Below are 57,671 nucleotides of genomic sequence, written 5' to 3' on the forward strand. Positions count from 1 at the left end.
ATACGGTCGCCGATACATTCCTTCACCGCGATCGGGCGGAAGCCTTCGGCCATGGCATCACAGATGGTGGTACGCACGCAGGCCGAGGCTGTCACCCCGGTCACCAGCACTGTGTCTACCCCGGCGGCACGCAGGAAGCCGGCCAGGTAGGTGCCCTGGAACGAGCTGGCGTGCTTCTTGATAAGTACCTGCTCACCCTCGATAGGGGCGATACGGGAGTCGATGGCCCACAGCTCTTCGTTATCCTGGGCGCAAAAATCCACCGGGATCTTGTTGTGCCATAGACCCATGTCGGTATTGGGGTTGCTGCGGTCGGTCACTTGGTAACAGGTGGTCACATGTACCACCGGCAGATCATTGGCACGGAAGGCTTCCAGCAGGCGCTGCATGCCGGGGATGATTTCATCGTCAACCTTGTCGCAGGTAAAGGGGTTGCCGGGACGGGTCCAGGCATTGGCCAGATCGACGCTGATCAGTGCCGGCTTCTTGCCGAAACCGACCCGGCGCTGAAAGCCGTTGTTCTGGTACAGGGTGGTGGCTTCGTCGAAGGCCTGGTTCAACATGCTCATCAAATCTTTTGACATTATCATTCTCCAGCGGTTGCTTGATATCGGGAATTGGACAGACAAACTCGCTCATTCCTGTGCCCTTTGTCTGCCGACAACGCCTACCTTAAGCAACCAAACTAATAACGTCTAATTCATATTTATAAGAAATTAATAACCTAGAATACAACAATAAATACTGGTTATACTACTACCGTACCTCTCGGCATAAATCACACCTCCCCTCTTTACAGCCCCTGCCATAGCATTTATTGTTTATTTCTTACTATTTACAATGGATTGATGCACTAGTGAGCATGAATTTAAGATTCGATCTGCGCCACGTCAGGGCCTTCATCGCGGTGGCCGAGTCGTTACATTTCAAGAAAGCGGCCGATAGCCTGTTTATCACCCAGCCGGCACTGAGTCGTCTGATCAAGGGATTGGAAGAGGCAATCGGGGTGGAACTACTCTCGAGAACGACCCGCCAGGTCACCCTGACCGAAGCCGGTAGGCTGTTCCTGGCTGAATGTCAGGATGCTTTCAGGCTCTTCGAGCGAGGAGTCCACCTCGCCCAGTGCGCATCCCAAGGGGATATTGGCCATATTTCCGTGGCCTACAATGACTTTTCCATCAATGGCGTATTGCCCGAGATCCTGGAACAGTTCAAGGAAAAACACCCTAATATTTCTATTGAACTCAGCCATATGCCATCCCATGAGCAGCACAAGGCGCTGCAGGATTGTCGTATTGATGTGGGCTTCTTGATTGGTCCACTCAACCTGCCTGGCATTGAAACACATTCATCGGCGGTAGAAAGACTGGTTGTTATCTTGCCCACCAGACACCCGCTTTCCCATAAAAAAAGTCTCAGAATGGAAGAATTAAAAGATGAAAAGTTTATCCTGGGGGCAGAAAGCAGCTGGAAGGAATTCAGAACCTCCTTTTTTAGGAGCTGTCAGAAGGCTGGATTTACGCCGAATATAGTGCAGGAAGCCAGCACCAGCACAGGAATATTCGGCCTGGTCGCAGCCAATATGGGCATCTCCATCTACTCAGAGTGCGTTAAAAAATTCAAACGGGAAGATATCCATATCATTCCCCTTACAGGAGATGAAAATCAGATAGAAACAGTTGCTGCATGGAACTCATCTTATATCAGCCCCAGCTTTGCCCACTTTATTAAGCACCTGCAGGAAGAACAGCTTATTGTATAGCGCGGACACGGGCCAATCCGGCCCGCACCTTCAATGTTACGCCAAACGAGAAAAGATCAAACAGGCATTGGCACCACCAAACCCGAAGCTGTTCGACATTACACAGTTCACATCCTCATCATACCGGGTGGTCGTGATAATCGGCTCATCAGCAAGCGACTCATCCATATTTTCAATATGGTGGGACGCGGCCAAAAACCCTTCTTTGATCATCATCAGGGAATAAATCGCTTCATGCACACCGGCAGCCCCCAACGCATGGCCGCTCAACGCCTTGGTGGAACTAAACGGCGGCAGATATCCACAAAAAGCGTCCCTCGCGGCTTCAATTTCTACCAGATCCCCCGCCTGAGTGCTGGTGCCGTGCGTATTAAGATAATCCACCGGGTAAGGACTGGTTTCCAGTGCCATCCGCATGGCCCGGAAGGCCCCCTCTCCCGAAGGAGACACCATATCCTGACCATCGGACGAAGTGCCATATCCGATGATTTCACCATAGATACGAGCACCACGTTTCAGCGCATGTTCCAGCTCTTCCAGAACCAATACTCCGGCGCCACCACTGATTACAAAGCCATCCCGATCCCTGTCATAGGGGCGACTCGCCCGGGTAGGGTTATCATTGTAGCCGGTTGAAAATGCCCCCATGGCATCGAACATGCAGCTCTGGCTAACATCTTCCGCTTCGGCTCCGCCGGCAAAAATCACATCCTGTTTGCCGAACTGGATCTGCTCGTAGGCATGACCGATACAATGGGCACTGGTTGCACAGGCTGAAGAAATAGAATAGTTCAGCCCCTTGATATTGAAAAAGCTGGAGATACAAGCGGCCACTGTGCTGGTCATGGTTCTGGGTACCCGGTAGGGGCCGACCTTCTTCACGCCACCGCTGGCCAGCAGCCGGTTCGCTTCCACTATATCTTTGCTGGATCCGCCCCCCGACCCGAGCACGCAGCCGGTGCGAGGATGAGATACATGCTCGTCGGTCAGAGCCGCATCACGGATAGCGTCCTGCATCGCCAGGTAGGCATAGGCAGAAGCATCGCCCATAAAGCGCCGGTGTTTACGGTTAATCTGCTCGAAGTCAGCCTGAAGCATGCCCGAGACATGACAGCGCAAGCCTGCTTCCCGGTAAGCCGGGTTGATATCTATGCCGGAATACCCGTTTTTTAATGAGGTTGTCACATCGTCCAGTGTATTGCCAAGACTCGAAATGACACCTATCCCTGTAACAACAACACGACGCATATTGGTAACCTCTGGTTTAAAAGCAGCTTATTAACGTCAATAAAATCATTAATATCGTTTTACCCAATTACCCTATCACATCTAAAAATTTCAATTAATTGAATATAAACATCAATCTAAACCGGTAAGGCAATAATAAAAAACCCGATGAACAGGCTGAGCCCATCCACCAGGTAAAACGCAGAAAATACATTGGTAGCAGTTGATATAGATTTCTGCTTACGCCGCGCTGTTATTCGCCATCATTAATCATGATCTGTTTGGGCACGACTGAACGAACCTGAGCTGGAGTCATAATTCCAACTTATTGCCGCACTTGTGGCCAGATAATCGTCTTCATTTTCTACATCTAATTCCTTTTGCGGATATCGCTTCATTACCCAGCCTTTCATTAGGATGAAATAAATGCCCATACCGAATACCAGCCCGACCACGAAGGCCCACTCACCGGAGTAAAAAGCCAATCCCCCCGCCGATAGCCAGGCAATCAGACCTGCCGGATTAACACCTTTAAAATAATAGAACTGACCGCTAGTGGAATAGAGTTCGGGGACATTCAGCCGGCGCTTACGGATCAGGAAGTAATCGGCGATCATGATGCCACCGATGGCCGACAGAAAAGATCCATATGAAAATAAAAATGCGAACAGATTATCGAGGATCGCCCAGGGCATGGACAAGGTACCCACCACACCCGCGATAAAGACCGCCATCGGATACTTGATATAGGGTGCACCGGCATTGACAAAGGCCAGCGAAGCAGGGATCAGGTTGGCGGCATTGTTGGTCGACCACTGGGCCAGGATCACCAGCACCAGCAACACCACCAGCCGTACCCCTTCACTTTGTCCCTGAATAACGGTGATCGGGTTCCAGTCGCCGGCGGCAATAAAGGAAACGGCACCGATCAGCGCGATCCAGGCCTGGGTCATGGGCAGGGCCACCAACTGTGCCAGGAAGATATTCCGGTTTCTGGCAATAAAGCTCTTCGCCCCGGCCTGAGTTTTTACAAAACGGGTGATGTTGGGAATATCGATGGCCAGGGTCGACCAGAAGGCCACATTGGCCAGAAACAGGGTGAGGATGGAGACATCCATGGTGCCGACAAAGGTCCAGATATTCACGCCCTTGGTCTGGGCCAGCACGTCCAGGGTGAAATACATCCATACCGAAATCGCCAGTATCGCCGGTGCCGCTATGGCAGCCAAACGCTCCACCGACTTGATGCCCAGCGAGGTATTGGCAATCTGCACCAGGGCGAATACCAGATACCAGATGGGCCAGTTCGAAAACCCGGTCAGGTACTCTATGATGCCGTTCAGGGCCAGGGCACCCAGGTAGGTCTGGATGCCGAACCAGACCGCCGCGATCAGCCCCCGGAAAATAGAGGGAATATGGGTGCCATATACGCCGAAAGGCGCCCTTAAATAGACAGAAAACGACAACCCATGCTCGGTGCCGATATCGGCAGTCAGGGTCATCAGCAGGGCCAGGATCACATTGGCAATCAATATGGTGGCGATCACCTGAAATAACGGCAGCCCGGTGACGCCGTTGGCACCCAGCTGGAAGGTGGCGATAATCACCGCGATACCTACCCAGATCCAGACAAAGCCCCAGGCGGTGATCGGCCTTTGTTGCAGGTTGACCGGAAGAATAGATTCCTCCAGCAGGTGATTGGCTTTCCGACCCGCTGTGCTAGGCGTTGTATCCGCCAGCTGTTCATTAACACTCATAATACCGTCCTTAGTATAAAGCTAAGAAAATGGGGCGGATAAGCCCGCCCCATTGACACACGAATACCTGACCAACACCGATGTTATTCGGCGGCAGTGCTGCTCAGGATTTCCCGTCGATTGAGGGTGGCCACCACATCGACCTCCAGTTGCTCATCCAGCACCACCCCGTAGATCTCGAAGGCATGATCCAGGGTGCAGAAGTCGTCCAACACGTCTTCCCGGACCTGTGCTGCCGGCCGCTCCAGGGGGTTGCCATAGCCCCCACCACAGGGTGAGTAATAAGCCATCACATCACCGGCCCGGGTGGCATGGCCGGAAAACTTGGACGGCATCTGGGTCACCTGCTCTGGGCTGGCGTAGTTGTAGATTTCGGTTTTACCGACCACACCGTCTTTGCCGCCGAAGATGCCCCAGGGCACATCGTAGTGGCGCTCACTCTCATGGGTGATAAAGCCGGGAGTCAGTACCCGCTGGGATTTGACCACCCCGATGCCGCCCCGGTATTTGCCGGCCCCGGGCATCACATCATCACGCAGCTCGTAACGGTCGCAGATCATCGGCAAATGCATGCCCAGATCTTCAATCGGGTTATTGCGGGTATTGGCCATCAGGTTATCGATACAATCGGGACCATCGGACTGGGGTCGGCCGCCGTAGGCACCCTCGTTCACCTCCAGGAACACCCAGTAATCGCCGTCGTCCTTCATGCCCGAATAGGAGGCAAAGGAAATCGAGGCCGAGCTGCCGGCAATCACCTTCTCCGGCAGCACCGGGGTCAACGCCTTAATGATCAGATCGATCATCCGGTTGCACTGGGTAAAGCGGGCCTCGGCCGCCGCCGGAAAAATCGGATTGAAGATGGAGCCTTCCGGCGCTACCACCTTGATCGGCCGGAAAGAACCTTCGTTCGAGGGCACAGGCGTGTCTATGGTGTGGCTATCCAGCAGCAGCTTGCGGAAGGCGGCGTAGGCAGCCACCTTGCAGGAGCCTTCGAATGGCACATTATAGGCAGTGGGGGTCTGCGGTGCCGAGCCGGTCAGATCCACAGTAATGTTGTCATCTTCTACCTTGACGGTGACCACTATCGGCAGCCGTTGTTCCCGGTTACGGCCGTCATCGTCGAGGAAACCTTCGGCTCTGTACTCGCCGTTGGGTACTTCTCTGATCTTCTGCCGGAGTATGCTCTCGGAATAATCGATCAGCTGATCCACCGCACTGAAGGTCATGTCCCTGCCGTAGCGGGCCAACAGCTCCTTGAAGCGCTTGACCCCGAGCTGGGCGGAGGCCACCTGGGCTTCGATATCGCGGATCAGCTGGGTCGAAGCCCGGCTGTTGAAGGTGATCATCTGCGCCAGGGCTTCGTTGCGGACACCCTTTTCATAGAGCTTGACCCCCGCCAGCAGCATGCCTTCGGCATAGACATCACCCACATCGATAATCAGCCCGGGGGTGGCGGCGCCGATGTCGATATGGTGGGCGGTATTGCCGGAAAAGCCCACCAGCTCGCCTTCGTAGAAGATGGGAATGATCACCGCCAGATCCGGCGAATGACTGGAGCCATAATAGGGGTGGTTATGAATAACCACATCCCCTTCGTGCCATTCCCCGCCCTGCAGGGTCTGCTCTATTCCCCTCAGATAGGCGGGAATGGAGCCGATATGCATGGGGGTGGATTCAGACTCGCAGATGGTCTGAAAATTGGTATCAAACAGCCCTGCTCCCAGATCCTGGGATTCGCGGATGATGGAAGAAAAGGACATGCGATAGAGAATGTGGCCCATCTCTTCCGCAATGGTTTTCAGGGCGCCATTGATCACCTGCAGCGTAATGGGATCTACCTGTGTCTGGTTCATATCAATCATCCTCTCACTGATCCTTGGAAATAAAGAGATTGCCGTACTTCGAGATCCTGGCATTCCAGCCCGGAGGCACCAGGGAGGTAGAGTCGTGCTGCATCAGCAATGCCGGTCCCGGTACCCGCTGCCCGGCCTTCAGGGCCTTGCGGTTATAGCGCGGGGTCATGCATTCCTGACCGTCATCAAACACGGTCGGCCGCTCGTACATGAAGGCCTTGGCCAGATCATCGGCACCGGCCTCCTCGGACAGCGGCCAGTCCAGCTTGCTCGATTCGGCATTGCCGATCACCCTCAGGGTTACCAGCTCCACCACCGCATCCTTGAAACAGTAGCCATAATCGGTTTCGTGAGACTGATGGAAGTTATCGATAACGGCCTGCAGGCTGTCGCGCGTCACTTCCCCTGCAGGAATGGTCGCCCTCAGCTCAAATCCCTGACCGTAGTAGCGGCATTCCGCCAGCCGGGTCAGTACCATGTCCTGCGGCTCGACGCCGTCATCCCGCAGTTTCTGCCGGATTTCCTCTTCCAGCAGCCCCAGGTAGTCACGCAGGCGGGACAGACTCTGTTCAGAGATAGTGTCCAGATCGCACAACAGCGAACGGGTGGCTTCGTATTGCAGGTTGGTGGTCAGCAGCCCGGCCGCCGCGGTAATACCCGGCGCAGGGGGTACAAATACCGCCTTGGCATTGACCTCGTCGGCCAGTGCCGGCCCATGGACCGGACCCGCGCCCCCGAACGGCATCAGCACGAAGTCGCGCGGATCCACGCCCCGGGCGACGGAGTTGGAACGAATAGCCAGGGCCATGTTGTTATTAACGATTTTCAGTATACCCAGAGCCGCATCTTTCACGCTCAGCCCCAGGGGATCGGCGATTTTTTCCTTGATCGCCTTGGCCGACAACGAAGGATCCAGGTTCAGATCGCCGCCCAGCATCTGGTCCGGATCGAGCCGGCCCAGCACGATATTGGCATCGGTTACCGCCGGCTCGGTGCCGCCCCTGTTATAGCAGGCCGGTCCGGGATTGGAGCCCGCCGAGCGGGGGCCAACCTGAAAGCCGCCGGCCTCATCCACATAGGCGATGGAACCGCCGCCCGCACCTATGGTGATCAGGTCGATCATCGGCACCATCACCGGATAGCCAGCCACATAGGAGTCCCTTGGATTCATGATCTTGATCTGACCATCGGACAGGGTGGAAATATCCGCCGAAGTACCGCCGATATCGACGGTGATAATATTCTGCTCGCCATCGAGCTGGGCAAAGTGGTGGCCGCCGATCACCCCGCCCGCCGGGCCCGACATCAGGATATTGACCGGCCGCTCGCAGCAGCTTTCCACCGTGGCCACGCCGCCGTTGGACTGCATGATCCGCAGGTCGGCGGTAATGCCATGCTCGCGCAACTGGCTGGACAGGTGAGTCAGGTAGTGAGAGGTGCTGGGTCCTACATAGGCATTCATGGCGGTGGTGGAGAAACGCTCGTACTCGCGCATCACATCGACCACTTCACTGGAGCAGCACACAAAGGCGCCCGGCATCATTTCCTGGACGATGTCCTTGGCTTTCTGCTCATGCTCACGGTTCAGGAAGGAATAGAGGAAACCGATAATCACCGCCTGTACGCCGCGAGACTTGAGGGTGGCAACCGCCTCCCTGACTTCCTGCTCATCGAGGGGGACTTCAATTTCGCCGTGGGGGGGAAGGATACGTTCGTTGATGGCAATTCGGTTGCGGCGCTTGACCAGGGGATCGGATTGCCAGGGGACATCGAAATGCAACGAGAAGTTATGGGGACGCTTGTGTCTGCCGATATGCAATATATCCCTGAACCCCTTGGTGGTCAGCATACCCACCTCGGCTCCGTTTTTCTCGATGGAGATATTGGTTGCCACTGTGGTGCCGTGCACTATCAAATCTATTTCGTTTTTGTCCAGACCCGCTTTTTCACATATTTCCAGGATACCGCGCATCACCGCGATGGACTGATCCTCTGTGGTACTGGGTACCTTGTGCTCGAATATTCCCTTTCCTATCGAATCTTTTGCCGTTGTTTCGAGTATTAAGTCGGTATTGGTACCGCCCACATCTACGCCAATACGTGCCATGCAGTTCTCCTTCCATCCATTAGAGGAGTCGGTGAAAGGCATCTGATTGTTGCCCCGCCTTTCACCGAGCTGTTTATGATTTCATTATTTTTGCTGACCCAGCTTGTTCAGATATTCCACACAGGTGTCCACCGACTCCACATCGCCGAACTTGGCGTCGATATCAAACAGGTTCCAGGCCACGGCACCCGGAATACGGTCGCCGATACATTCCTTCACCGCGATCGGGCGGAAGCCTTCGGCCATGGCATCACAGATGGTGGTACGCACGCAGGCCGAGGCTGTCACCCCGGTCACCAGCACTGTGTCTACCCCGGCGGCACGCAGGAAGCCGGCCAGGTAGGTGCCCTGGAACGAGCTGGCGTGCTTCTTGATAAGTACCTGCTCACCCTCGATAGGGGCGATACGGGAGTCGATGGCCCACAGCTCTTCGTTATCCTGGGCGCAAAAATCCACCGGGATCTTGTTGTGCCATAGACCCATGTCGGTATTGGGGTTGCTGCGGTCGGTCACTTGGTAACAGGTGGTCACATGTACCACCGGCAGATCATTGGCACGGAAGGCTTCCAGCAGGCGCTGCATGCCGGGGATGATTTCATCGTCAACCTTGTCGCAGGTAAAGGGGTTGCCGGGACGGGTCCAGGCATTGGCCAGATCGACGCTGATCAGTGCCGGCTTCTTGCCGAAACCGACCCGGCGCTGAAAGCCATTGTTTTGATACAGGGTGGTGGCTTCATCGAAGGCCTGGTTCAGCATGCTCATTAAATCCTGGGACATATTAATTCTCCGTTTTCATGTTCTGTGTTGAGTAAATGTCGAATGCGCCGGCAGTTTCTTGCTGCCGTTTTATCCGATGGCAAAAGCAATATTAACGGCCTCAATAATTAACATCCAATTCACTTTTTAAACATATTGATAACCAGGGTGGAATAATAAAACCGGCTGTACCGGCAATAAAAACAACAGGCCGGCATTGAGCCGGCCTGTTGTTTTTACGGTAAAAAATAAGCAGTGCGTCAGGGTCACATAAAACCGGGCAACCAGAGCACCAGGCTGGGAAACAGGGTATAGAGCCCCACCGCCCCCAGCAGGATCAGCCAGTAGGGCAGCGATGCCCAGGCCGCCTCGGTGAGGTTGACCTCGTTTTTGGTGATCGAGGTCAGTACAAACAGGTTGAGCCCGACCGGTGGCGTGATCATGCCAATCTCCATCAGCAGGGTCACTATCACCCCGAACCAGATAGGATCAAAGCCCAGGCTCATCACCATCGGAAAGGTGATGGGTAGTGTCATCAGCAACAACGAGATACCGTCAAAGAAACAGCCCAGTACGATATAGACCAGTACTATCATCAGCAGGATCCCATAGGGACCAAAACCGAGCGATGATATCGCCAACACCGCCTCCCTCGGCAACGCCAGCATGCTCACCGCCTGGGACAGAATCGCCGTGCCCAACATGATAAAGGCAATGGCGCTGAACATGATGGTGGCATTCTTGAATGCGGCCCACAGCTTGCCGAACGTCAGATCTCCCCAGGTAAAGCCCAGCACGATACTGGCCACAACCCCCAGCGATGCCGCTTCGGTGGGCGTCGCTATGCCCATGTAGATGGTGCCCAGCACAAAGAATATCAGGATGGGTAGCGGCCAGATTTGCCCTAATCCCCGACGCACCTCGGCCCAGTCCATAGCTTCTTTGTCGTGTGGCACCACAGCACTGCCAATTTTCGAGCGGATAATGATCCAGCCGAAAAAAGCCGCCGAGATCATCAGCCCAGGCAATATACCTGCCAGAAACAGCTTGCCGATAGAGACATGCTGAGTCGCACCATAGATGATCAACGCCAGGCTGGGGGGGATCAACAGCCCCAGGGTACCGCCGGCCGCCAGGGTGCCTACCACCATGCTCGGCGAATAGCCACGCTGTTTCAGTTCCGGGTAACCGATGGAGCCAATAGCCGCCGCCGTGGCCGAGCTGGAACCGCTGACCGCACTGAACAGGGTGCATACGGCAATATTGGTGTGCAACAACTGGCCCGGAATGCGTCGGAACAGGGGGGTCAGACCGTTATAGACACGGGTGGATACACCGCTGGCCAGCAGTATATCCCCCAGAAAAATAAACAGGGGCACGGCGGTCAGTGAAAAACCTGTCAGCAGATACCAGGCAGAATTGATTGCCAGCGAGGTGGCTCCACCGCCCTGAAAATACAGTAGTACCAGCCCCACCAGCCCCAAAGCCGCCCCCAGCAGGGCGCCGCTGCTCAGCAGCACCAGCAGCCCCGAACTCAACACCATCCAGCTCATTACGCTATCTCCACTGAGTTAACATCACCCTGATCCGGGTCTTTCTTTACCACTGGATTTTTCAAACCATGGCGCAGCTGCACCAGGATGCACAGGACAAATGACAGGGGCATCAGTACCATCCAGGGCCAGAGCAGCAAGCCGCTGATATCCGAGCGGGAATCGATCTCGTAGGAAAAGATCATGAAATCCCATGATTCATAGATGATGATGGCCGAAAACAAAATGAGTACCAGGCTGGCAAACACCTCGGTCAGCCTCGCCACCAACGGGTGCAGGCAGCGGGTAACCAGATCGATGCGGATATGTCTGCCGCAGTTCATGACATGGGGAATGGTCAGAAAGGTCAGCGAAAAGAACAGCAGGCCTGCTAATTCATTGGAAAAATGGACCGGTTTATCAAACACATACCTCAACAGGGTGCTGGCAAAAACCATAAAGGTCATCACTATGCCGCCAGCTACTCCGATAAGAAACAGACCATATGACAACCTGTCTATCAACTTGGCTAAAAAATACATTATTCACCCTCCTGGCGAAAGACAGTGCGGGCAGCAGCACGCCGCCCGCTCTATGCAAATTACAAACTGGCCAACTTGGCCGTGACGGTTTGATAGATCTGCTCGCCATCTTCCCCGGCGCGCTCGGCAATGGCTTTCCATGCCTCGAACGCCGCCTGCTGGAACTGTTCCACATCCAGTTGCGAGAAGTCATCGAGCATGGTCACTCCCAGCGCCTGCCGATTGGCCCTGGCATCGGCCTCGCGCTGGGGATCAACCGCCGCATCGCGGGTTCTCTGCCACAGGTGCTCTCCGGCCTGTTGCAGTACCTGCTGATGCTCGGCACTCAGGGACTTCCAGCTGCGCTCGCTGATCCCGAACAGCGCAGGCACCGCCGCCCAGGGATGCAGGTAGGCTTCATATTTGGTGACTTCATGCAAAGAAACGGTCTCGGCCACGGTCGACAAATAGTAGGCACAATCAACCACACCCGTTTGCAACGCCATATACATATCGTTCTGGGGGATCACCTGGGCGGAAATATCCAGCTTGCCGAAGGCATCGACCAGCTGGGCCGACCAGACCCTGACCTTCTTTTTCTTCAGCTGTTCAAGGCTGTTGAGCGGTTCCTTGCAGTGCAGTCCGACGCTGAACACCGGAGAAACAATGCCGCCTATGGTCTTGATGTTCCATTTGGCATACCCCTTTTCATAGATATCGCGGATGGTCGGCAGGATTTCCAGGTGCTGTTTCGGTTGGGTAATGGCGCCCTGGGCATAGACAGCGGCCAGTTCGGGGGCATCCCGGGTATAGTACTCACCATAGAGCAACGCCATATCTACCGAGCCCCGTTGCAGGATACGCAGCAGATCCGGCTCGTTCAGGCCCAGTGATGCCGCATGGAACACGTCCACCTTCAGATCGCCGTTAGACAGTTGCTCCACCTCTTTGGCAAATTCATTCAGATATCCGGCTTCCGGCCTGGATTCGGCATAACCGCTGTGAAACTTGAGGACTTTAGTGGCGGCCATGGTCATCGGGCTGACAAACAATAACGCCGCCATGGAGGCGGTGACTGCTATCTTTCCAAAAGTTAACTTATCTGCTTTCATCATCATATATCCCTATATACCCAGCTGAATTAACGCCAGGAAAACCATTCCTGACGTTAATCGTGTTTTACTCTTCCAAACTAAACAGCTTTTATTTGTTGTTAAGATTATTCAGATACTCTACACAGGTGTCCACCGACTCCACGTCGCCGAACTTGGCGTCGATATCAAACAGGTTCCAGGCCACGGCACCCGGGATACGGTCACCGATACACTCCTTCACTGCGATCGGTCGGAAGCCTTCGGCCATGGCATCGCAGATGGTGGTACGCACGCAGGCCGAGGCGGTCACCCCGGTCACCAGCACTGTGTCCACCCCCGCGGCACGCAGGAAGCCGGCCAGGTAGGTGCCCTGGAAAGAGCTGGCGTGCTTCTTGATAAGTACCTGCTCGCCCTCCAACGGCGCAATGCGTGAGTCAATGGCCCACAGCTCTTCGTTGTCTTGGGCGCAGAAATCCACCGGTATCTTGTTATGCCACAGGCCCATATCTGTGTTGGGGTTGTTGCGGTCATTGACCTGGTAGCAGGTGGTGACATGCACAATCGGCAGGTTGTTGGCACGGAAGGCTTCCAGCAGGCGCTGCATGCCGGGGATGATCTCGTCATCAACCTTGTCGCAGGTAAAGGGGTTGCCGGGACGGGTCCAGGCGTTGGCCAGATCGACGCTGATCAGTGCCGGCTTCTTGCCGAAACCGACCCGGCGCTGAAAACCGTTGTTCTGATACAGGGTAGTGGCTTCTTCAAAAGCTTGGTTCAGCATGCTCATCAAATCTTGTGACATTATCATTCTCCGACTGTTAGGTAACACTGAGGTATGCACAGGCCAACTCGCTTTCCAGCGACCCTTTTGCCTGCTGACAACACCTACACTAACTAGACTCATTGATAACGTCTAATTCATATTTTTAAAAAATTAATAACAAATTAGCAATGGTTTATTTCCATTTATCCGCTAGCAAAGTGAGAGACCTCCGAACTGAGGCCTATACAGCTTTATTTGCTACCATTGACGAAAAAGCTGATGTATTCATCCTGCGTGATATCGAGAGGATGACCAGTGTGATCTATGTGGGATTCTTGTCAGGATTGGTAGGGAGAATAATCACAATGCCAAGGGTTGATTGCGGTACCGTTTATTCAGATAGGCCTCGATCAGCCGCACGTTGCGCCTGTTGGCCTTAATATCCAATATCCGCACCTGAGCCTTCGCCGCTGCTACACTTTTGCTGGCGATATAAATCCCCTCGAATGATCCTGGCTTGGGATGTACATCCCCACTTTACAAAATGATAATTATTTGTATTATCACCAACCATCTTAATAGTAATACGAGAACACCATGCATCGCAGCTTCTTTCTGACCAAGGCGCTCTCCGCCGTGGCGGCCGTCTGGTCGCTGTCTTTGTTCGCCGACACCATTACCGTTACCGACATCGCCAACCGCCAGGTGGAGGTCGATGTGCCGGTGCAGCGCGTCATTCTGGGCGAAGGCCGCCAGGTTTATCTCACCGCCGTGCTCGACAAGGAAAACCCGTTCCAGCGCATCGTCGGCTGGCGTGACGACTTCGCCAGTGCCGATCCGGACAACTACGCCGTCTACCAGGAAAAATTTCCCGAAATGGCGAACATCCCCACCTTCGGCGGCTTCAAGGACGGCACCTTCGACGTGGAACAGGCGGTGTCGCTCAAGCCCGATGTCATCATCATGAACATCGAGTCCAGGCAGGCCACCGAAGACGCCAAATACATCGACAAGCTAGCTGCCGCCGGCATCCCCCTGGTGTATGTGGATTTTCGTGAACACCCCTTCACCCACACCGAGCCCAGCATGCGCCTTTACGGCCAGCTGTTCGGCGAAGAGGAAACCGCCGAGGAGTTCATCGCCTGGCGCGCCGCCGAAATCGCCCGGGTGACCGACGTGCTCAAGCAGCATCAGCCCGCACGGCCCCAGGTGTTCCTCGACCGGGCCGGCGGCTACTCGGAAGAGTGCTGCATGAGCTTTGGCGACGACAACTTCGGCAAGTTCGTGGAACTGGCCGGCGGCGAGAACATTGCCAAGGACATCATTCCCGCCACCTTCGGCACCCTCAACCCGGAGCAGATCATCACCTCCAATCCCGATCACGTCATCGTGACCGGCGGCATGTGGGAAGCCTATGTGCCCGGCGGCGCCTGGGTGGGCGTGGGTCCGGGCCAGGATCAGGCCGAGGCCCGGCGCAAGCTGGAGGCGCTGACCCATCGCCCGGCCATGACCGGCATCAAGGCGGTGCAACACGGGCAGATGCACGCCATCTGGCACCAGTTCTACAACAGCCCCTACCAGTTCGTGGGTATCCAGCAGATGGCCAAGTGGCTGCACCCCGAGCTGTTCACCGAGCTCGATCCGGAGGCCACCTTCAAGGAGCTGCACCAGCGTTTCCTGCCCGTCGACTACCGTCCCGGCTATTGGGTGTCGCTGACCGATGCAGAGTAACAGTATGGTACCGGCCGCCGGCAGCGGCCGTTACAAGGCCATCGTCTGGCGGCGGCAGCTTATCCTGCTGGGGCTGACCGCCGCGCTGCTGCTCAGCCTGTGCGCCGATCTGGCCCTGGGCCCGGCCCGCTACCAGCTGGGCGAGGTGGTGCAGGCGCTGTTCCTGCCCGACTCGGTGCCGCTGCAGGTGCGGGTGGTGCTGTGGGAAATCCGCATGCCCATCGCGCTGATGGCGGTGGTGGTGGGCGCGGCCCTGGCGGTGGCCGGGGCCCAGATGCAGACCATCCTCAATAACCCGCTGGCCAGCCCCTTCACCCTGGGCATTTCCGCCGCCGCCAGCTTCGGCGCAGCCCTGGCCCTGGCCTTCGGGGTGGCCTTTATCCCGGCGGCCATCGCCTACGTGGTGCCGCTCAATGCCTTCATCATGGCCATGCTGGCGGCCCTGCTCATCCACCTGCTCAGCGCCCGGCGCGGCATGACGGTCAACAGCATAGTGCTGCTCGGCATCGCCCTGGTGTTCACCTTCAACGCCCTGTTGGCGCTGGTGCAGTTTTTCGCCTCGGCCGAGGCCCTGTCGGCGGTGGTGTTCTGGACCATGGGCAGCCTCAGCAAGGCCACCTGGCCGAAGCTGGCCATCACGACCCTGGCACTGGTGCTGGTGCTGCCGGTGTTCGTCCGCCGTGCCTGGGCCCTGACCGCCCTGCGCCTGGGCGAAGACAAGGCGGCGAGCTTCGGCGTCAAGGTCGGCCGGCTGCGGCTGGAGACCCTGTTGCTGGTGAGCCTGCTGGCGGCCATTCCGGTGTCTTTCGTAGGCACCATCGGCTTTATCGGCCTGGTCGGCCCCCATATAGCACGCATGATCATCGGCGAGGATCAGCGCTTCTTCCTGCCGGCCTCAGCCCTGGCCGGGGCGCTGATCCTCTCGGTCAGCTCGGTGGTCAGCAAGTCACTGATCAGCGGCACCATCTTCCCCATCGGCGTGGTGACCTCGCTTATCGGCATTCCCTTCTTCGTTTCCCTTATCCTGTCCCAGACGAGGCGCTCATGGTAAGCATCCGGCTCGAGGAACTCGGTGCCCGTTACGGCAAGCAATTACTGCTGCAGGGTATTTCCACCCCCACCTTCAGGGCGGGCGAGGTGGTGGCCATCATAGGTCCCAACGCCGCCGGCAAGTCCACCCTGTTCAAGCGCATCAGCGGCCTGATCGACGGGCCCGGCCGGGTGCACGTGGCAGGCCTGCGGCCGGAAGGCGGCGGTATCAGCTACATGCCCCAGGACAGCGCCGCCAGCGCCGCCCTCAGCGTGTATGAGTCGGTGCTGCTGGCCTGCAAACAGGGCGGCGGCTGGAGCGTGAGCGAGGCGGAGCTGGCCCGCATCGACCAGACCCTGGCGGCGCTCGGCATTTCTTCCCTCGCCTTTCGCCACCTCGGCGAGCTCTCGGGCGGTCAGCGCCAGCTGGTCAGCCTGGCCCAGGTGCTGGTGCGCGAGCCCGACATAGTGCTGATGGACGAGCCCACCTCGGCGCTGGATCTGTCTCGCCAGGTGGAGGTGCTCGGCCACATGAAAGACCTGGCACGGGAAAAGGGCATGCTGGTGCTGGTGACCCTGCACGATCTCAACCATGTGCTGCGTTTTTGCGATCAGGCACTGGTGATCGCCGGCGGCCGCCAGGTGGCCTGCGGCCCCACCACCGAGATCGTCACCCCGGCGCTGCTGCGCGACACCTACCAGGTAGAGGCGCGGGTGGAGTCCTGCTCCCGGGGCTTTGGCCATGTGATCGTGGACGATATCGCCAGCCAGGGCCGCACCTTCGCCCTGGCGGCCGGCTAGGGCGTCACATAGCGGTGTCGAGGTTTGGCCGCGTACCGCTTGTTTTTACACTGATCGGTGCCCGCAGGGCACCTCAGGGACCATAACGTGACCACGACCCACTACCGCCAGAGCTGGCGGATGCTGAGCCCGGCGGCCCGCCTGCTGGTATGCAACGGCCTCTTCTTCAACCTCGCCTTCTACATGACCCTGCCTTACCTGGCCTTTCACCTGGGCGGCACCCTGGGGCTGACCGGCTGGGCGACTGGTCTGGTGATGGGCATGCGGGTGTTCAGCCAGCAGGGCCTGTTCCTGCTGGGCGGCGCCTTGGGCGACCGGCTGGGTTACCGGCCCGCCATCGTGCTGGGCTGCCTGGTCCGCAGCCTGGGCTTTGCCCTGCTCGGCTGGGCCGGGGATCTGTCACTGCTGCTGCTGGCCGCCTTTCTCACCGGCTTTGCCGGCGCCCTGTTCACCCCCTGCGCCCAGGCCTATCTGGCGTCGGAATGCCTGGACGGCCGCCAGCGCCAGCAGGCCTTTGCCCTGCACAACCTGGCCAGCCAGCTCGGGCTGCTGTTGGGCCCCCTGGCCGGCATGCTGCTCACCGACATCGACTTTGTGGTGACCGGCCTGGTGTCTGGCGGCATCTTCCTGCTGCTGACCGCCCTGCAGTGGCGGCTGCTGCCCCCCAGCCCCCGGCACGTCCGGGAGCGGCCGCCCGCCTGGGGCGAACAATGGCGGGATCTGATCGGCAACGGGCCCTTCCTGCGCTTTACCCTGTTGGCGGCGGCCTACCAGCTGCTGTTCCACCAGCTGTATCTGGCCGTGCCCGCCTATATCAACAGCCAGCAGCAGGCCACCGAGCTGCTCAGCGGCGTGTTCACCCTGACCGCCATCATCGGCGTGCTGCTGCAACTGCCCGCCAGCCAGCTGGTGCAACGCCGCCTGGGAGTGGCCCGGGGCATGGGGCTGGGCCTGGGGCTGATGGGCGCCAGCTACCTCGCCCTGCCCTGGCTGCAACCCTGGCCGGTGGCCGCCAGCCTGATGCAGGCGACCTGCCTCTCGCTGGGCTCCATTCTCTGCTTTCCGCTGTTTTCCGCCCACCTGCCCCACTACGCCGGCAACCGGCCGCTGGGCGGCTATTACGGCTTTTATTCCAGCCTGGGCGGCTGTGTTGCCCTGCTCGGCAACGTACTGATCGGCGCCCTGCTGGGGGAGGCAGCCACGTCCCCGTCCAACGCCATCTGGTACGGCCTGGCGCTGTGCGGTCTGGTCGCGGGCTGGGCCCTGTACCGGCAGCTGCGCAAGGAGGATTTGGCAAGACCAACAGAGGAGCCACATGCTGCCGGATTACCTCAGAAATGCCCAGCACCGGTTGTAGCAGAGCCGCGAAGTGGCAGGCGTTGATGGACACCCGCCGAAGTGGCGGCCGATGCCCGAATGCCGCCGATAGCGGGAATACCGGACCGGCGGGAACACTTCCCGGCCCCGGTGCAGAGGCTGTGCTTGCTGTTTCATGCTCGGCGGCTTAAATCTGCGTGGGGGCTATTTTATTGTGGTAGGCCTCGATCAGCCGCACATTGCGCTTGTTGGCCTTGAAGGCGAAGTCGAACAGATCGCCGATGACGGGGATGGTGCCGACCAGCAGCTCCAGCAGCACATTCAGCCCCATGCGGGCGAGCAATGAGCCGGGCACCTTCATGCGCGCGGCTTCCATCAGGATGTAAGACGACAGACCGGCGGCGGCCAGGTCGCCGACGCCGGGCACCAGGCCGATGATGCCATCCAGACCGATCCGGAAGCCGCCGGGCAGCCTGATTGAACTGTCCAGTAGCCAGGCAAGCCGTGCCAGGCGTGCCCGGGTCATGGCTGATTGGTCGAACGTTTGCCTTCCCACTCCGGCAGACATGCTGTTCCCCCCTCGAATCTGAACCATACTTACTTTTTGGCAATAATCCACACAGCATGCACTATGCCGGGAATATAGCCCAGCAGGGTGAGCAGGATATTGAGCCAGAAATGTTTGCCGAATCCGACCTGCAGGAAGACGCCCAACGGCGGCAGCAAGATAGCGATAATGATCCTGATAAAATCCATGGTGGTCATCCTCAATAAAAATGCCCCTGAGCAAGGCTGCTCAGGGGCATTATAAGTCAGCTGGCGGCGATGGGTTATCAGCTGCCCAGTACTACCGTCTTGCCCTGGTACATGAATACCCGTTGCTCGATGTGGTACTGAATGGCCCGGGCAAGGGTGATGCACTCGATATCGCGCCCCTTGGCCACCAGATCTTCCGGATAATGGCTATGATCCACCGGCTGTATCCCCTGGGTAATGATGGGGCCCTCATCCAGATCATTGTTGATGTAATGGGCGGTGGCACCTACCAGCTTGACCCCTTTTTTATAGGCCTGGTGGTAGGGCATGGCGCCCTTGAAGCCGGGCAGCAGCGAATGGTGGATATTAATGGCCCAGCCTTCCAGTTTGGTGCATAGCTCGGGGCTGAGCACCTGCATATAACGGGCAAGTACTACCAGCTCTGCCTCGCTTTCGCGGATGATATCCCACATCTGCGCCTCCTGCTCGGCCTTGGTCTCGGGCGTGACCGGCAGGTGGTAGAAGGGAATATGATGCCAGTCCGCCAGCCGCTGCAGATCCGGATGGTTGGAAATGATGGCCGGGATTTCAATACCCAGCTGGCCGGTACGGTAGCGATAGAGCAGATCATTGAGGCAATGGTCAAATTTGGAGACCAGGATCACCACGTTGGGCTTGCGGCTGCGATCGGTCAGCCGCCATTCCATATCGAAGTCGGCGGCGCGAGCGGCAAAGCCCGCTCGGAACGCCTCTTCATCAAACGGCTGCTCCTGGGGACGGCGAAATTCGGCGCGAATAAAAAACTGCCCGGCACGGGCGTCGTCGAAGGTCTGCATATCGGCCACATAACAGCCCTGCTCCCGCAGGTAACGGGTCACCACATCGACGGTACCGAGTCTGCTCGGGCTGGTCGCATTGAGAATATAGGTGTCGGGGTGGGTCATGGGTCACCTCCTGTGGTTGAATCCATGTTGGCCTTGAAAAATCGGGACCGAGCCCGATGGTAATAAACAGACACAGGAGCTGGGCCTGCCTTATTTCGGACCATACTAAAGAGTGAAACGACCGCAGGAGTGATTGGCTGCGTCCGGCTGATATGTATTTGCGACAAAATCCTTACTCGCCCCGCCCCCCGGGGAGTCGCTTTACGACAACATCAGGCCGCCGACAGAGCCGCTTTCATCAACAGTCGCACATAATATAGACAACATAATAAAACCAATGAAAAAATAAACGGGAGAACACAGATGGATAATCGCTTGAAAGGGGGACTGTTAACCGTCGCCGGGGTCACCGTCCTGAGTCTGGATGCCCTGCTGATCAAGCTGATCAGCGCCGACCCCTGGATCCTGCTGTTTTGGCGGGGGATGCTACTGAGCCTGTGCATCGGTAGTTACTGTCTGTATCGTGCCCGCAGCTACCGGCCCACCCGCAAGCTACTCTCCCTCGGCCTGGGCTCGGCGCTGTTTTATGCCGTTTGCACCGTGACCTTTGTTATCTCGATACGGCTCACCAGCGTCGCCAATACCCTGATCATCCTCAGCGCCGCGCCCCTGATCGGCGCCCTGCTGAGCCGTTTTGTACTAAAAGAGTCGGTGTCAGGGCGTACCTGGCTGGCCATCCTGCTCTGCCTGGGCGGCTTGCTGCTGGTTTTTTCCGGCAGCCGGGACGGCAACCACCTGCTCGGCGATCTGATCGCCCTGCTGTGCGCCGCCAGCATGGCCGCCAAATTTGTGGTGGAGCGGGCCGCCAGCCCAGCCAACATGACGCCGGCGCTGGTACCGGCCGGCCTGCTGGTCAGCCTGTTCGCCCTGTTTCAAACCCCCACCCTGGCGGTACCGAGCGAAGACATACTGTGGATGGCCTTACTCGGCCTGGTGGTGGTCCCCCTGGCCTACGCCCTGATAACACAAGGCCCCCGCTACCTGTCGGCCCCGGAAGTGGGCCTGATCATGCTGCTGGAAATGGTGCTCGGCCCCTTGTGGGTTTGGCTGGTATTGGCCGAACAACCCAGCCAGCAAGCCTGGATGGGCGGCTTGGTGGTGGTTGCCGCCCTCGTCTGTCAGTCCTGGCCGGGCCGCCGCAGCAAGGCATCCTTAGTCAAGCGTCCCTGCGAAGCCTGATCCCGATGCCACTCCCCAAGGCCGACCGATGTCACCCTATGGCAGCAAAGGCCGGGGGGCGCCTGTTCCAGTCGCACGCCACGCGAGTGTAGCAGGCGAAAACCAGGCCAATAACACAAAAGCGCCGGGATCATCCCGGCGCTTTTAATAATGTGTTCTGCTATCGAAGCATGAATACCCAGGCTCAGTATTCAACCTCCATGGCGCCCGCCACCCTGGTGCAGCAAGACAGCACATAGCCGGCCTCGATTTCCTCTTCGGTAATACCGCCGTTATGCTCCATCTGGTAATTTCCGGAATTGACCTTCACCCGGCAGGCGCCACAGATCCCCATGCCGCAGGCCTTAGGAATACTGACACCGGCTTCGAGGGCCGCCTCGTTCAGGTTGGTCCCCTTCACCACGTCGACGCTGACACCGGAATCGGCAAAGCTGACCGCAACCGTCTCCAGCTGCTCCAGCTCGGCCTCCAGTATTTCGGCCTCGTCCGCATGTTCTTCGGCCTGACGAATATCTTCAACGGGCGTCGCGCCAAAGGACTCTTCATGGTAGCGGCGCATGTCAAAACCGGCGTCTTCAAGCAAGGCGCGAATGGCCCGCATATAGGGCGTGGGGCCGCAGCAGAACACTTCTCGCTCAAGAAAGTCGGGGGCGATCAGCTCCAGCATGTGCCGGTTCAAGTAGCCGCGGTAACCGCTCCAGGCCTGGCCCACCTCGATGCGCTCGCAGATCAGGTGCAGTTTGAAATTGTCGATGCGGGAAGACATGTATTCCAGCTCGGCGCCGTAGATCAGATCCCGGGGCGTACGGGCGCTGTGCGCAAACACCATGTCGACCTCGGAGTCGGTATTGAACCACCAGCGTGCCATCGACATCACAGGGGTGATGCCCACTCCACCGGACAACAGCAGCACCTTGTCGGCCGGGTAATCCAGGCAGTTGAACTGCCCCACCGGGCCATGCACCGCCAGCTGATCACCGGAGCGCAGGTTGTCGTGCAACCAGTTCGACACCACGCCCCCGGGCACCCGCTTCACCGTGATGGAAAAACTGTAAGGAATGGAAGGCGCGCTGGAGATGGTGTAGGAGCGCATCACCCGCTCACCATCGATGTCCAGCTCCAGGGTCACGAACTGGCCGGGCTTGAAGAAAAACAGCACCGGCTGGCCCATGCTGAAGGTAAAGGTACAGACGTCATGGGTTTCCTGTATCACCTTGACGCAACGGACCAGGTGGCGACCATTGTCCCAGGTCTGGGTATTCACCGGGTTGAGAAACTCAGCAGTGTTAATACTCATTGCATACTCCTTGTTCATTCCTGCTCACTGCCTGCCCGGCAATCATGGGGCCACGGCATTTACAATTCGATACCCGCCAGCCATTCCTTCCAGCGCATGGTCAGGTTGGCGCCCACCGATAAAAAGGGCTCGGGCGGTAACCGCCGGGGCGCCTCATGGCCCATGAATTCGTCCAACAACGGGGAACTGTGCTTGAGCGCCAGCTCCGCCGCCATCATACCTGAAAGAGTCCCTTTCACCGTTCCCAGACCATTCTGGCAAGCGGCGGAATACACCCGTTCCTCCAGCTCGCCAAAGGCCGGTACCGAGTTCCAGGACAGACACAACCGGCCGCCCCAGCGGTGCTCCATGGGCACGCCCTCGAGCATGGGAAAACGGGCGGTAAAGGCCCGGTCATGGGCCCGGGCCACGTCCCGAATCTGCCGCTCGGACACTTCCATCGACTGATTCAGGGTAAAACGGTTACGCACCGTGACCCGGTCACCGCTGCCCATCAGGCTCGAGACCCGGCGTACCGTGGTACCCATAGGATCCGCCGGCAACACGCCCCAGTCCGGCACCCCACCCAGGCGGGCCGCTTCGCCGGCCGACAGGGCCCGGGTCATGGAGGCATAGGTAAACACGTGCAGCAGCTGGCGCGGATAAAAGCCGAACGACTGAATATGGCCGTTCACCGCCAGGATCACATGCCGGGCGCGAACCCGGCCCTGGGGGGTGTGCAGCACGTGCTCGTCCCCAAGATCCATTTTCAGCACCGGGCTCTGCTCGTAAATATCCACCCGTTCGGCCAGGCCCTCGGCCGCCATGCGAATAAAAGCGGCCGGCTGGATCATCACCGCGCCCGGGGTATAGAGCCCCTTCTGGTAAAAATCGATGCCGGTGTGATCCTTCATCTCGCCGGCACTGAGCAGCCGATACTGCTCACCCAGCCCCTCAAGGTGACGGACATAGCTGTCGATATGCTGCTCGCCCTTGGTGGTCGCCGCCCCGGTCAGCTTGCCGCAAGGGTCAAATACCCGCTCGGGCATGCGGAACTCCCGGGCCATATTGCGGGCAAAATCGATGGCCGCCCGGTTTAACCGGATCTGGCGCACATCGGCATCGGCCACCCCGGCATAGGTTTCCGAGTTCAACTCATGGGGCAGGTCGATCATAAAGCCGCTGTTACGGCCCGCCGGCCCCTGCGCCAGTCTTCCTGCCTCCAACAACACCACGCGGTCGTTGCCGGTCAGCTGGCTCAGGCGCCGGGCCGCGGCCATTCCCGCAAAACCGCCCCCTATCACCACCCAGTCGGCCCGAATATCCTCTTTCAGCTCAGGGTGAGTGCGCGCGGGCGGAAGAATACTGTTCCAGCCAGCCGGCCCGGTATCCCTGGGAAGGCGGCGGACATTGATGGTTTTGGTCATTCTCCGATTCCTCTCGAAGAAAATTACGTCACGACAAGCCCGGCGCCGTACGCCGGGCGTTATCGGCTCAGTCGTTCAGATCAAGCCAGATGGTTTTCAGCTGGGTGTACTGATCGTGGGCATGAACGGAGTTGTCACGGCCGCCAAAGCCCGATTGCTTGTAGCCGCCAAAGGGCGTGGTGGCATCGCCCTCACCGAAGCAGTTCACGGTGACGGTACCGGCGCGTACCGCCCGGGCCGCCCGCAGCGCCTTTTTGGCATTGCCGGTGAATACCGAGGCCGCCAGGCCGTAGTCGGTATCATTGGCGACCGCAATGGCCTCCTCGACGCTGGACACGGTAATCACCACCAGAATCGGGCCGAAGATTTCTTCCCGCGCCAGCACGTCGCCGTTCTTCACGCCGTCAAATATGGTCGGCGGCACGCAGTTGCCGGCCATCGGCTCACCGCCCAGCAGCACGGTGTGACCGTCCTGCTTGCCCCGGTGCAGATAGCTCACCACCTTGTCGAAATGCCCCTTGTCGACCAGGGCACCCAGCTTGTTGGCCGGATCCAGGGGGTCACCGGTGCGCCACTCGCGGGTCTTGGCGCACACCCGCTCGAGCAGGGCCTCCTTGATGTCTTCGTGAACGATCAGCCGTGAGCCGGCGGAGCAGTTTTCGCCCATGTTCCAGAAGGCGGCGGCCACCACATGGTCGGCCACGGTGTCCAGGTTTTCGGCGTCGTCCAGCACGATACAGGGGTTCTTGCCGCCGCATTCCAGCACCACTTCCTTGAGGTTAGACTCGGCGGCGTAGTTCAGGAACAGCCGGCCGGTCTCAGTGGAGCCGGTAAAGGTCACCATGTCCACATCCGCATGGCGGCCGATGGCCGCCCCCACCTCGGAACCGCGACCGGTGACCACGTTCAGCACGCCGTCCGGCAAGCCCGCTTCGTGGGCCAGCTCGGCCACCCGCAGGGTGGTCAGTGAGGTCTGCATGGCGGGCTTTAGCACCACGGTACAACCTGCCGCCAGCGCCGGGCCCAGTTTCCATCCCAGCATCAACAGCGGAAAGTTCCAGGGCAGCACGGCGCCCACCACACCGATGGGCTCGCGCACCACCATGGCCACGGCACCCGAGCCTACCGGCGCGGTTTGGTCGTAGATCTTGTCAATCGACTCGGCGTGCCACTTGATAAAGTGGATGGTTTCGGGCACGTCGACGGTTTCACACTCGGCGATCGGCTTGCCGGAGTCCAGGCTTTCCAGCACCGCCAGCTCACGGCTGTGCTGCTCCATCAGCTCGGCCAGCTTCAGCAACACCGCCTTGCGCTCGTTGGGGTGCAGCTCGCTCCAGCGGCCATCGTCAAAGGCTTCGCGGGCGGCCTGTACCGCCAGGTCCACATCTTCGACACCGCAGGCGGCAATCTCGGCAAGGGTTTCACCGGTGGCCGGGTTGGTGGTCGGCAGGGTCTTGCCGGACAGGGCCGGACGAAAACGACCGCCGATAAAGCTCAGGGTCGGGAATTGCAGCTCGGCCGCCATGGCATGGTATTGTTCCCGGGTCAGCAGTTCGCTCATAACTTATTCTCCCTTCTCGATGCCGGCGATGGTCGCCTTCAGGGTGCCGATGACCTGTTCCAGCTGCTGCTTCTCGCTCTCTTCCAGGCCCAGCAGGGGCTTGCGGGTACTGCCGGCAAACTGACCCGACAGGGTCACACCGTGCTTGATGCACTGAATGAACTTGCCGCCCTGCTCCAATACGCTCATCAACGGCATCATGGCGGCCATGATGCGGCGGCCCTTGTCGAAGTTCCCTTCCACCACACAGGCGTTATAGAGGGCCACGTGCTCTGCGGGCAGGAAGTTGGAGCCGCCACACACCCAGCTCTTCGCGCCCCAGGCAAAGAATTCCAGGGCCTGATCGTCCATGCCGCAAGACAGCTGAATACCGGAATCACCATTGGCCAGCAGGTGCAGGCGGTTGATGTCGCCGGAGCTTTCCTTGATGGCGCAAATATTGGCCGAGCCGCTTACCCGCTCGAAAAACTCTTCGCCCATGGTCACGCCCATGCGCGCCGGGTAGTTGTACAGCATGACTGGCAGGTTGGCGGCCTTGTCCACGGCCAGCACGTGCTCGGCCAGCTCCCGTTCGGTAGGCAGGGAATAGGGCGGTGTGGCCACCAGAATGGCATCGGCACCCTGCTCCACCGCCACTTTGGCCAGGCTGATGGACTCCTCGGGGTTGATGGAGCCGGTACCAAAGATCACCGGCACCCGTCCGGCGCTGCGCTCCACAGCCACCTGCAGCAGCTGGCTGCGCTCGGCAAAAGATTCCACGTAATACTCGCCGGTGGTGCCGCCAACAATAATGCCGTGAACGCCGGCCTCGATGAGGGAGTCAATCAGGGCGCCGAACGCCGCATAATCAATGCTGTTGTCTTCAGCAAAAGGGGTAATGACCGGGGTATATATTCCTTCAAATCGCATGGGCTTCACCTATATCCCTATGAATATTCGCTTAAGAATCCCACCTGGCTATCGCATTAATATTCGGGCGGGGTTAGTTTTTCGGGTAACAAAATATTAACCACGACCATTCGGCGCCCACAACATACTTTTATTTAGCAGTAAACATAACCTGGTGTTATCAGGCATCAAAAAGAAAAGCCTGCGTAAGGCAGGCTTCAGATATGGTTCATTAAAAGGCGTGTTCAGCCGTGAATAAATAACAAAGAATTTCGCCCACGGTTATAACAAAAAGGGTCAAGGAACGAATAATATTTTCTTGATGAAAATAATAACCGTCGGTTATCCATGGCCATCACTCTCCCCGCTCTTCGCCGACGGATACCATCGAGATCCGTTCATCATTCATGCAGCCCAGCAGCCAGTCGCGAAAACGGCACAATATTTCGTTATCGGCCCGGCTTTCGAGGTAAGTCAGGAAGTGACACTTTTCCCGGAAAATGACCTCCTGCTCCACCGGCCGTACCAGCAGACCTTCCTCCACCAGAGGCGCCACCAGGTGATGCCAGCCCAGGGACACGCCCTGATGATTCAGCACCATCTGGATCAGCATGTTGTAATCGTTGGCATTGAACAGATGCTTGTCACTGGTTGAACGCTTTTCCAGGTTGATATTGAAAAAGGAGAACCACACGCTCCAGTCCACATGCTCCGCCACCTGGGCCCTGCCGTAGGGGCTGAGATTCAGCAGCACCGTATTGCGCATCCCCTCCAGGGTGGCAATGGCCGGGTTATCCTGCAAAAAGGCAGGGGTACAGACCGGGTAGATCAAATCATGAAACAGCGGAATGGAATGATAGCCTTCACGCGGATCTGAAATCTTGTTGATAAAAAGATCCGGGTGTACACCGGGCTCCATCTGCAGGTAATTGCCGGTGGTCACCACATTAATGTCGATGTCCGGATTGCTGGCGAAGAAATCGGGCAGACGGCGCGATAGCCAGAGTCCGGAAAAGGCCGGCGAACAACAAATGGTGAGGGCCGGCTTGCCGCTTGTGTTGCTCTGGATCCGCTCGGCGGCCTGGGCAATGTTAACAAATGACAGGTAGGCCGCATCATAAAGAATGGTGCCGGCTTCGGTCAGCTCCACAGTGCGGCCGGTGCGCTTGAACAGCTCCACGCCCAGGTGGGTTTCCAGCTCGCGGATCTGACGGCTGATGGCCGCCTGAGTCACACAGAGTGCTTCCGCCGCCCGTGTAAAGCTCAGATGCTTGGCTGCAGCCACAAAGGATCTCACCGCCGTCAGCGACGGCATTCTGACCAGTATTTTGTCCGGTTCTACAAGCTTAGCCATAATATTTAGTTGTTAATTGCCCTGATTAAAAGTCGCTTTACCCAGTTGTACCCCACTTGTAAATTCCCTCTGAACACAAGGTGTTCCTGATACCTGTGCGGAAATATGCCGCTCACTGCTCCCTATCAGGAAATATGACAATGGCCGCCAACCGGGCACCGCAGTCTACACCCGGGAGCCCGTTTCACAAATACCGTCACGCAATAACGGGTGCCGCCGCACACTAATAAGGAGTTAGATCCTAATGGAAGTCAAGATGATGACAAATGAGCAGAAAACCCTGGATCTCGTCGAGCAGCGCAAGCCGCGCCACGGCCTCAACCGCGAACTCTATCACGATGCGGATGTGTTCCAGCAGGATCTCGAGCAAATCTGGCACAAGGAATGGATTTTTGCTGGCCATACCTTCGAAATTCCGAAAGCAGGCAATTACCTGACCCTTAAAATTGGCAACTACCCCGTGGTGGTGGTGCGTGACAACAATGGCGAGGTGCGGGCGTTCCATAACAGCTGCCGCCACCGGGGCTCCCGATTGTGTACCGAAGCCAAGGGCAAGGTCGCCAAGCTGGTCTGCCCCTATCACCGCTGGACCTATGATCTGGACGGCAAGCTCAGGTTTGCCGCCAATATGGGCGAGCAGTTCAACCCCGACGAACACGGCCTGCTGCCGGTCCATTGCGAGCAGGTCAACAGCTATATCTACGTGAGTGTGGCTGAACAGGCGCCGGATTTCGAGCCCTTTCGCCGGGACGTCTCCCCCTTTATCGCGCCCCACAATCTGGAGGACTGCAAGGTTGCCTTTGAGTCGAACCTGATTGAAAAAGGCAACTGGAAGCTGGTGTTTGAAAACAACCGGGAATGTTATCACTGCGATGGCTGCCACCCCGAGCTGATTAACTCCTTCATGGAAAACATGTCGGTCGCCGGCGTGGGTGGCAATGATGATCCGGAGCTGGTCGCCTTCTGGGAGCGCTGTGAAGCGGCAGGACTGCCCAGCCGCCTGGTCATGGACCCCGACGGCCGCTATCGCATGACCCGTATTCCGCTGTTCAAGGACGCCGTCAGCTACACCATGAACGGCCAGCCCGCGGTCAAGGGCAGGCTGGACAATGCCGACGAGCAGAATATCGGTGCCCTGCTCTATTTCAACTACCCTTCCACCTGGAATCATTTCCTGGGGGATCTCGCCCTGAGCTTCCGTATTCTGCCATTGGGCCCGGGTGAAACCCTGGTAACCACCAAGTGGCTGGTGCACAAGGATGCCCAGGAAGGGGTCGACTATGACCTGGATAACCTGACCAAGGTGTGGCTGGCCACCAACGATCAGGATCGTCGGCTGGTAGAGGAAACCTTTCAGGGCACCGGCTCACCGTCCTATATTCCTGGCCCTTACTCCGATATTGCCGAAAACGGTGTCTGTCAGTTTGTTGACTGGTACTGCGATACCATGAAAAAGAAACTCGGCAACCTGCGCTGACACCAATACGGTGACGCCTTGAAGGGCGTCACCTCACCGCATTTACCGCCGATTACTTTTATTACGGCCTGTTCCCTGATATTGGCAGCCCGCCAATAAATGGCCGTATGCCTTTCTTGTTGTCTTTTTATTTTAATTTCCCGCTTCTGCTCCCTGGCGCCACTGTATAACCAAGGGTATTGATGCCTTTAATTACTCACTTTCCCGCTTTCAACATTCGCACCATTTCCGCACATGCATGCACCAAAGAACAATAACTTCTGGTTATGTTTTTCACCCACCAAATATAGTTGGACGCTTTCACCACAAGTCCATAAATTGGTCAACAGTAAATGAATTGTTAATTGAAACTCATTCGATGAGCAAATAACAGCATGAACTTTTGCCTGCAACCCCAAAAGTCTGACGGCCTGTCACAACAGGACGTTTAACTTTAAGAAAGGAAGATCACTGCCATGGTTACAAGGAAGGAATCAAAAGAAATCCTCTCGGTCAGCAATATCTATAAAGTCTTCGGCGATAAGCCGGACATTGCCATGAACATGCTTAAAGAAGGCGCGGCAAAGGACGAGATCTTTGAAAAAACCGGCCAGGCCGTTGGCGTGGTTGACGCCAGCTTCTCGGTCAACAAGGGCGAAATATTCGTCATCATGGGTCTGTCCGGCTCGGGCAAGTCCACCATGGTGCGCCTGCTCAACCGCCTGATCGAGCCCTCGGCCGGCACCATTCGCCTCAATGGTCGCAACATCACCGGCCTGTCGGATGCGGACCTGCTGCAGGTGCGGCGCCGGGACATGAGCATGGTGTTTCAGTCCTTTGCGCTGATGCCCCATATGACGGTGCTGGAAAACGCGGCCTTTGGGCTGTCGGTCTCCGGTGTCAATGAAAAGGAGCGCCACGCCCGAGCCAGCGATGCCCTGGCCCAGGTCGGGCTGGCGGAGCATGGCGCCAGTTATCCGCACCAGCTGTCCGGCGGCATGCAGCAACGGGTCGGCCTGGCGCGTGCCCTGGCCAATGATCCCGCCATTCTGCTGATGGACGAGGCGTTTTCGGCCCTGGATCCGCTGATCCGTCATGAAATGCAGGGGGAGCTGATCCGCCTGCAGCGTGAGCAGGAACGCACCATCATCTTTATTTCCCACGATCTGGAAGAGGCCATTCGCATCGGCGATCGCATCGCCATCATGGAGGGCGGCAGGGTCATTCAGATTGGCACCCCGAAGGAAATTTTGACCAACCCCGCCAACGATTACGTGGAAACCTTTTTCAAGGGGGTCGACGTGTCCAAGGTGCTCAAGGCCGGCGACATTGCCAGGCCCCAGCCAGACAGCCAGATCCGGGTGAATGGCAAGGTGCCTCCCTTCGCCGCCACCGAACAGTCGCCCTTTGGTTATCTGGTGGACGAAGCAGGCGGCTTTAAGGGAGTCATCGCCCCCCGGGAGCATGCCGGCAAGACCCCGGATCTGCAGACCCTGCTGGCTTCACGCATCGACCAGCATCCCGGCATCTACACCGACACCCCCCTGCATGAGGTGCTGGACACCGTGGCCACCACGCCCTATCCGATTCCCGTTATCGACCGGGACGGCACCTTTCACGGCACCATATCCCGAAGCCAGCTGCTGCAGACCCTGAGTCACCGCTGACCCGCGATCGCCGCCCCTCACTCAAGGAAGGAGTAAAAAAATGTCAGAATTCACCCTGCTGGATCCGTTTCAATACCTGAATATCCCCCTCGGCGAATGGGTCGAGAGTATGCTCAACTACCTGGTACAGAACTTTCGTGGTCTGTTCCGTACCATCCGCTGGCCGATAGACCAGGTGCTCAACGGTGTCGAATATATCCTGCAATCCATTCCGCCCTTGATCGGCATTGTGCTCTCTTCCCTGCTCGGCTGGCAGCTGGCTGGCAAGAAAATGGGCCTTTTCTGTGCCGTCACCCTGTTCTGCCTGGGCCTTATCGGCGTCTGGTCCGAGTCGATGACCACACTGTCACTGGTGCTGACCTCGGTCTTTTTCTGCGTGTTGTTCGGTATTCCCCTGGGCATTCTGTGTTCACGCAGCGATCGCGTCGAACGCATTGTGCGCCCCGTGCTGGATGCCATGCAGACCCTGCCTGCCTTCGTTTACCTGGTCCCCGTGGTGATGCTGTTCGGCATCGGCAACGTGCCCGGTGTACTGGTTACTATCATCTTTGCCCTGCCGCCGCTGGTGCGCCTGACCAACCTGGGCATCCGCCAGGTGCCGGCCGACAAGGTTGAGGCGGGCCGCGCCTTTGGCTGCACGCCACGCCAGATGCTGTTCCGCATTCAGCTGCCCCTGGCCACCCCCACCATCATGGCCGGCCTGAACCAGACCCTGATGCTGTCGCTGTCGATGGTGGTGATCGCTTCCATGATTGCGGTCGGCGGCCTCGGCCAGATTGTATTGCGTGGTATCGGTCGCCTCGATATGGGCCTGGCCACCGTGGGTGGTGTGGGTCTGGTGCTACTGGCCATCTTTCTCGACCGCCTGACCCAGGCCATGGGTAAACGCGCCGAGACAAGCCATACCCAGCACTGGTACGAGAGCGGACCAGCAGGGATCTGCGTCAGCCTCTACCGCGGCCTGCAAGGCAAGCAGCATTCACCCAGAACCAACCCCTGAACCCGTATAAGACAAGACCGCAACAACCATCATATGGAGTATGAGAAGATGCACATTGAGTTCAAGCAACTGTCAAGGAAAGCACTGACCGCCACCGCCCTGTTCACCCTGTCTTTTGGCGGCGCCGTCCAGGCACAAAGCCAGCCGGGCGAGGGCATAACGGTCGCACCCATTTTCCCCAGCATCGCCGAAGAGCGCTTTCGGGGAGAGATCGCCATCGCCGGCCTGAAAGAGCTCGGCTACGAGGTAGAAGAGCCCAAGGAAACCGAATATCCGGCCATGATGCTGGGTATTTCCAACGGTTATGCGGATTTCACCGTTCATCTCTGGGAGGTGCTGCACGACAACTTCTATCAAAAAGCCGGTGGCGACGACACCATGGTGAAGACCGGCAGTATTATCCCCGGCGTGCTGCAGGGCTACCTGATCGACAAGAAAACCGCCGATGCCTACAACATTCGCTCGCTGGAAGATCTGAAAAAACCGGAGATCGCCAAACTGTTCGACAGTGATGGCGACGGCAAGGCCGATCTCACCGGCTGCAATCCGGGCTGGGGCTGTGAGCTGACCATAGAACACCATATGCAGGCCTATAACCTGGGAGACTATGTCGAGCATAACCGGGGCTCCTACTTCGCGCTGATGGCAGACACCATTGCCCGCTATCAGGCCGGCCAGCCCATTCTCTATTACACCTGGGTGCCGCAGTGGATTGCTGGCGTGCTGGTGGAAGGCAAGGACGTGGAGTGGCTGGAAGTGCCCTTTACCAGCCTGCCCAACGGCGAAGAGGGGGTGAACACCCTGTATGAAGGCAAGAACCTGGGTTTTGCCATCGACAAGGTGACGGCGGTCATGAACCGTGACTTCGCCGAAGAAAACCCGGCCGCGCAGGCTTTCCTGTCCCAGGTGCAGATTACCGTCGCCGATGAAAGCGCCCAGAACCTGAAGATGCAGAACGGCGAAAAATCAATGCAAGACATCAGGCGTCATGCCCAGGAATGGATTGCCGCCAACCGCAACACCTTTGACGGCTGGCTGGAACAGGCCCGGGCAGTGACCAACTGACACCGGCGGTTGAACAGTCCACGGTAATTGCTTTTCCCGCTGATGGGAGCAGGTGCCCAATCGGGCACCTTTTTTATGGTCGATTCACAGAGGATGGACACCATGTCTTTATATCAGTTTGTCAAGGAACTGACGTTTGCGGATGTGCCCGAGCATACCCGCTATCTGGTCGGCACGGCGCTGCTGGACATTCTGGGAGTAGCCGCCGGGGCACAGAAAAACCACACCACAGAGTGCGTAAAGAATTATGCCCTCGCCCACTACCCGCCCGCCCGGCTGAGCAGCCGGCTGCTGTTTGACGGCCGGCCGGTGCACCCACTGGGGGCGGCCTGGTTTGGCGGCTTCACCATCGACAGCCTGGATGCCCACGAAGGCCATTTCACTTCCAAGGGCCATGCCGGCGCCACCGTAGTGCCCGCCCTGCTGGCCCTGGTCGATGCCTGCCGCGACCAGGGGCGTTCCATCACCGGCGCCGAATTCCTGACGGCGTTGACCATCGCCTATGAAACCGGCCTGCGCGCCGGCGTGGCGCTGATGGACACCGCCAGCGAATATCATGCCTCGGGGGCCTTTTCCGGCATCGGCGTGGTCTGTGGCGGCGCCCGCCTGCTGGGACTGAGCGAAGAGCAGTTCCTGCATGCGCTGGGCATCGCCGAGTATTTCGGCCCCCGCTGCCCCATGATGCGGCTGGTGGATTTTCCCTCCATGCTGCGCGACGCCCACGGCGCCGGCGCCCATGCCGGGCTCAATGCCCTGTTGATGGCCCAGGCCGGGATCACCGGCGCCCCGGCGGAAACCGTTGAAATGGAGCGGGTACGGCATTGCTGGCAGGATCTGGGAAAGCGCTGGGAGATCGATGCCCAGTACTTCAAGCCCTGGCCGGTGTGCCGCTGGGCCCAGCCCGCCCTTACCGCCGCCACCGCTCTGCTGGCCGAGCATCCCGACATTGTGCCCGAGGCCATCGAGCGGGTGGAGGTGCAGACCTTTCACGAGTCCGTGCGGCTGCAGGGCCATATGCCCGCCAATGCCGATGAGGCCCAGTATGGCCTGGCCTTTCCGCTCGCAGCCCTGCTCACCCGGGGCCAGGTGGGGCCGAACGAAGTCACCGGTAATGCCATTCACGCCGACGACATACTGGCCATCAGCCGCCGCATCGACATCGTGGAAGCGGACGATTTGTCGGCGCGTTTTCCTCGGGAAATACTGTCGCGGGTCAGCATACGGCTGAAGGACGGCAGCCGGTTCGACAGCCCCACCACGGCTGCCAAGGGCGATCCGCAAACCGCCATGACCCAATCGGAGTTCAGGGCCAAATTCACCCAGCTGGCCTCGGTTAACTTCAACCAGGCACGCCTTGACGCCGTTATGGCGGTGGTGGATGAGCTGCCTCAGGCCGCGGATTGCCACGCTTTTTTACAGCAAGTTCTGAGCCATTAATGCGCTGGACCGTACTTGTCTGACTTTGTCTCTTTAATTCATGCAACACAAGGAAGCGATATCATGAAATTTGAAAATAAAGTTGTTGTGATCACCGGCGGCGCCGGCGGCGTCGGGCATACCCTGGTCAGGCTGTTCGCCCGCGAAGGCGCGCGCCTGATGATTACCGATATCAACGAGGCCGGTTGTCAGGCCGCCGCCGACGAAGCCCGCGAACTTGGCGCCGACGTCGACTTCCTGGCCGGTAACCTGCGCGAAAAAGCGCACTGTGAAGCCGTGATTACCCGTACCGTCGAGCGCTTCGGTGGTGTCGATATCCTGCTCAACAATGCCGGCATCATTCCCCGTGGCACCATAGAAGAAACCAGTGACGACATGTGGTTCACGGCCATGGACGTGAATCTCAATGCCGTCTTTTTCCTGTGCCGGGCCGCGATTCCCCATATGAAACACGGTGGCGGCGGGGCCATCGTCAATACCTCCTCGGTATGGGGAACCTACCCGGGTCCGGCCCATGTCGCCTACTGCACCAGCAAGGGGGCCGTGGCGGCGCTGACCCGTAACCTCGGCCGTGACTGCGCCCCGCTGGGTATTCGGGTCAATGCCGTCTGTCCCCATGAGATCAACACCCCCATGATCCGCAGCGGCTTTGAGCGCCGAGGCCTGGATCCGGACAAGGCCGTCGAGGCGCTGAACAAAACCGTGCCCCTGGGGCGCATCGCCGAGCCCGAGGACATCGCCGATGTTATCGCCTTCCTGGCCTCGGATCAGGCGCGCTATATCGCCGGCGAATGTGTGGAAGTCACCGGTGCCAAACCGGTTTCAGGTTGAAGATTCGGTTCAGGGAGAACGACTAATGACATTAGACAACAAGGTTGCCGTCGTCACCGGCGGCGGTCGTGGCATCGGCCGCGGCATTACCAACAAACTGCTGGCCGCCGGTGCCCGGGTACTGATTGCCCAGCGCCAGCCCCTCGACGACGAGCTCGCTGGCAATCCGAATGTCGCCTGGCTGGAAGCCGATCTCGCCGAACGTGACGCCCCCTATGTCATCGCCCAGGCGGTGGAAGCGCACTTCGGCGGCGCCGATATTCTGGTTAACAACGCCGGTTTCATGTTTGAGCGCCACCTCGACGACCTGCACGAGGATGACTGGGATCGCATGATGGCCGTCAATATGCGTGCGCCGGTGTTTCTCGCCAGGGCGCTGTTGTCCCAGATGCGTCGTCGGGGCGGTGGCAGCATCATCAATATCGGCTCCATTGAAGGCATTGGCGCCAACCCCTACCACGCCGCCTACTGTGGCTCCAAGGCCGGGGTGCATGGCTTTACCCGGGCCCTGGCCGTTGATCTGGGCAAGGACGGCATTCGTTGCAACGCCATCGCGCCGGGCTGGATAAATTCCGATTTGAGCCATGACTATATCAATGCCCAGCCAAACCCGGCCGAGGCGAGGCAGGCACTGAACGCCATGCACCCGGTGGGGCGCACCGGTGAGCCGGAAGACATCGGCGGCGCCGTGGTGTTTCTTGCTTCTGAAGCCTCGGCCTTTATCACCGGCCAGATCATGGTGGTTGACGGCGGCCGCACCGCCAAACTGCCCTTGCCTTTTTGAGGTATTGCAACACTGAGCCCTGGCAACTGCGATTTTGTGGTCGGGTAATAACATAAACACTCGGGCGCCCTGTTCATAGAAGCATGAGCAGGGTGCCCGGTTTATCATCCGGCCCTCAAATCACCGTTTCCGCTGCACTAGCACGCATAACCAAAACTCACCGAAACCAATAAGATTATATCAATTGACCCCACCCTTTCGGCCCCCTAGCCTCGGTGATTGAGGTGATCAATGGCCAGTACCCCCATTAGCCACAATACAAAAACAGGAGCATGCACCATGGCGTCCATCCACCCGGCCAGGACGGGTAACAGACATTATTTTCTAGAAGGCATCAAGGAGTTGCTGCCCATGGTACCGGGGGTGCTGCCCTTTGGCCTGATTGCCGGGGCCAATGGCACCAGCCTGGGATTCGCCCCCGAGATGACCATCGGCATGACGCTACTGTTTTTCGCCGGCTCGGCCCAGCTGGCGGCCTATCAGTTAATTCAGGAACAGGCATTACCGGCGGTTATCATCTTTACCGCGCTGATGGTGAATATTCGCTTCTTTATCTACAGCGCCACCTTCGCCCCGCTGCTGCACTCATTGAAGGCTCGCCATAAATGGCCGCTGGCGTACCTGATCAGCGATCAGGCCTATGGGTTGTACGTATCACGCTTTACGCCGCACGACAGTGGCAAGGAGAGACTTTATTATTTTACCGGTGCGGCATTGGCGTTGTGGGTAAGCTGGGTTGGCTCCGTTATTCTGGGTATGCAGGTTGGCGGACAGATACCCGCCGAATGGTCACTCGAGTTTGCCATTCCCCTCGCCTTCCTGGCCATGCTGGTATCGAGCATTCGCGACAAGGCGTCACTGATCACGGCGATTTTTTCGGCCATGGTGGCGACCAGCCTGACCCAGCTGCCCTATAACCTGGGGTTTATTACCGCCATTATCGGCGGCACCACCATAGGTTTGCTGGCCAGCACTTTCATCACCAAAAACGGCCTGAAGGCCCAGAGGGAACACAATGGATAACCTCACACTATGGCTGATATTTATCACGGTCGGCATCGGCACCTTCGCCATCCGGTTGTCGTTTATTCATCTCCATGGCCGGGAAAACTTCAATATTGGCAAGCACCAGAGAGTCTTGCAGCTGCTGGCCCCCGCCGTGCTGGCCGCGCTGTCCATCCCCGCCATTATCTTTCAGGATAAAACCGTGCTTGATTCCGTGAGCATGGCACAAATCACAGCGGCGTCGGTCACGGCCATACTGGCCTGGTATTTCAGGGGCGTATTCTGGCCCCTGTGTATGGGCATGGTCACCTTCTGGATATTGAAGTTTTATGTTTTTTAAACATGGCGCGCGGAAAGTCGGCATTCACCATTAAGGCCCGCTCCGCGCCTCCTCATCCCGTATCCCCCCGCCAAGGCCCACGGTAAAACTGCCGCCTGCGCTCCCCCTCCGCCAACATCGCCCAACATTCCACCGCCTCCCCCCCCAAAATCAAACCCTCGCCTCGCAAAATGCTCCTTTTGCCGTTGCCTTTTCATCCCTCCGCGACAAGAATGGACTCAAACAAGTAAGACGGGCATGCGCTTAAGCCTCAGCACAGCGACGGGCGGTAGCCTGGGTGAATGGCATTATGATATTTGCCCACTCAGCCATCCAGACGGCTTTGAATATACAGTATATTAGGCCTGTATCTTCAGCCGTGCGCAGAATCATCAAAAGCAATGCGTGTTTTTCATCAAAAAAAACGTAATGATGCTATAAATCAATTACTTGAAAAACAATACAGGAAGATACTGCGCATACAGCGGAACATATATGCGCATGCGCGTTTTTGTGCGGCAAGAGTAGCTAATAAAGCGCTTAACTCACTGATATACATGGAGTTAGCCTGCTTTTAACGAGATCTGTGTATGAGTGTATATGCGCATGCGCAGTATTAAAATTTTATGGCTATAAGGAGTTTTTTGATGTCTTGGGATCATGATCGGGCAGCCGAAAATAAAAGTGAGTTGATGTCTAATTTGATCAAGGATATCGAACTCAAGGGGACAAATAGCAGTGACGCTCAAGTTGTCGCCCAAATTATTATGGATGAAGCTATCCGAGTTTCTCCCCCAAAGATAGAAGAATTCGTTATTGAATTAATCACTATGTCGCCTTCTGGGCGAAGAGGTGGAAAAAGCACTAAGGCAGGTAATATTGTTCTGAACATGAGATCGTTAGTTGATGCAGTTACAAACGGTGCTTTTGCTGTTGTAAGTTCATATCAAATTCCATGGCTTGCACCGTTCGCGCTAATCTTGCTTTGGAATTCGTTGTGGCGCTCTGCGAAGGTTGAGTTCTCTGAAAATGATGCAGCCCTTATCTGGACAATGTGGGTTCATAGAGATAGATCAAATAATGAAATAGCAGAAGAGGGTTTACTCAACAAACTCAATGAACACTTAAAGAAATATTCAAGATCACCTGTTACAGACAAAGACTTGAAGGATTCCTTGAATGCCTTGGAGGAAATTAAAAGCATAAAGCGCTCAAGACGTAACCCCAATGACTGGTGGCTTTGCGAATGGGTCAAGCCAACCTATCATTGAACCACAACAATGCCATAAACTCGGACGTCAAAAAGCTGTGCCGCTCGTTCCTCGCTATGCAGATTTTTGCCACCGGTTATGGCTGGCGTTATATTTCAACCGAAACCAACGAAGCTCTGAATTTTTTGTAAAAAGGGATAATAATGCACGCAGTCGCCCCTTACTTGTTTCGATGCTTCAATAGAGGGCTTGAAGGCCGAATTGAAGAGCGATATAGCACATTGGACAGCCTTGGAGATAAGGATCTTTTCTATATCTTGCGAGACTTTCTCCAAGCTAATACTGGCGCTTATAAAATTGTTGAAGACACGAAACAGGTGTATCAATTTGATGGCCTTAAAATCAATGAGGATCGTCGAGAAATTTACGGTTGGTTTAATGTCGGCGCATACGGAATGAAAACAGACATTATTAATGTTGCCACGGGCAAGGTGGATTTTGAAAAAGCAAAAAACAATGCAGAGATAATCAAACATTATGTCCATTACTTCATCCCACGCGGTTTTAACGAAGCTATGGCGTTTATACATTCCTATCGTGGAGATGGTGTAAAAACTCTGTTCTATACTTTGTTTTCTAAATACTTCAAAGATTTAACTGATTTAGTTATACAAATGAACCCTCTAGCTTACGACAATGCTGTAAATGCTTGGCTTGATGCAACCGCAAAGGAAGTTAAATTAACTAAGTTCGTTGGGCTAAACGATATCGCTGACCAAGTTAGGCTTCTGGGGCACGGCGAGCAAGAGCTGGTTATTAAACCGCCAAGAAAGGGTGGTATGGGTAAATTGCGAGATTATTTGAATCCTAATAGTCCCCACAGACAAGCTGTGGAGATTATGGGTGAGTTCGGCTCTCAGGTTAAAACGGTTGTTGAAATAGACGGGAAAAGACGCACTTTTAATGTAGGGCGAAATAGAACTAGCGCGCTTTGCGAGATTGAAGTAGATGAAGAAATAGTTGGTGATGACGGTGTTCCAGATTTCATAAGAATCAATAACTGGGTTAGGGAAATTATTGCTGAATATGCGCACACTATGTATCCAGGACTCAAGGTGAGGGTGGCTTAAATGAGTTCAAAAATAAATATATGGTCAATTGTAACAGGTCACATAATGACTCTAAGAGACTCATCAAGCGGAAAAGTAAGTTTTCTTGATTATGTTACATTTTATGGAGCACCAATATTAATAGCAGTTTTATTTTCAGTGCTTGGCATTAAAGTTACGGCAGATGCGAACTCCTTATTGGTTAATTTTGGTGCAATTTTTACTGCACTTCTCTTGAGTGTTTTGGTTTTAGTTTACGACCAAGGAGAAAAGCTTCGAGGAGTTAAAATCGATCAAGCTCAACGTCATAATATAGAACTCAAGAAGAATTTACTTGAGCAGCTTTATTTCAATATCTGCTATGCAATAGTTGTAGCAGTTTCTCTCGTTTTCTTTTGCTTAGTGTATACATTTTTGCCAGATAAAAGCCTTACCTTTTCAATAAGTAAGTTCAGCTTTAATTTTGACATAAAACTCTTTTTGGCATCACCGTTTATTTTAATAGTGGTAATGAATTTACTTTTGACCATATTAATGGTTGTAAAACGAATGCACACCCTGCTTACAATTAAAATATAACAAGCGCATGTTGTCGGACTGTGGATCTCACCCGCTTTAACGGACACACCTCGATAACGTAGAGCGCTGAGCCATGCCAGCTTACAAAACAGGGAAGCGAACCCGGCAGTACAGCAATGACTTCAAGATAAAAACTGTCCTCTGGAGCCATGAAGAACACCGGGGTGTGAAGGAGGTTGCCGAAGCAATATCCATCCCTTTATGTTGTCTCGTTGTCACAAGGTGTATCGAGAAGGAAAATTCGGCATGACAAAATACCGTAATGCCCCGGCGTCCTACCAACAGCTCCGGCCGCACCGCCAGCAGGATGATATCGCTGTTATCCACCACCTCCTGAGCACTGCCGGTAATGGCATACCGGCATCGTTCGTATCCTCTACCATGCATCAAGAATAACTGTCTTGCGACAACGCCATTCATTACCAAAACTCACCGAAACCGATAAGTATTAATCGATTGAGCCCCCTCCAGCCACGCCCTACTCTAATCCCCCGGTTAACACCCAAACAACCGATACCCATATCGCTGCATGTCGAGATCGAGATAAAACGCCGCTAAACAGCCCCAAATAGGGGGATGGCGAGCCCACGTTTGGTCCTGACACACCATCGGCAACGATTATTGCATTAACCGTATATCCAGAGCGACGCAGAGGGAGGAATTATGCGTGCTACATCCGGGATTATGAAAGGATTAAACCCGACCGTGACCATCGCATCCAAGGTGCTGGTGATCGGCTTTGTGCTGTTTTGTGCCATCCTGGCCAACCAGGCCGGGCAATACTTCGAAGCCGTTTCCGGCATTCTGCTGCAGAACGTGAAGTGGTTTTATCTGGGGCTGGTGAGCATGATGGTCGGCTTTCTGCTGTACCTGATGATCAGCCGCTACGGCCATATCCGTCTGGGTCGGGACGATGAAAAACCCGAATTCAGCTATCTGTCGTGGGTGTCCATGCTGTTTTCCGGCGGCATGGGCATAGGCCTGATTTTCTGGTCGGTGGCCGAGCCCATGTGGCTCTATGCCGGCAACCCCTTCACCGAGGGCCTGAGCAACGAGTCGGCCGGCATGGCCATGCAGTTGGCCTTCTTTCACTGGGGCCTGCACCCCTGGTCGGTGTTTATCATCGTCGCCCTGGTGCTGGCCTATTTTTCCTACCGCAAGGGGCTGCCCTTCACCCTCAGATCCATCCTGTATCCGCTGATCGGAGACCGTATCTACGGCCCCATCGGCCATGCGGTGGATATCCTCTCCGTGGCCATCACCGCCTTCGGCATCTCCCAGTCCCTGGGGATGGGGGTGATTCAGATCAACTCCGGCCTGAACCAGGTGTTCGGCGTGAGCATCGGCTTTGGCGTGCAACTGCTGATCATAGTGGTGCTGTGCACCTGTGCCGTGGCCTCGGTGCTGTCGGGCGTGGGCCGTGGCATACGCCGGCTGTCTGAGTGGAACATGCTGCTGTCGCTGGCGCTGGTGTTGGTGGTGCTGTACGTCGGCCCCACCCGCTACCTGCTCAACACCCTGCTGGAAAGCACCGGCAACTATGCCCAGAACATCGTCGGCATGAGTCTGTGGAGCGATGCCCAGCATGATTCCGGCTGGCAAAACTCCTGGACCGCCTACTACTGGCCCTGGTGGATGCTGTGGGCGCCCTTTGTGGGCATGTTTGTGGCCCGCATTTCCAGGGGGCGCACCATCCGCGAGCTGATCGGCGGCGCCCTGATCGTGCCTACCCTTATCACCTTCCTGTGGATATCGGTATTCGGTGGCGCGGCGCTGAAGGTAGAGCAGGATGCCCGCCTCGCCTATGAGCAACAGGCGGTGCAACTGGCCGAGTCGGGTCAGCCGCCCCAGGAGGCGTTTGCCGGCGGCCCCGTGCTGACCGCCACCAAAACCGACACCACCCTGGCGCTGTTTACCCTGTTCGACAACCTCGATACCGGCGCCCTGGGCAAGTTGCTGAGCGTGATGGCCTGTGTGCTGCTGGGCACCTACTTTATTACCTCGGCCGACTCCGGCACCCTGGTGCTCTGCACCCTGGACTCGGCCGGCGCCAGCGAGCCCCCCAGCCTGATCCGGGTGCTGTGGGGCCTGCTCATCGCCGCCATTGCCGCCATGCTGCTCTATGCCGGCGGGCTGAAGGCGATGCAGGCCGCCTCCATTATCGCCGGCTTCCCCATCGCCATCTTTATTGCGGTGATGAGTCTGACCCTGTTCCACTGCCTGCGCCGCGAGCCCGCCCCCTGGTCCATGCTGCCGGATCATGTACGGCCCGAGCCCGCCCGGCTGGAAGGTTCGTTGCCCAAAGGTTGAGTTACCCCGGGGCGGGTCTATCCGACACGCCCCTGTGGCTAACAGCCATCCCCTCCCCCCATTGCAAAGCGGGCATGCCATGCCTAAGATAGGTATAACGATTGTTATACAGAGACACCTATGAGCAAGCGGGACGATATTCTTACCACGGCCGAACGGCTGTTTTACCGGCAAGGGTTTCACGGCACCGGCATCGATCAGATTGTCAGGGAAGCCGGAGTCACCCCACGCACCCTGTATCGTCACTTTTCCTCCAAGGAGCAGTTGGTGATAGCGGTACTGCAACAGCGTGAAACCCGCTTTCTCTCCCGGCTCGCCCGCTCCGCCGACGACGCCAGGGCCGATTGCCTGGCCATCTTTGATGAGCTGGAGCAGTGGTTTGCACAGGAAGGAGAAAAAGGCTGCCTGTTTCTGCGTGCCCTCGGCGAATACAGCCACAAGGACGCCACCATTACCGAACTGGCGCTGGCTCACAAACAGCACGAACTGGAATACCTCTATCGGCAACTCGATGACAATACCCCGGAGCAGCTGCGAGACAAGGCGGAAAGCCTGATGCTGATCCTGGAAGGGGCTGTCTCCCGTGCCCCCGTTATCGGCGGGGCCGCCGCCGCCCGCCAGGCCCGGCTGCTCGCCAGCCGGCTGCTGGCTTAGTGACCATCCACCTTTAAAATACGCCAGTCGGGCCGGCACTGCCGGCCCGACGTTTTTTCCCTGAACCGGCTCAGTCTCCCCACACCTGCAGGGGCTGCCCCAGCACATCATGATGTACGCTAATGCCCAGCCCGGGGCTATTCGGCACCAGCACGCCGCCATCGATGATGGGCGCATCAAAGTCCGCCGTGGTGATAGCGACCATGCCTCTGGTGTCCAGAATGCAGCGCAGGTGGCGCTCCGGTACCGTCGCCCCCAGATGGGCGATGGCCGCAAAGGCAATGGTGGAGCCCACGGTTTCCTGCACGCTCATGGTCAGCCCGGCCGCCACGCCAATGTCCCGGTGCCGGCGGCCCCGGGTCAGGCCGCCGGCCTTGGAGATTTTCAGGCCAAAGCCGTCGGCCAGATCCTCGCTCACCGCCAGCACCAGATCTTCGTCCTGCTGGATCAGCTCATCCAGGAAGATCGGCACATCGCAACGCTGGCGCAGCGATTTTGTCTCACGCCAGGTCTTGCAGGGCGCTTCCAGCACAAAATCCAGCCCCTTGGGTAATAATCGTAACACTCGCAAGGCGAGTTCCGGGGTCAGGCCGCCGTTGGCATCAACAATAAAGAACTCGCCCGGTTTCTGATCCGCCAGGCTGGCCTTGATACGTTCGGCATCGAGCACAGGGCCGCCTTCGCTGTCGAGGGCGCCAATCTTGATGGAATGCCCCAGGTAACCCAGCTCACGATGGCGCGCCACATTGGCCCGCATCGCCTCCGGCGTTTCCGCGTGAATGGAGGAAATCACCGGCAGCCGTTTGCCGGTCGAGCCGCCGAGCAGCTCGCATACCGGCAGCCCCACCGACTTGCCAAAAAGGTCCCAGCAGGCCAGATCAATCGCAGACTTGGCATGGTTATGGCCCACCAGCGCATTATCCATGGCGTCATAAATCCTATCCACCTGGCGGGGGTCCCTGCCCAGCAGGTGTGGGGCTATCTCGGCAATGCCGGCCCGAGCGCCAAGGGCATGGGAGGCGATATAGGTCGAGCCGAAGGGCGTGCTCTCCCCCCAGCCTTCCAGCCCGGTGTCGGTCAAAATGCGCACCATGGTGGCGTCAAAACTGCGGTATTCCCGTCCGCCCGAGAGGTGATACACGCCACCGGCGTAAGGCAGGTCCACCTGATACAGCTCAATGCGCGTTATTTTCATTGTTCCACCTGCGGAATGGTGAGCACCAGTTTGCCCATGTGCTGCTTGCTGATGAAAGCTTCCTGGGCCTGGGCTATCTCGTGTAACGGAAATGTTTTGGCAACCTGAGGGCGAATTTCACCGGCTTCGATATAGGAAATCAGGTTGGCGAACACCTCATCCTCCTGAAAGGTGCAGCCCGCCAGGGTCAGATCCTTCAGGTAGAGGGTGCGCAGATCTATCTCGGCAATGGGCCCGGCAATGGCGCCGGCAATGGCGTAGCGGCCGCCCCGGCGCAGGAGTTCGAGGAACGTCGGCCATTGCTCGCCCCCTACCAGATCGATAATGGCATCCAGCGCGCCCTTGCCAAGCTCAGCAATGAGGTCGGCATTGCGATCAATCACCCGGTCGGCACCACAGGCCAGCACTTCAGCCGCCTTGGCCGAGGAGCACAGGGCAATCACGGTGGCCCCCCGGCGCTTGGCCAGTTGCACCGCCGCCGAGCCCACCCCGCCCGAGGCCCCGGTGATCAGCACCGTCTCGGCGCCCAGGCCGATGCGGTGCAGCATGTTCTCGGCGGTGGAATAGGCACAGGGGATGGACGCCAACTCTTCGTCCGACCAGTCGCAGACCACACTGTGGGTCTCCCGGGCGGGCGCCACGGTAAACTGGGCAAAGCTGCCGTTGCATTCGCTGCCGAAGGTCCAGCATTCATAGGGGCGGTAATCCACATAACTGCGCAGCATGTTGCGCACCAGCACCCGCTCACCGATGCGGGCAGGGTCCACCTCGCTGCCCACGGCCACTATCTTCCCGCAACAATCCGCGCCCTGGATCAGCGGAAAGGTCAGGGCCTTGCCGGACCAGGAGGCATCGTCATCGTTCACGCTGTCAAATCCGGTGGCGCCCCCCACATTGGTGGCCTGAGCAACCGACTTTGAATACCAGCCGAGCCGGGTATTGATGTCGGTGTTGTTGATGCCGGCGGCGGCGACCTGGATCAGCACTTCGTCGGGGCCGGGCCGAGGCACGGCCACATCGGTACGGTATTCCAGCTGGTCGATGCCGCCATGGCCGTTGAGCAGCACCGCATGCATGGTTTGAGGGACTGGGGATATCATTATTCATTTCTCCTAACGGTTGTTGCGTGGTTGCGCCTAAAGACAATCAGCAAGCAGGCGGGCACGGCACGATGTGCCTCCCACCGGCAGTCAGGGCGGCGGCTCCCTCGATGATGAGCTGCGCGCTCGCTTGCCCACAAAACAAAAGTACAGTGAACGTTATACCGACATTAGGGTAACAATCGACGCATTGCAACAACTAAAAAACATCACCCCCGTGATTGAACGGATGCTCGGGGTGACGGCTCACCCAACCGATGAGCCGATTGCATCAGGGAATGGGGCTTGTACTTTCTGCTGCTGGTGTTGACCCTGTTCAGGATGAAACCGGGGGACGTCTGGCGGGCCTGCCCTTTATGGTGATCGAGGGCTGTGGCCTGTTATTAACATGGCAGGTAAAGACCAGCTGGCCTGGGTGTGCTGGATATCGCCGAACCGGTTGACGACAGGTCATCGGCCCGACAATTGGCCACCGCCATTCCGTCTTATTGCGGTGGCATGCCGAAAAACCTGGCGCGTTTTTCCGAGCAGGGTCGGATGGCTCCTATGTGCTCTTCTGGTTCAGACCAGCGACAGCTGGTTTCGAAGCGCGTTCGCAAAATAACGCGCCGCCTGAGAGGGCTCGTCCCTGCCCACCCTGAGCTCGATGATCACCGCCCCCAGCTTCGGCAAGCCAAACTCCTCGGCGTCGAGGATTTTCCAGTTGGGCTGAATAAGGGGCTCACTGGTTGCGGCTATGGCCAGGCCACTGTCTACGGCCAGTTTCACTCCCATCACCCCGGTGCATTCGAAGGCAATGTAATAGTCCCGCTGAGCAGAGCTGAGCGCATTTAAAATATGACGTCGGTATCCGCATCCGTGGGGATAGAGCGCGAGGGGAACCGGCGCATCCCGTGTGATATCAACACCCTCCGCCGCCACCCACCGCAGGGGCTCGCGCCGCAGGGCCTCGCCGCCGACATCGGTGTCGCGCTGGGTCACCAGGGCCAGATCCAGTTCGCCATTGTCCAGCCCGGAAAACAGGTTCTGGCTGATGTCGTTGCGGATCTTGAGGCGCACATCCGGATAGTTCCGGGTGAACTGCTGCAACACTGGCAGCAGGAAGGCGCTGGCGTAATCATCCGGAATGCCGAAACGGACGGTGCCGCACACCTCTTCGGTGGTCAGCGTGTGCAAGGCCTCATTGCTCAGCGCCAACAGCTTGCGTGCGTACTGCAGCAACAGCTCTCCGTCCGGGGTTAGTTCCGCACTGTGGTAGCCGCGCTCGATTAGCCGCTTGCCGACCGTATCCTCCAGCTTTTTCAATTGAATGCTGATGGCGGCCTGAGTCTTGTGCAGGCGCTGGGCCGCCAGCGATAGGCTCTTGCAATCCGCTATGGTTTTAAAGGTATAAAGCAGGTTCAGGTCCAGGTGCCGCACAGGCTTTACCTCTGGTCGTTGGGTCTTGACTGGGAGCACAGTAACCGGATCATCCAGGGCGGTGCAATTGTATTAGCGACGCTCTTCACACATCGCGCGCCTGAATGTCAACGCGAGCCGCCGGGTCGCTATGGAGGCCACCATATACCACGACACCTCTCCATCCGCCGCTATGGCGAGCCTCCTTTTTATGACAATTATAAAAGTTATTTAACCCTGGCTTATTTAATGTTAATTACACTTTCTCCGACCGTTGGGATAGAGTGAAACCCATGTCATCACCGGGGGTCTACCGCGCTTTAAATGCCGAGAGATAAGAATAACTGAGAAAATTAAAACCCAAGGGGGGGGCTATTTAACCCTTTGTACAATCAACGTCACAGGTTAAGGATAAATATATAGAGAGCCATTAACATAGCTCCTTATTTAAAAAAACCAATGATAATACCGAAGTCATGTGAGATTGGGATTGCAGCGTTTATTCTAAATAACTGCTCCGAATGTTGATCACTCCCAACAGTGACTAGGTTCCGCTAAGCAGACCCTCTGCGCCAGGGATGGGTTTACGGCGTGTCTGCTTACCGGCCCACTCGATGTAGCACTATTAGGATCAGTTATTTAGCACCTGCACAACGTTGTTTAATGGTAAAACTGAATTAATAAATCATTTAAATCGAAGACGTACACCCAAAAACTTAATCACTTCAGCGCTCGGTTATATATCAGCATTGACGGTCGCCAGGATTTCGTTGGAGAAAATAATAGATGAATACCGAGTTTGATTATGTCATCGCCGGCGCCGGCTCTGCCGGGTGTGTACTGGCACGTCGGCTGTCCGATGCCGGTCATCAGGTGCTGTTGCTAGAGACCGGCCCTTCCGACAAGTCGTGGATTATTCGCATGCCCGCCGGCTTGCGCTCGGCGTTCAAGCCCACGTCTAAATACAACTGGTGGTTTTACACCGAGCAGCAGAAGCACCTCAACAACCGCCGCATACAGCAGCCTCGCGGCCGGGTATTGGGCGGATCGTCATCGATCAACGGCATGACCTGGCTGCGTGGGCATCCCCTCGACTACGACCGCTGGCAGGCAGAGGGGGCCGAGGGCTGGAGCTGGGCGGACTGTGCGCCTTACTTCAAGAAAATCGAATCCAGCGTCGTCAACAGCCGCCATCGCGGCCAGGACGGTCCCATCCGGGCGCAGCGCCAGGAACAGCTGAGCCCGTTGAATGCCGCCTTTCTGGAGGCCGGCCAGCAAGCGGGCTTTCCGCTCACCGATGACGTCAACGGCTTTCAGCAGGAAGGCGTCTCCCGCTTCGAGATGAGCGTACGCAACGGCATTCGCAACAGCGCCGCCTACGGTTATCTGCACAGCCAGCCCTGCAATCCGAACCTGACTATCTGGCTGGGCTGCCAGGTACAGCAGGTCAACCTGGCAGGCAAGCGGGCCACCGGCTTTCGCGTGCGCTACCAGGGCAAAATGGTGGATGTGTGCGCCCGGCTCGAGGCGATACTGAGCTGTGGCGTGTTCGGTTCGGCCCAGTTGCTGATGCTGTCGGGCATAGGCCCAGCCGAGCACCTGCGGGAGCACGATATCGACTGCAGGGTCAACCTGCCCGGGGTCGGCGAGAACCTGCAGGACCACCTGGAATGCCACATTCAGATTGAAACCCGAGAGCCGGTGTCGCTCAACCGGGAATTGCAGCCCCATCGCATGCTGTGGGCCGGCATGCAGTGGTTTGGCTTCAAGAAGGGCGTGGCGGCGGTCAACCAGTGCCATGTGGGCGCCTTTCTCAACAGTGCGCCGGACACCCTGCATCCGGATATTCAGTTCCATTTCTTTCCGGTGTTCTTCAACAAGGACTGGATACCGGTGCCGACCACCTACGGCTATCGCATCGGCGTGGGGCCCATGCGCCCCACCAGCCGCGGCCATGTGCGCCTGCGCAGCCGCAACGTGGGCGATCCGCTGCGCATCGATCCCAACTATATGGCCACCGAAGAAGACTGGCGGGTGATGCGCGAGGCCATGCGTCTGGGGCTCGAGGTCGCCCAACAGCCGGCACTGAAACGGTTCCAGTATCGCGAAGACACGCCGGGCAGCCACATTCGCAGCGGCAAGGCACTCGATGACTTTATTCGCGACGACGCGGCCAGTGCCTACCACCCCTGCGGTACCTGCAGGATGGGCCCAGACGATGATCCCATGACGGTGGTCGACAACGCGCTGAGGGTGCATGGCATCGACAAACTGAGAGTCATCGACGCCTCGGTGTTTCCCTCGGTGCCGAGTGCCAATATCAATGCCGCCACCATTATGCTGGCCGAAAAGGCCAGCGACCTGGTGCTGGGCAAACCCGCGCTCCCGGCCGAACCGCTGCCCTACCACTGCCGTCCTACGCCGGCCGAAGAGGACAGGAAATATGCATGAGTTTGATGTCACACACCTCGGCGACAGCCACCGACTCCGGTCTATCGGCCAATGGCTCCTGACTGGCTTAGATACGTTATGCCAGTCAGGGGCCGGACAGAATATCTACCCATCAGCCAACAGCAATAAGGAGAAAACATGTCCTTGATTACATTACGTCAGGCATCCGATGAGGAAAAACAGCGCTGCCAGGACTGGGAGCTCTGGGAAAGCGGTGACACCGACCGATTCTCATATAGCTACGATCAGGATGTGCAGTTTATCGTCCAGCGCGGGGAGGCCATCATCCACAGCCCAACCAATGAGCCGGTGGCGATCGGCCCCGGCTGCCATGTCACCATCCACAAGGGCGTTGAGGGAAGCTGGGCCATCTCGTCACCTGTCGTGAACCGATATCAGTATCTCTAATGTCATCTGCGGCTGCGCAGCCACAGAGCCAAACATTCACGACAGCAATATGGCGATAAGAGTACTGCTCAACCCTATGGCTGGCTTTTGCTATTAATATCCCCCCGGCCGATTGGCTCGGGGAGTTTAAAACAATAAGGGCACCGGGTTTACTTCGGCCTACTCACCATATCCATGGCGTCGCACCAGGCCTGCAGGCCATTGTCCTCCTTGATTTGCTGCAGACCTTGCAGGGTAAAGGTGCCGGGGGTGGCAATGGCATTGCCAATATCGCCGTAGTCGAGCTCGGGGCGGGATTCAGCAAGCGCCATGGCGCTGCCGATGGAGTGCACCACCATCTGCCTTGCGGCCTCTTTGCTCATGCCCTGGCCAATGCTCCAGTCAATGAGCTGCTGTACCAGAAAATAGCTCCAGCCGTGCAGGCAACCGTGGGCCAGGGCCACGTCAAACAGGGCTTCCGACTCCAGCACGATCACCTTGCCCATGGTGCCAAACAGGGCCTCGGCGGCTGCATTGGCCGGGAACAGCGGCACCGGCCCGGCGCCCACTTCCACGCTGGCCGGCGGCAGAACGCGCACCAGGGTGGCCGCCTGCAGCGCCGGGTGTTGCCGCAACTGCGTTAGCGACACACCGGCAAGCACAGAGATAACGAGTTGCCCTGGCTTGAACCTCAGGCTTTCCAGCAGCTCATTCAACCTCTCCGGTCGCACCGCCAGCAGAATGATGTCGCTGCCCTCCACTACCTCCTGATTGCTGCCGGCAATAGAGCACTGGCAGCGTTCGGCCAGCCGCCTTGAGACATCAGCATTGCGCGGGCTCAGGGTAATGCGCCGCTGGTCACCGCCGTTGCGCAGGCCGGTCACCGTATAGGTCGCCAGGTGGCCAACGCCCAGAATACCCAGTGAGGGGGTAGTCATGTCGGTTTTCTCCTTTTACCGGTCTTCAGTATTCATCTTGCAGGAACTCGATCACCCCCTGCAAGCTGTCAAACTCTGTCACGCAATACAAGGTCTCCCCCTTCCCGGCGCTGCGAGAGCAGAGCTTGCTGCATCACCTTGGTCATGCCTGGAAAGCGATGCTGCCCCGATGTTTGAGGAGATTGTTACCATGCAAACAACAACGCCGGCTGATGCCGGCGTTGTTGTTTAATCCAAACCAACCATTACTTCCGCAATACGCCTTCTTCGACCAGCAGGTCAAAGATGGCCTTGGCAGCGGCCTGAGGATCGTCACGTATGATCTGGCCCTTGCCGCCCTGGGCCTTGGCGGTGGCCTGCTTGAAGCGGTCGGCGGCGGTCTTGGCGGTGCCCACTTTCAGCCGCTTGGGCCTGGGTTTGGCCGGCGACAGGCTCCACTCGGCCCGTGCCAGATCGCTCTGGGCCGGAGCCGGGTTCAACCGTGCGATACGCCCGCGCCGGGCCTTGGCGAAGGCCACCTGCCGGGGTTCGGCGGCGGCACTCTCCACACTGGCCACAAAGGGCAGCTTGACCTTGATGCGCCGGCGCTGCCCTCTGGGCAGGGCCTGCAACAAGCTGGCTTCGTCGTTCTCGATAGACTCGATCGCGGCGATGCCGGTCACCAGCGGCCAGCCCATGCGCTCGGCCAGCAGGTAAGGCAACAGGCCGGAACCTTCGCCGCATTCGGCCCTGACCCCGGTCAGCAGGATGTCGGGCTGCTGCTCGTTCAGGTAAGGGTAAAGCAGCTCCAGCGCATCGTCCTCGGCGCTCTGCTTGAGCACCGTCAGTCCGTCGATGCCCATGCCCAGATAATCCCGCAGGGCATCCTGTTCGGGATCACCGGCATGAATGGCACTGACCTTGCCGTTCAGGGACAAGCCCAGTTCCAGGGCACAGGCATCCTGATGGGCGCGTCGGGCACGCCCGGATACCGGGTGCTGGCCCTGGGAGACCAGCACGGCAATATTCAAGTCAGGCTGCATCACTCACCTCCTGTGCGGACTTGGCCTCGACCAGGGCCATCAGCGCAGCCAGTATTTCACTGCTGTCGCCGATGGTGGTCAGGCTGGCCCGTTTCACCATGTCACAATCGGCATCCTGGTTGATGGCGACCACTTTTTCACACTTGCCGATACCCTGCAGATGCTGGACGGCACCGGAGATGCCCACGGCGATATAGACACGGGCGCTGACCCAGGTACCGGTCGCCCCCACCTGACGGTTACGCGGCATATGGCCATCGTCCACCGCCACCCGGCTGGCCCCTTCCGAGGCGCCGAGCAGGGCCGCGGCCTGATGGAACTGGGGCCAGTCATGGACCCCGTTACCGGCAGACAGGATAAACTCGGCCTCGGCCAGGGGGATCTCGGCCGGGTCGACTGCAATCTGCCCCAGATCCTGGAGACGAGAGCGACACGGCGCCGACAGCTCCAGCTGTACCGGGCTGGCCTCGTAACGGTACTCGGCACAAGGCAAGGCACATTCCTCCAGCAGCAGCATGACCCGCGACCAGGGACGGCTGATATCCTGGTTGCCGGCGCCGTTTCTGGCCAACAGCTTGTCCGCTTCCAGCTTCCATACCGAGGTCGCCGGACGCACACCCAGGGCGACACTCAGGCGACGGCCCAGTTCGGCCGCCTCCCCGCTGTCGGGGAACAACCAGTACAACGGATTCAGGCTGTCTTCCACCTGGGCACACAGCTGGCTCCAGGCCTCGGGCTGATAGCCTTCGTACTGTTCGCCCTGGACCTGCAGCAACCGATCGACACCCGCACCTTCCAGGCTCTCTTTCAGTTCGCCACAGAGTACGCCCAGTACTGCAGTCGATTGCTCCCGGGCCACCGCCAGCTGCTGGGCCTGGCCCAGCACATCCTTGCAATGGCTGGTCAGGCGGCCACCGCTGGTCTGCAGCCAGACGGCGATATAGGCCTGGGGCTCCACCACCTGGTGCAGCGGCAACACCACCTGCTCGCTGCGTTTTTTCGAAGACAGCTGGGTCACCCCGGCGGCACTGCTCATGTTCAGACGGTCCAGACGGCGCAGGCCGCTGGGCCCATACTGCCACTGAGGTCTGGGGTTCTTGCGCAGCAGTCCGGTCGGCCCACGGGTCGGCTGATTACTCAGCTCGCCGTGACGGGGATGGAGCCGGTTACGCATGATCCACTCCAGGCGTGGATCCCGACGGATCAGATCAGACATGAGCGGCCTCCTCTGGCTGTTGTTGCTGAACCGGTATCACCAGGGCATCCAGCAGCAGTTCGGCAACGTCCTTCACCTCGGGGCGTGGTTCAACCACACCTTCCAGCATCAGGGTACATTGCGGACAGGCCACCGCCATCAGCTCGGTGTCGACCGCCCGGGCATCTTCCATCCGCATGTCTGCGATACGGCGCTCGCCCGGAATATCGGTCACGGGCGCACCGCCGCCGCCACCGCAGCAACGGGAACGGAAACCGCTGCGTTCCATCTCGGTCCGCTCGAAACCGAGCTGATCGAGCAGGTAGCGGGGAGCGTCATAGACCCCATTATAGCGACCCAGGTAGCAGGGATCGTGATAGGCCAGACGACCATTGCCATCGGCGTTGAAGAACAGCAGGCCCTGCTGATGCAGCTCCGCCAGCAGCTCGGTATGGTGCACCACCCGATAGTCTCCGCCCAATTCTTCATACTCGGTGCCCAGGCACTGCAGCGCATGGGGATCGGCGGTCACGATACGATTGAACTGATACTTGCCCAGGGTCTGGATATTGGTCTTGGCCAGACGCTGGAAGGTGGCTTCATCGCCCAGGCGGCGGGCCAGATCACCGGAATCCAGCTCCTCGTCACCGAGGAAGGCAAAGTCCACATTGGCCGCCTTGAGCAGCTTGACCAAAGCACGCAGGGTGCGCTGGTTGCGCATGTCAAAGGCACCGTCGCCCACCCAGAACAGGATATCGGTCTGTTTGGTTTCCTTGAGCAGGGGGATCGACAGATCCGCCGCCCAGTGGCTGCGACTGGTGGGCGGCAGGCCGCCGGGGTTGTCGGTAGCAATCAGGTTTTCCAGCACTTCCTGGCCCTTGCCCGGGGTTTCGCCCCGCTCCAGGGTCAGATAGCGACGCATGTCCACCACCGCATCCACGTGCTCGATCATCATGGGGCATTCTTCCACACAGGCCCGGCAGGTGGTACAGGACCACAGGGTCTGGCTGTCGAGGATGCTTTCCACTATGGGGCGATCGGGCGCGCCGCTGCGGCAGGCACTTTCCTGACCCGGGTGGGCACTACCGTGGTAGCCGGATTCTTCGGTGGCGGCCATGGAAATCACCATGTCCTGGATCAGCTTCTTCGGGTTGAGCGGCTGGCCGGCGGCGAAGGCCGGACACTTGCTCTCACAACGACCGCACTGTACGCAGGCGTCGAAGCCGAGCAGCTGGTTCCACTTGAAGTCGGTTACCTTCTCCACACCCAGCTTGTCCGCATCCAGATCCAGCGCCTTCAGGCCGGTATCACGGCCACCGCCGAAACGGGCGGGACGACGATGGAAGGCCAGGTGCAGGGCGCCGGCGAAGGCGTGCTTCATGGGGCCGCCCCAGGTCATGCCGAACACCATCTCGCCCAGACCCCAGATACAGACGCCGAGCAACAGCAGGGCCAGCAGGCCGCTGCCGGTTCCTTCGGGCAGTATGCCCGTGGCCGGCAGGGTTGCCAGGAAAAAGCCGATAGAAAACGCCATCAGGCTCTTGGGCAGACGCTGCCAGGGGCCTTTGGACAGGCGTGAGTTGGGCAGCTCACTGGCCGGTTTGCCACGACGCTTCCATACAAAAAACGCGCCCACCGCCATCAGCAAAGAGGCCGCCAACAGGGGCCACACCAGCCAGCCGGTCTTCAGGCCAAAACCATGCACCAGTACCACCAGCACCAGCGCCAGCACGAAGCCGCCACCGGTTGCCACGTGGGTGTTGGACATATACTTGTCACGGGCCACCACATGGTGCAGATCAACCAGATAACGCCTCGGCATGGCGGCCAGCCCCTGCCAGAAAGACACGGGGTTGGATTGTCCCTGACGCCAGAGGCGAACTCGCCGTACCGCCCCGACCACGGCCAGAGCGAAGGCGAGCAATAACAGATAGGGGATCACAGGCTCAAACATAGGGGCTTACCTCATGGCGCCGGAGCAGGCTCCGGCGCCCTCAGATCAGAAGTCCTTGCACAGGCGCAGGGCGTCATAGATGGCGGCATGGGTGTTGCGCTGGGATACGCAGTCACCGATACGGAACAACAGATATCCCTGGCCGTCGTGAGACAGGCTCGGCTGAGGCTTGGCCGCATACAGGGCTTCGAGATCAATCTGGCCCTTGTTGACGGAATCGGCCTTCAGCTCGTAGTAGAGCTGCTCATCGGGACGGACACCGTTCTCCACCACGATTTGGTCCACCACCCGCTCTTCCTGCTGGCCGGTGTACTCGTTTTCGAGTACCGCTACCAGCTTGTCCCCTTCCCGGTAGACCTTGTGCAGCGCCATATCGGAAGACATGATCACCTCACGCTCGTACAGGGAACGGTAATAGGTGGGGAAGGTGGTACCGCCGATGGCCGCGCCGGGCTTGATGTCGTCGGTCACCATCTCCACCAGGCTGCCCTTGGAGGCCAAGTAATCGGCCGCCGACATGCCGCTGAATTCACAGATGGTGTCATAAACCAGCACATTCTTGGCCGGCTCAACCTTGCCCGACAGGATATCCCAGCTGCTGACCACCAGGCCCTCATCCGCACCCCACTCAGGGTTCTGCTCGATGAACGGCGTGCCGCCGACCGCCAGGATCACCACGTCCGGGTTCTCGGCCATCATGGCCGGCACATCGGCCGCCGTATTCAGGCGCAGATCCACCTTCAAGCGCGCCAGTTCCAGGGCGTACCAGCGGGTGATACCGGCGATCTGGTCACGCTGGGGTGCCTTCGCCGCCAGGGTGATCTGGCCACCCAGCTCGGGGGCTTTTTCGAACAGCACCACGTCATGGCCGCGCTCGGCGCTGACCCGGGCTGCTTCCATGCCGGCGGGACCACCGCCAACCACCACCACCTTGCGTTTAGTGCCGGTGGTGGGTTCGATAATATGGGGCATGCCCATGTGCTCGCGAGACGTCGCCGCGTTCTGGATACAGAGTACATCCAGACCCTGGTACTGACGGTCGATACAGTAGTTGGCGCCCACGCACTGCTTGATTTGATCGACCTGGTTCAGCTTGATTTTGGTGATCAGGTGCGGGTCGGCCATGTGCGCCCGGGTCATGCCCACAAAGTCGACATAACCGCCTTCGATAATACGCTGGGCCTGAGTGGGATCCTTGATGTTCTGGGCATGGATCACCGGTACCGTGACCACTTCCTTGATACCCGCCGCCAGATGCAGGAAAGGCTCGGGCGGATAGCTCATGTTGGGGATAACGTTGGCCAGGGTGTTGTGGGTGTCACAACCGGAACCGATCACGCCGAAGAAATCGAGCAGGCCGGTGTCGTCGTAATATTTGGCGATCTGCTTCATGTCGTCGTGGCTGAGGCCGTCCGGGTGGAACTCGTCACCACAGATGCGCATGCCCACGGCGAAGTCGCGACCGACCTCGGCACGAACGGCCTTGAGCACTTCCAGGCCGAAGCGCATGCGATTTTCGAAGCTGCCGCCCCATTCGTCGGTACGCTTGTTGACCCGCGGGCTCCAGAACTGATCGATCAGGTGCTGGTGCACGGCGGAAAGTTCAACACCGTCCAGCCCGCCTTCTTTGGCGCGGCGTGCTGCCTGGGCATAATCGCCGATGATGCGCTGGATTTCTTCCGGCTCGATCACCTTACAGGTGGCGCGGTGCACCGGCTCGCGGATGCCGCTCGGGCTGACCAGGGTGCTCCAGTTGTAGCCATCCCAGCGGGAACGACGGCCCATGTGGGTGATCTGGATCATGATCTTGGCACCATGCTTGTGCATGGCATCGGCCAGATTCTGGAAATGAGGAATGATGCGGTCGGTGCTCAGGTTGACCGAGCTCCACCACTCCTGGGGGCTGTCGATGGACACCACGCTGGAGCCGCCGCAGATGGCCAGGCCGAGGCCGCCCTTGGCCTTTTCTTCGTAATATTTAACGTAACGTTCGGTGGTCATGCCGCCGTCGGTGGCGTATACCTCGGCATGCGCCGTGCTCACCACCCGGTTACGGATGGTGAGCTTATTGATATTCATGGGTTGAAACAAGGCGTCGAACTGTCCCATCCTGGATCCCTCTGCTAACTTGCCTGGGGGCCGGCAACCGGCCCGCCGATAACTGATTAAGGTGCTGCCACCTTGAGTCTTTGCCCAAACGAAGGCGGAGTAGCGTGCGGCCCCGCCTTCGCCCCGCGGCTTAAATCGGGCTGACCTCGAACAGGCCGTAATCACAGCCGTTCTGGGCGCCGCTCTGAGTCTGACGGGCGACCGTGCGCACCGACAGTCCCTGGCTTTCGGCAATCTGGTCTACCGCACCGGCGAACCAGCCGGTAAACATGTAATCCACCATGCGATCTACCTTGCCGTACTGATAGACGAAGGCGGAATGATCCAGGCGTACCTTGGCGGTACCGGCGGCGATATCCAGGCTTTCGATGGTAAACAGACCCCAGCCACGCTGAGACAGGCGCTTCATATAGTGTTCGAAAACCGCGTCACCGCTGATGCCATGACATTCGGCTTCTTTCTCGCACCAGTGCCAGGCGGACTTATAGCCGGCCTTGTAGAGGATCTCGGCATAACGCTCCGGACCCAGTTCTTCTTCGATCGCCATATGGTTGTTGACGAAGAAATGGCGCGGCACATAGAGCATGGGCAGCGCGTCTGTGGTCCAGACGCCGGTTTCACTGTCTACTTCGATCGGCATTTCGGGTGCATGTACTGACATCATTGTTCTCCCTTGTTTCCTTTAGTTATCGCTTATTCGCCCCAGACATCTTTCAGCACGCGCATCCAGTTGCCGCCCATCACCTTTTCAACCTGACGTGATGAGAAACCATGGCGCAGCAGGGCCTCGGTCAGGTTGGGGAATTCACCGATGGTACGGATACCCTCGGGGTTGATGATCTCGCCGAAACGGGTCAGGC

Annotated in this window: 50 protein-coding genes and 1 pseudogene (1 of these 51 only partly in view); 23 read left to right on the plus strand and 28 right to left on the minus strand. The window is 58.1% G+C overall.

Going from position 1 to position 57,671, the window contains the following annotated elements; all coding sequences use genetic code 11:
• Positions 1–584 (minus strand): isochorismatase family protein (locus DCS96_RS08610; RefSeq protein WP_116473878.1); only part of this gene is annotated, 584 nt, incomplete at its 3' end.
• 278 nt (positions 585–862) lie between these two features.
• Here DCS96_RS08610 and DCS96_RS08615 point away from each other — a divergent pair.
• Positions 863–1,762, plus strand: coding sequence for a LysR family transcriptional regulator (locus DCS96_RS08615; protein WP_232818255.1), 900 nt, complete (start codon positions 863–865; stop codon positions 1,760–1,762).
• Positions 1,763–1,798: 36 nt separating this feature from the next.
• On the opposite strand, the gene DCS96_RS08620 is transcribed toward DCS96_RS08615, so the two are convergent.
• The 9 genes from DCS96_RS08620 to DCS96_RS08660 all read right to left on the minus strand — a co-directional run bounded on the left by DCS96_RS08620 (position 1,799) and on the right by DCS96_RS08660 (position 13,411).
• Positions 1,799–3,010, minus strand: coding sequence for a beta-ketoacyl synthase N-terminal-like domain-containing protein (locus DCS96_RS08620; RefSeq protein ID WP_116473880.1), 1,212 nt, complete (start codon positions 3,008–3,010; stop codon positions 1,799–1,801).
• Positions 3,011–3,255: 245 nt separating this feature from the next.
• Positions 3,256–4,746, minus strand: coding sequence for an NCS1 family transporter (locus tag DCS96_RS08625; RefSeq protein ID WP_116473881.1), 1,491 nt, complete (start codon positions 4,744–4,746; stop codon positions 3,256–3,258).
• Positions 4,747–4,829: 83 nt separating this feature from the next.
• A complete protein-coding gene (locus tag DCS96_RS08630; RefSeq protein WP_116474577.1) occupies positions 4,830–6,602 on the minus strand; it encodes a hydantoinase B/oxoprolinase family protein in 1,773 nt (590 codons plus the stop codon).
• Positions 6,603–6,615: 13 nt separating this feature from the next.
• Positions 6,616–8,709, minus strand: coding sequence for a hydantoinase/oxoprolinase family protein (locus DCS96_RS08635; protein ID WP_116473882.1), 2,094 nt, complete (start codon positions 8,707–8,709; stop codon positions 6,616–6,618).
• An 84-nt stretch (positions 8,710–8,793) separates the two neighbouring features.
• A complete protein-coding gene (locus DCS96_RS08640) occupies positions 8,794–9,486 on the minus strand; it encodes an isochorismatase family protein (protein WP_116473883.1) in 693 nt (230 codons plus the stop codon).
• 245 nt (positions 9,487–9,731) lie between these two features.
• Positions 9,732–11,018 carry a TRAP transporter large permease gene (locus DCS96_RS08645; RefSeq protein WP_116473884.1) on the minus strand — a complete coding sequence of 429 codons (1,287 nt, stop codon included), beginning with the start codon at positions 11,016–11,018 and terminating at the stop codon, positions 9,732–9,734.
• Positions 11,018–11,539 (minus strand): TRAP transporter small permease, encoded by a 522-nt coding sequence (locus DCS96_RS08650; RefSeq protein ID WP_116473885.1) that lies wholly within the window; start codon positions 11,537–11,539, stop codon positions 11,018–11,020. The genes DCS96_RS08645 and DCS96_RS08650 overlap by 1 nt, the downstream gene beginning before the upstream one ends.
• Before the next feature lie 59 nt (positions 11,540–11,598).
• Positions 11,599–12,633 carry a TRAP transporter substrate-binding protein DctP gene (gene dctP / locus DCS96_RS08655; RefSeq protein WP_232818207.1) on the minus strand — a complete coding sequence of 345 codons (1,035 nt, stop codon included), beginning with the start codon at positions 12,631–12,633 and terminating at the stop codon, positions 11,599–11,601.
• Between the two features lie 88 nt (positions 12,634–12,721).
• The gene (locus DCS96_RS08660) at positions 12,722–13,411 is read right to left on the minus strand and encodes an isochorismatase family protein (protein WP_116473886.1); all 690 of its coding nucleotides are present in this window, start codon (positions 13,409–13,411) and stop codon (positions 12,722–12,724) included.
• Positions 13,412–13,969: 558 nt separating this feature from the next.
• On the opposite strand from DCS96_RS08660, the gene DCS96_RS08665 reads away from it, so the two are divergent.
• From DCS96_RS08665 to DCS96_RS08680, 4 genes are all read left to right on the plus strand, one after another.
• A complete protein-coding gene (locus DCS96_RS08665) occupies positions 13,970–15,103 on the plus strand; it encodes an ABC transporter substrate-binding protein (protein ID WP_116473887.1) in 1,134 nt (377 codons plus the stop codon).
• Positions 15,093–16,154, plus strand: a complete 1,062-nt coding sequence (locus DCS96_RS08670; RefSeq protein WP_232818208.1) for a FecCD family ABC transporter permease — start codon at positions 15,093–15,095, stop codon at positions 16,152–16,154. The genes DCS96_RS08665 and DCS96_RS08670 overlap by 11 nt, the downstream gene beginning before the upstream one ends.
• Complete coding sequence (locus DCS96_RS08675; RefSeq protein ID WP_116473889.1) at positions 16,148–16,933, plus strand: ABC transporter ATP-binding protein; 786 nt, start codon at positions 16,148–16,150, stop codon at positions 16,931–16,933. The genes DCS96_RS08670 and DCS96_RS08675 overlap by 7 nt, the downstream gene beginning before the upstream one ends.
• 87 nt (positions 16,934–17,020) lie before the next feature.
• The gene (locus DCS96_RS08680) at positions 17,021–18,316 is read left to right on the plus strand and encodes an MFS transporter (RefSeq protein ID WP_232818209.1); all 1,296 of its coding nucleotides are present in this window, start codon (positions 17,021–17,023) and stop codon (positions 18,314–18,316) included.
• A gap of 121 nt (positions 18,317–18,437) precedes the next feature.
• On the opposite strand, the gene DCS96_RS08685 is transcribed toward DCS96_RS08680, so the two are convergent.
• The 3 genes from DCS96_RS08685 to purU all read right to left on the minus strand — a co-directional run bounded on the left by DCS96_RS08685 (position 18,438) and on the right by purU (position 19,950).
• Positions 18,438–18,818, minus strand: a complete 381-nt coding sequence (locus tag DCS96_RS08685; protein WP_232818210.1) for a DUF4112 domain-containing protein — start codon at positions 18,816–18,818, stop codon at positions 18,438–18,440.
• A gap of 29 nt (positions 18,819–18,847) precedes the next feature.
• On the minus strand, positions 18,848–19,006 hold the full coding sequence (locus DCS96_RS08690) for a YqaE/Pmp3 family membrane protein (RefSeq protein WP_116473891.1): 159 nt from the start codon (positions 19,004–19,006) through the stop codon (positions 18,848–18,850).
• Positions 19,007–19,083: 77 nt separating this feature from the next.
• Positions 19,084–19,950 (minus strand): formyltetrahydrofolate deformylase, encoded by an 867-nt coding sequence (purU, locus tag DCS96_RS08695; RefSeq protein ID WP_116473892.1) that lies wholly within the window; start codon positions 19,948–19,950, stop codon positions 19,084–19,086.
• A 303-nt stretch (positions 19,951–20,253) separates the two neighbouring features.
• Here purU and DCS96_RS08700 point away from each other — a divergent pair, with 303 nt between their 5' ends.
• Positions 20,254–21,129: a DMT family transporter gene (locus DCS96_RS08700; RefSeq protein WP_116473893.1), complete on the plus strand. Its 876-nt coding sequence runs from the start codon at positions 20,254–20,256 to the stop codon at positions 21,127–21,129.
• A 184-nt stretch (positions 21,130–21,313) separates the two neighbouring features.
• Here DCS96_RS08700 and DCS96_RS08705 read toward each other — a convergent pair whose 3' ends face one another.
• The 5 genes from DCS96_RS08705 to DCS96_RS08725 form a co-directional block, all read right to left on the minus strand.
• On the minus strand, positions 21,314–22,426 hold the full coding sequence (locus DCS96_RS08705; RefSeq protein ID WP_116473894.1) for a hybrid-cluster NAD(P)-dependent oxidoreductase: 1,113 nt from the start codon (positions 22,424–22,426) through the stop codon (positions 21,314–21,316).
• A 59-nt stretch (positions 22,427–22,485) separates the two neighbouring features.
• Complete coding sequence (locus tag DCS96_RS08710; protein WP_116473895.1) at positions 22,486–23,832, minus strand: NAD(P)/FAD-dependent oxidoreductase; 1,347 nt, start codon at positions 23,830–23,832, stop codon at positions 22,486–22,488.
• Positions 23,833–23,899: 67 nt separating this feature from the next.
• The gene (locus tag DCS96_RS08715; protein WP_116473896.1) at positions 23,900–25,393 is read right to left on the minus strand and encodes an aldehyde dehydrogenase; all 1,494 of its coding nucleotides are present in this window, start codon (positions 25,391–25,393) and stop codon (positions 23,900–23,902) included.
• Positions 25,394–25,396: 3 nt separating this feature from the next.
• Complete coding sequence (locus DCS96_RS08720; protein WP_116473897.1) at positions 25,397–26,302, minus strand: dihydrodipicolinate synthase family protein; 906 nt, start codon at positions 26,300–26,302, stop codon at positions 25,397–25,399.
• Between the two features lie 334 nt (positions 26,303–26,636).
• On the minus strand, positions 26,637–27,635 hold the full coding sequence (locus tag DCS96_RS08725) for a LysR family transcriptional regulator (protein WP_116473898.1): 999 nt from the start codon (positions 27,633–27,635) through the stop codon (positions 26,637–26,639).
• 256 nt (positions 27,636–27,891) lie between these two features.
• Here DCS96_RS08725 and DCS96_RS08730 point away from each other — a divergent pair, with 256 nt between their 5' ends.
• The 15 genes and pseudogenes from DCS96_RS08730 (at position 27,892) to DCS96_RS08795 (ending at position 43,062) form a co-directional block, all read left to right on the plus strand.
• The gene (locus DCS96_RS08730) at positions 27,892–29,112 is read left to right on the plus strand and encodes an aromatic ring-hydroxylating oxygenase subunit alpha (protein ID WP_198649964.1); all 1,221 of its coding nucleotides are present in this window, start codon (positions 27,892–27,894) and stop codon (positions 29,110–29,112) included.
• A 455-nt stretch (positions 29,113–29,567) separates the two neighbouring features.
• Positions 29,568–30,758, plus strand: coding sequence for a glycine betaine/L-proline ABC transporter ATP-binding protein ProV (proV, locus tag DCS96_RS08735; protein WP_116473899.1), 1,191 nt, complete (start codon positions 29,568–29,570; stop codon positions 30,756–30,758).
• Positions 30,759–30,789: 31 nt separating this feature from the next.
• Positions 30,790–31,758 (plus strand): annotated as a pseudogene (gene proW, locus DCS96_RS08740) (glycine betaine/L-proline ABC transporter permease ProW); the annotation flags it as partial.
• A gap of 48 nt (positions 31,759–31,806) precedes the next feature.
• Positions 31,807–32,823: a glycine betaine/L-proline ABC transporter substrate-binding protein ProX gene (proX, locus tag DCS96_RS08745; protein ID WP_116473901.1), complete on the plus strand. Its 1,017-nt coding sequence runs from the start codon at positions 31,807–31,809 to the stop codon at positions 32,821–32,823.
• 102 nt (positions 32,824–32,925) lie between these two features.
• Complete coding sequence (locus DCS96_RS08750; RefSeq protein WP_116473902.1) at positions 32,926–34,260, plus strand: MmgE/PrpD family protein; 1,335 nt, start codon at positions 32,926–32,928, stop codon at positions 34,258–34,260.
• 63 nt (positions 34,261–34,323) lie between these two features.
• A complete protein-coding gene (locus DCS96_RS08755) occupies positions 34,324–35,091 on the plus strand; it encodes an SDR family NAD(P)-dependent oxidoreductase (protein ID WP_116473903.1) in 768 nt (255 codons plus the stop codon).
• Positions 35,092–35,116: 25 nt separating this feature from the next.
• Positions 35,117–35,875 carry an SDR family NAD(P)-dependent oxidoreductase gene (locus DCS96_RS08760; RefSeq protein ID WP_116473904.1) on the plus strand — a complete coding sequence of 253 codons (759 nt, stop codon included), beginning with the start codon at positions 35,117–35,119 and terminating at the stop codon, positions 35,873–35,875.
• 279 nt (positions 35,876–36,154) lie between these two features.
• The gene (locus tag DCS96_RS08765; RefSeq protein WP_157953606.1) at positions 36,155–36,898 is read left to right on the plus strand and encodes an AzlC family ABC transporter permease; all 744 of its coding nucleotides are present in this window, start codon (positions 36,155–36,157) and stop codon (positions 36,896–36,898) included.
• Positions 36,891–37,220, plus strand: a complete 330-nt coding sequence (locus DCS96_RS08770) for an AzlD domain-containing protein (protein ID WP_116473906.1) — start codon at positions 36,891–36,893, stop codon at positions 37,218–37,220. Before DCS96_RS08765 ends, DCS96_RS08770 begins: the two co-directional genes overlap by 8 nt.
• A 626-nt stretch (positions 37,221–37,846) precedes the next feature.
• Positions 37,847–38,470: a hypothetical protein gene (locus DCS96_RS08775; protein ID WP_116473907.1), complete on the plus strand. Its 624-nt coding sequence runs from the start codon at positions 37,847–37,849 to the stop codon at positions 38,468–38,470.
• 143 nt (positions 38,471–38,613) lie between these two features.
• Positions 38,614–39,540 carry a hypothetical protein gene (locus DCS96_RS08780; RefSeq protein ID WP_116473908.1) on the plus strand — a complete coding sequence of 309 codons (927 nt, stop codon included), beginning with the start codon at positions 38,614–38,616 and terminating at the stop codon, positions 39,538–39,540.
• On the plus strand, positions 39,541–40,098 hold the full coding sequence (locus tag DCS96_RS08785) for a hypothetical protein (protein ID WP_157953607.1): 558 nt from the start codon (positions 39,541–39,543) through the stop codon (positions 40,096–40,098).
• Between the two features lie 246 nt (positions 40,099–40,344).
• Entirely contained in the window at positions 40,345–40,494 is a 150-nt protein-coding gene (locus tag DCS96_RS18575) for a hypothetical protein (RefSeq protein ID WP_157953608.1), read from the plus strand.
• A 267-nt stretch (positions 40,495–40,761) separates the two neighbouring features.
• Positions 40,762–42,408, plus strand: coding sequence for a BCCT family transporter (locus DCS96_RS08790; protein ID WP_116473910.1), 1,647 nt, complete (start codon positions 40,762–40,764; stop codon positions 42,406–42,408).
• 120 nt (positions 42,409–42,528) lie between these two features.
• Positions 42,529–43,062, plus strand: a complete 534-nt coding sequence (locus tag DCS96_RS08795) for a TetR/AcrR family transcriptional regulator (RefSeq protein ID WP_116473911.1) — start codon at positions 42,529–42,531, stop codon at positions 43,060–43,062.
• Between the two features lie 70 nt (positions 43,063–43,132).
• On the opposite strand, the gene DCS96_RS08800 is transcribed toward DCS96_RS08795, so the two are convergent.
• The 3 genes from DCS96_RS08800 to DCS96_RS08810 form a co-directional block, all read right to left on the minus strand.
• A complete protein-coding gene (locus DCS96_RS08800; RefSeq protein ID WP_116473912.1) occupies positions 43,133–44,257 on the minus strand; it encodes a mandelate racemase/muconate lactonizing enzyme family protein in 1,125 nt (374 codons plus the stop codon).
• Positions 44,254–45,357, minus strand: a complete 1,104-nt coding sequence (locus DCS96_RS08805; RefSeq protein ID WP_198649965.1) for an alcohol dehydrogenase family protein — start codon at positions 45,355–45,357, stop codon at positions 44,254–44,256. The genes DCS96_RS08800 and DCS96_RS08805 overlap by 4 nt, the downstream gene beginning before the upstream one ends.
• A gap of 561 nt (positions 45,358–45,918) precedes the next feature.
• The gene (locus DCS96_RS08810; RefSeq protein ID WP_157953609.1) at positions 45,919–46,776 is read right to left on the minus strand and encodes a LysR substrate-binding domain-containing protein; all 858 of its coding nucleotides are present in this window, start codon (positions 46,774–46,776) and stop codon (positions 45,919–45,921) included.
• Positions 46,777–47,541: 765 nt separating this feature from the next.
• Between DCS96_RS08810 and DCS96_RS08815 the strand changes: the two genes are divergently transcribed.
• Both DCS96_RS08815 and DCS96_RS08820 read left to right on the plus strand, forming a co-directional pair.
• Positions 47,542–49,206 carry a choline dehydrogenase gene (locus DCS96_RS08815; RefSeq protein WP_116473915.1) on the plus strand — a complete coding sequence of 555 codons (1,665 nt, stop codon included), beginning with the start codon at positions 47,542–47,544 and terminating at the stop codon, positions 49,204–49,206.
• Positions 49,207–49,344: 138 nt separating this feature from the next.
• Positions 49,345–49,614: a cupin domain-containing protein gene (locus DCS96_RS08820; protein WP_116473916.1), complete on the plus strand. Its 270-nt coding sequence runs from the start codon at positions 49,345–49,347 to the stop codon at positions 49,612–49,614.
• A gap of 149 nt (positions 49,615–49,763) precedes the next feature.
• On the opposite strand, the gene DCS96_RS08825 is transcribed toward DCS96_RS08820, so the two are convergent.
• The 7 genes from DCS96_RS08825 to DCS96_RS08860 form a co-directional block, all read right to left on the minus strand.
• Positions 49,764–50,531, minus strand: a complete 768-nt coding sequence (locus DCS96_RS08825) for an NAD(P)-binding domain-containing protein (RefSeq protein WP_116473917.1) — start codon at positions 50,529–50,531, stop codon at positions 49,764–49,766.
• Positions 50,532–50,776: 245 nt separating this feature from the next.
• A complete protein-coding gene (gene etfB, locus DCS96_RS08835; RefSeq protein ID WP_116473919.1) occupies positions 50,777–51,553 on the minus strand; it encodes an electron transfer flavoprotein subunit beta in 777 nt (258 codons plus the stop codon).
• The gene (etfA, locus tag DCS96_RS08840; RefSeq protein WP_116473920.1) at positions 51,543–52,769 is read right to left on the minus strand and encodes an electron transfer flavoprotein subunit alpha; all 1,227 of its coding nucleotides are present in this window, start codon (positions 52,767–52,769) and stop codon (positions 51,543–51,545) included. The genes etfB and etfA overlap by 11 nt, the downstream gene beginning before the upstream one ends.
• Complete coding sequence (locus DCS96_RS08845) at positions 52,762–54,702, minus strand: (Fe-S)-binding protein (protein ID WP_116473921.1); 1,941 nt, start codon at positions 54,700–54,702, stop codon at positions 52,762–52,764. The genes etfA and DCS96_RS08845 overlap by 8 nt, the downstream gene beginning before the upstream one ends.
• Before the next feature lie 45 nt (positions 54,703–54,747).
• Positions 54,748–56,811: a dimethylglycine demethylation protein DgcA gene (dgcA, locus tag DCS96_RS08850; RefSeq protein ID WP_116473922.1), complete on the minus strand. Its 2,064-nt coding sequence runs from the start codon at positions 56,809–56,811 to the stop codon at positions 54,748–54,750.
• Positions 56,812–56,941: 130 nt separating this feature from the next.
• Positions 56,942–57,472, minus strand: a complete 531-nt coding sequence (locus DCS96_RS08855) for a 4-vinyl reductase (RefSeq protein WP_116474580.1) — start codon at positions 57,470–57,472, stop codon at positions 56,942–56,944.
• Between the two features lie 32 nt (positions 57,473–57,504).
• Positions 57,505–57,671: the 3' end of a dipeptidase gene (locus DCS96_RS08860; RefSeq protein ID WP_116473923.1), read on the minus strand. 814 nt of this gene lie beyond the right edge of the window; 167 of the gene's 981 nt are visible here — the last part of the coding sequence; its start codon lies off the right edge, out of view; its stop codon occupies positions 57,505–57,507.

It is taken from the genome of Zobellella maritima (assembly GCF_003075035.1).
Lineage (GTDB): Bacteria > Pseudomonadota > Gammaproteobacteria > Enterobacterales > Aeromonadaceae > Oceanimonas > Oceanimonas maritima.

Coding starts and splice junctions, on each gene's coding strand:
- dctP (WP_232818207.1), bottom strand. CDS start 12,633: ATGATGAAAGCAGATAAGTTAACTTTTGGAAAGATAGCAGTCACCGCC.
- DCS96_RS08825 (WP_116473917.1), bottom strand. CDS start 50,531: ATGACTACCCCCTCACTGGGTATTCTGGGCGTTGGCCACCTGGCGACC.
- DCS96_RS08710 (WP_116473895.1), bottom strand. CDS start 23,832: ATGACCAAAACCATCAATGTCCGCCGCCTTCCCAGGGATACCGGGCCG.
- DCS96_RS08780 (WP_116473908.1), top strand. CDS start 38,614: ATGCACGCAGTCGCCCCTTACTTGTTTCGATGCTTCAATAGAGGGCTT.
- DCS96_RS08790 (WP_116473910.1), top strand. CDS start 40,762: ATGCGTGCTACATCCGGGATTATGAAAGGATTAAACCCGACCGTGACC.
- DCS96_RS08855 (WP_116474580.1), bottom strand. CDS start 57,472: ATGTCAGTACATGCACCCGAAATGCCGATCGAAGTAGACAGTGAAACC.
- dgcA (WP_116473922.1), bottom strand. CDS start 56,811: ATGGGACAGTTCGACGCCTTGTTTCAACCCATGAATATCAATAAGCTC.
- DCS96_RS08795 (WP_116473911.1), top strand. CDS start 42,529: ATGAGCAAGCGGGACGATATTCTTACCACGGCCGAACGGCTGTTTTAC.
- DCS96_RS08660 (WP_116473886.1), bottom strand. CDS start 13,411: ATGTCACAAGATTTGATGAGCATGCTGAACCAAGCTTTTGAAGAAGCC.
- DCS96_RS08805 (WP_198649965.1), bottom strand. CDS start 45,357: ATGATATCCCCAGTCCCTCAAACCATGCATGCGGTGCTGCTCAACGGC.
- DCS96_RS08615 (WP_232818255.1), top strand. CDS start 863: ATGAATTTAAGATTCGATCTGCGCCACGTCAGGGCCTTCATCGCGGTG.
- DCS96_RS08620 (WP_116473880.1), bottom strand. CDS start 3,010: ATGCGTCGTGTTGTTGTTACAGGGATAGGTGTCATTTCGAGTCTTGGC.
- DCS96_RS08765 (WP_157953606.1), top strand. CDS start 36,155: ATGGCGTCCATCCACCCGGCCAGGACGGGTAACAGACATTATTTTCTA.
- etfB (WP_116473919.1), bottom strand. CDS start 51,553: ATGCAGCCTGACTTGAATATTGCCGTGCTGGTCTCCCAGGGCCAGCAC.
- proX (WP_116473901.1), top strand. CDS start 31,807: ATGCACATTGAGTTCAAGCAACTGTCAAGGAAAGCACTGACCGCCACC.
- DCS96_RS08635 (WP_116473882.1), bottom strand. CDS start 8,709: ATGGCACGTATTGGCGTAGATGTGGGCGGTACCAATACCGACTTAATA.
- DCS96_RS08670 (WP_232818208.1), top strand. CDS start 15,093: ATGCAGAGTAACAGTATGGTACCGGCCGCCGGCAGCGGCCGTTACAAG.
- DCS96_RS18575 (WP_157953608.1), top strand. CDS start 40,345: ATGACAAAATACCGTAATGCCCCGGCGTCCTACCAACAGCTCCGGCCG.
- DCS96_RS08785 (WP_157953607.1), top strand. CDS start 39,541: ATGAGTTCAAAAATAAATATATGGTCAATTGTAACAGGTCACATAATG.
- DCS96_RS08815 (WP_116473915.1), top strand. CDS start 47,542: ATGAATACCGAGTTTGATTATGTCATCGCCGGCGCCGGCTCTGCCGGG.
- DCS96_RS08845 (WP_116473921.1), bottom strand. CDS start 54,702: ATGTTTGAGCCTGTGATCCCCTATCTGTTATTGCTCGCCTTCGCTCTG.
- DCS96_RS08640 (WP_116473883.1), bottom strand. CDS start 9,486: ATGTCCCAGGATTTAATGAGCATGCTGAACCAGGCCTTCGATGAAGCC.
- DCS96_RS08650 (WP_116473885.1), bottom strand. CDS start 11,539: ATGTATTTTTTAGCCAAGTTGATAGACAGGTTGTCATATGGTCTGTTT.
- DCS96_RS08800 (WP_116473912.1), bottom strand. CDS start 44,257: ATGAAAATAACGCGCATTGAGCTGTATCAGGTGGACCTGCCTTACGCC.
- DCS96_RS08690 (WP_116473891.1), bottom strand. CDS start 19,006: ATGGATTTTATCAGGATCATTATCGCTATCTTGCTGCCGCCGTTGGGC.
- DCS96_RS08685 (WP_232818210.1), bottom strand. CDS start 18,818: ATGTCTGCCGGAGTGGGAAGGCAAACGTTCGACCAATCAGCCATGACC.
- purU (WP_116473892.1), bottom strand. CDS start 19,950: ATGACCCACCCCGACACCTATATTCTCAATGCGACCAGCCCGAGCAGA.
- DCS96_RS08725 (WP_116473898.1), bottom strand. CDS start 27,635: ATGGCTAAGCTTGTAGAACCGGACAAAATACTGGTCAGAATGCCGTCG.
- DCS96_RS08820 (WP_116473916.1), top strand. CDS start 49,345: ATGTCCTTGATTACATTACGTCAGGCATCCGATGAGGAAAAACAGCGC.
- DCS96_RS08715 (WP_116473896.1), bottom strand. CDS start 25,393: ATGAGCGAACTGCTGACCCGGGAACAATACCATGCCATGGCGGCCGAG.
- DCS96_RS08760 (WP_116473904.1), top strand. CDS start 35,117: ATGACATTAGACAACAAGGTTGCCGTCGTCACCGGCGGCGGTCGTGGC.
- DCS96_RS08750 (WP_116473902.1), top strand. CDS start 32,926: ATGTCTTTATATCAGTTTGTCAAGGAACTGACGTTTGCGGATGTGCCC.
- DCS96_RS08645 (WP_116473884.1), bottom strand. CDS start 11,018: ATGAGCTGGATGGTGTTGAGTTCGGGGCTGCTGGTGCTGCTGAGCAGC.
- DCS96_RS08630 (WP_116474577.1), bottom strand. CDS start 6,602: ATGAACCAGACACAGGTAGATCCCATTACGCTGCAGGTGATCAATGGC.
- DCS96_RS08625 (WP_116473881.1), bottom strand. CDS start 4,746: ATGAGTGTTAATGAACAGCTGGCGGATACAACGCCTAGCACAGCGGGT.
- DCS96_RS08675 (WP_116473889.1), top strand. CDS start 16,148: ATGGTAAGCATCCGGCTCGAGGAACTCGGTGCCCGTTACGGCAAGCAA.
- DCS96_RS08700 (WP_116473893.1), top strand. CDS start 20,254: ATGGATAATCGCTTGAAAGGGGGACTGTTAACCGTCGCCGGGGTCACC.
- DCS96_RS08665 (WP_116473887.1), top strand. CDS start 13,970: ATGCATCGCAGCTTCTTTCTGACCAAGGCGCTCTCCGCCGTGGCGGCC.
- DCS96_RS08730 (WP_198649964.1), top strand. CDS start 27,892: ATGATGACAAATGAGCAGAAAACCCTGGATCTCGTCGAGCAGCGCAAG.
- proV (WP_116473899.1), top strand. CDS start 29,568: ATGGTTACAAGGAAGGAATCAAAAGAAATCCTCTCGGTCAGCAATATC.
- DCS96_RS08755 (WP_116473903.1), top strand. CDS start 34,324: ATGAAATTTGAAAATAAAGTTGTTGTGATCACCGGCGGCGCCGGCGGC.
- DCS96_RS08705 (WP_116473894.1), bottom strand. CDS start 22,426: ATGAGTATTAACACTGCTGAGTTTCTCAACCCGGTGAATACCCAGACC.
- DCS96_RS08770 (WP_116473906.1), top strand. CDS start 36,891: ATGGATAACCTCACACTATGGCTGATATTTATCACGGTCGGCATCGGC.
- DCS96_RS08720 (WP_116473897.1), bottom strand. CDS start 26,302: ATGCGATTTGAAGGAATATATACCCCGGTCATTACCCCTTTTGCTGAA.
- etfA (WP_116473920.1), bottom strand. CDS start 52,769: ATGTCTGATCTGATCCGTCGGGATCCACGCCTGGAGTGGATCATGCGT.
- DCS96_RS08775 (WP_116473907.1), top strand. CDS start 37,847: ATGTCTTGGGATCATGATCGGGCAGCCGAAAATAAAAGTGAGTTGATG.